We start from the raw sequence: 57,671 nt of genomic DNA on the forward strand, positions 1-57,671 counted from the left end.
TGTAGGCGCGCACCGCGTGCGCCCAGGCGGCGGAGTTCGCCCCGGCGACCGCGTGGACGGTGAGCTGGCGGGCGACGAGGTCGCCCGGCGCGAGCGGCGTGCCGGGGCCGGCGGGGTGGCCGGCGAGCACGAGGGTGCCGCCGCGGCGGGTGAGCAGCATGGCCTCGTGCGCGCCGGCCGAGCCGCCCGCGGCCTCGATCACGACGTCGAACTCCTCGCCCGCGGCGCCGGGCGCCACGAGCGCGGCCGCCCCGGCGGCCACGGCCGGCTCGGCGCGGGACTCGCGCGGGTCGACGGCGACCAGCCGGGCGGGGGAGCAGGCGGCGAGCAGCCGGATGGCGAGCACGCCGACCGTGCCCGCGCCGACCACGGCCACCCGGTCGCCGGGCCGTACCCCGGCGCGCAGCACGGCAGCGGCGGCGTGCGCCGCCGGGTGGAGCAGCGCGGCCGCGGCGAGGTCCGCCTCCGGGGCGATGCGGTGGAGCAGCCGCGCGGGGACGACCAGCCGGTCGGCGAACGCGCCGGGCTCGGTGAACCCGAACTCGCCGCCGGCGCCGGTGCACAGGTTGGTGTCGCCCTCCCGGCAGCGGTCGCACACCTGGCAGTTGCGCAGCACCTCCCCCGTCACGGCCACGCCGACGAGCCCGCGGTCGACCCCGGGGCCCGTGTGCAGCACGGTGCCGGACCACTCGTGGCCGGGCACAAGCGGGTAGGCGCGCGGATCCACCCCGGCGCCGCCCTCGAACAGGTCGCGGTCGGTGCGGCAGACGCCCGCCGCCTCGACCCGCACCAGGACCTCACCCGGCCCCGGATCCCGCAGATCCGTCGTGACGATCCGCCACGAACCCGGCTTCTCCAGCAACAGCGATCGGCTCACCGCGACGCACCTCTGCCCGTAGCCCTACCTGTGGCCCCGCCGGCCCGCCGCCGGCCTGGGCCGTCGCACCGGAGATTACCGAGGATCCCCGCCGGTCAGGGTGCACATATCCGGACGATCAGGATTTGTCGCCCAGAATTCGGTCGCGGTCAGGGTTCCTTGCGCTCGCCGGCGAAGACCCGCAGCTGGAGGGCGAGCGTGGCGTAGTAGCCGACGAGGGTGGTGAGCTCGAACAGGCCGCGTTCGCCGAGGGCCGCGACGGCCTCGCCGTACTCGGCGTCGGTGAGCGTGCCCGCGCCGGCGAGGGCGGCGGTGGTGCGGACCGCGGTGCGCTCGGCGGGGTCGGCGAGCTCGGGGACGCGGCCCTCGCGCAGGGCGGCGAGCTCGGCCTCGGTGAGGCCGCAGGCGCGGCCGACCGCCTCGTGCGCCTCCCGCTCGAACCGGCTGCCCCAGTGCGCGGCGACCACGAGGATCGCCATCTCGCGGATCCGGTCGGACAGCACCGAGCGGTACCGCACGGCCGCGCCCAGCTCCTGCAGCGCGCCGCCGAGCGGCGGGCTGAGCAGCATCGCGTTGAACGGCCCGCGCAGCCGCCCCTGCTCATCGGTGAGGGCGAACGCCTGCGGGCCGGTGCCGCGCGGCCCGCCGGTGATCGCCCGGTACAGCCTCGCCTGCTCCTCGTCGAGCTCCTCCGGCCTCAGGCCGGGCAGTCGCTGGGTCATGCGCCTCCTCCGGTGCTCGGGCATGGGGCGGCCGGTCCCGTGGCCTTGCGCGCGGGCGCCGCCTTCCGGGTACAGCGTGCCCGCCGTACGGCCGGGCGGCACCCGCCGGTCAGCCCGCGAACCGGGCGGTGGGCAGGCCCGCCCCGGCGCCGGGCACGACGAACAGCGCGCCCGCGAGCGGCTGGGTGGCGAGCACCTCCTCGCCGAGGCCCTCGGAGGCGGTGGTGACGTACAGGTCGGTCAGGTCCGGGCCGCCGAACGCGCACGCGGTGACGTGCGAGACGGGCAGCTCGACCACCCGGTCGAGCTCGCCCTCGGGGGTGTAGCGGTGCACCGCCCCGCCGTCCCACAGCGCCACCCAGACGCAGCCGTCCGCGTCCACGGTGAGCCCGTCCGGCTGGCCCCGGGTCACCGCGGTGAGGGTACGGCGGGCCGTGACCAGGCCGGTCTCGCCGTCCACGTCGAAGACGTCGACGCGGCGCAGCGGGGTGTCGATGTAGTACATGCGCGAGCCGTCCGGGCTCCACCCGATGCCGTTGCTGATCGTGACGCTGTCGAGCACGGTGACGAACGAGCCGTCCGGCTCGACCCGGTTGAGCCGTCCCCCGCCCGGGCGGATGTCGTAGGCCATGGTGCCCGCCCACAGCCGCCCGGCGGCGTCCACCGCGGCGTCGTTGCCCCGCACGCCCTCGACCGGCCACTCGACCAGCCAGCGGAAGCCGCCGTCCGGGTCGAGCAGGCCGACGCCGTCGCGCAGGTTGAGCACGAGGCCGCCGCCCTCGCGCGGCTTGGCCGCGCCCACGTGCTGCGGCGTCTCGACGACCGTGTCGGCCCCGGTGGCGGGGGAGTAGGTGTGCACGCGGCGGGCGAGGATGTCCACCCACAGCAACGTGCCGGTGCGGTCGTCCCAGGTCGGGCCCTCGCCCAGGATGGCGCGGGCGGGCAGTGCGACTTCGGCCGCCAGGGGCATGGTGGTGTCCTTCGGTCGTCCTGCGGTCGGGAAGGCCCCGGCGGGTCGTGCACGGCCGGTGCGGGCGTCCCCGTGCCGCACGCCACGGGCCGCAACGATGGTAGACGAGACGATCTCCGATTACCGGGCGAAGAGTAAAGAGGCGGAGTAGCGCGACCGATCGGTCGTTGTGGGTGAAGGGTGGATGAAACGCTCCCGCCTGCCCGGAGATGCCGGGTCTGCTCTAGGCTCCCCCGGATGGACCAGGTACGTGCGTACCGTGACGGGAGGTCGGATTGACGCACGCAACCCTCACCCTCGACCCCGCCTTCACGATCGGGACCGTCGATCCGCGGCTGTTCGGGTCCTTCGTGGAGCACCTCGGCCGGTGCGTGTACACCGGCGTGTACGAGCCGGGACACCCCACCGCCGACGAGCACGGACTCCGCCGTGACGTGCTGGAACTCGTGCGCGAGCTCGGCGTGACCGTGGTGCGCTACCCCGGCGGCAACTTCGTCTCCGGCTACCGCTGGGAGGACGGGGTCGGGCCCGAGCGCCCGGTCCGGCTCGACCCGGCGTGGAAGTCGATCGAGCCGAACGCGTTCGGCCTGGGGGAGTTCATGATCTGGACCCGGCGGGCCGGGGTGCAGCCCATGCTCGCCGTCAACCTCGGCACCCGCGGCGTGCAGGAGGCCTGCGACCTGCTCGAGTACGCCAACCACCCGGGCGGCACCGCGCTGTCCGAGCTGCGCGCGTCGCACGGCGCGCGCGAGCCGTACGGGATCCGGATCTGGTGCCTCGGCAACGAGATGGACGGGCCCTGGCAGACCGGGCACAAGACCGCGCACGAGTACGGCCGGCTCGCCGCGGAGACCGCCCGCGCCATGCGCATGATCGACCCCGACCTGGAGCTCGTGGCCTGCGGCAGCTCGGGCGCGGGCATGCCGACCTTCGGCGCGTGGGAGGCCACCGTGCTCGAGGAGGCGTACGACCAGGTCGACTACATCTCCCTGCACGCCTACTACGAGCCGCTCAACGGCGACCTTGAAACTTTCCTCGCCTCCGGGGCGATGATGGAGGCCTACATCGAGGACGCGATCGCCACCTGCGACCACGTGCGGGCCAAGCTCAAGCGGGACAAGCGCATCCACCTGTCGTTCGACGAGTGGAACGTCTGGTACATGTCCCGCCACCAGGCCGACCCGCCCACCGAGTGGCGGCACGCCCCGCGCCTGCTCGAGGACCACTACAACGTGCTCGACGCGGTCGTCGTGGGGAGCCTGCTCATCGCCCTGCTCCGGCACGCCGACCGGGTGAAGATGGCCTGCCTCGCCCAGCTCGTCAACGTCATCGCCCCGATCGTCACCGAGCCGGGCGGACGCGCCTGGCGGCAGACCATCTTCCACCCGTTCGCCCAGGCCAGCCGGTACGGCCGCGGCACCGTGCTGCGGGTCGAGCCGAACGCGCCGTACGCGGGGGACGTGCCCGCCCTGCACGCCACCGCGGTGCTCGCTGAGGACGGCACGCTCACCCTGTTCGCGGTCAACCGCTCGCTCACCGACGCGCTCGAGCTGCACGCCACGGTCCGGGCGTTCGGCGAGCCGCGCATCCTCGAGCACTCGGTGCTCTCCGACCCCGACCTCGAGGCGCGCAACACCGCCGACGACCCGGACCGGGTACGGCCGCGCCCCGTCGGCACGTCCGCGATCGGCGACGGCACGCTGCACGCGATGCTGCCGCCCGCGTCGTGGAACGTGATCCGGCTCGCCACCCGGTGAGCGGTCCGGTCAGGCCGCCGCGCGGCCTACCCGTGACCCCGGCGCGCGCACCGCGGCGAGCGCGAGCTCCGCGGCCCGCAGCGCGCTGTTCACCGACACCTCGCTGAGCAGGCCGGGTGCGGCCACCGCGTCGCCGGCGAGCCAGACCCCGTCGCCCCGCTCGATCGCCGGACGGTCCCGCCAGGTGAACCCCGGCAGGTCCAGGGCGCCGGTACGGCCCCGCGCCACCGCGTCCCGCCGCCGGCTCAGCCGCTCGCGCCAGCCCGGGACGGCCAGATCGGCCAGGCGCTCCACCCGGGCGAGCGCGTCCGCACGGGACTCGCCGTCCCGCATCGGCATCATCAGCTGGACCAACGTCTCCCCGTCCGGGGCGAGCGACCGGTCGAGCAGGCCGTACTGCTCGGCGAAGCCGCCCTCGTCCAGGTCGGACAGCAGGAACAGGTCGCCCGCGCCGCGCCGTACGCCGAGGTCGAGCAGCACGGCCCGGCCGCTCTCCCACTGCAGGCGCTCGTCGCCGAGCAGCGTGCGCGCCGCGTCGAGCGAGGTGGCCACGATCGCGGGCGTGCCCGGCAGCTCGTGCACCCGCGCCCCGGTCTCGATCCGCACGCCGAGCCGCCGCGCGCAGGCGGCCATCCGGCCGATCACCGCGCCCCAGCCGCCCCTGACGTACCGGACCGCCGGGTACTTGGGCGCGGTCACCCGCAGCAGCCGCTCCCACACGAACGCCGCCGACAACCGGCCCGGATCGGCCTCGTAGGTGATCACGCCGACCAGCCCGGCCGCCGCCTTCGCGGCCTGCTCGCCGAACCGCTCCGCCGCCCAGGAGCCGAAGTCGCGGTCGACCGGCGCCCGCAGCCGCCGGTGCGCGACCATGCGCAGCAGCGGGCCCGGCGGGAGCCCGCACCTGCCCTGCCAGCGGAACCGCGCCCGCCGCAGCGCCCGCCAGCCGGGCCGCGCGTACGGCCGGACCAGCCCGCGGGCCGCCAGCCAGCGCCACGGCGCGCCGTCCGAGTAGAAGGCGTGCGGGCCGTCGTTCGCCACGTACGGCCCCGCGGTCGACCGGGCCCGGCCGCCGAGCGCCTCGTGCGCCTCGTACAGGGTCACCTGCGCGCCTCCCTCGGCGCAGGCGATGGCGGCGGTCAGCCCGGCGAGCCCGCCGCCGATGACGGTGATGTGCGGTCTCATGTCCTTGCGGACGCATCCCGCCCGTCCCGGCGTGACATCGCCAGCGGGGCGAGCTTGTCCGGGTTGGCGATCAGGTAGACGGTGGTGACCAGGCCGTCCGCCACCACCGGCGAGATCAGCACGACGGGCACCCCGGCGGCCCGCCCGACGATCGCCGGGCCGCCGTTCACCTCGTCGATCTCCACCGCGATCGCGGCCGACTCGGGCAGGCCGAGCAGGGCGAGCTGCCGGCGCGCCCGCTCCGGCTTGGCGATCGCCAGCAGGAACCGGGCCACCTTCACCGCGCCGCGGATCACCCGCAGCGGCGCCGGGGCCTTGCCGCCGCCGTCGCCCACCAGCGCCGCGTCCGGGGCGAGCAGCGCGACCAGCCCGTCCAGGTCCCCGCCCGCCGCCGCCGCGAGGAACCGCTCGGTCACCCGCCGCCGCTCCGCCCGGTCCACCGCGAACCGCGGCCGGCGCGCCTGCACGTGCTCCCGCGCCCGGCGGGCGAGCTGCCGTACCGCGGGCTCACTCCGCCCGATCGCCGCCGCGATCTCCGCGTACGGCAGGCCGAACGCCTCCCGCAGCACGAAGGCCGCCCGCTCCAGCGGCGACAACGTCTCCAGCACCACCAGCAGCGCCAGCTCCACCGAATCGGCCAGCTCGGCCTGCGCGGCCCCGTCCGGCCCGGTCCGCAGCGGCTCGGGCAGCCACGGCCCCACGTACTCCTCCCGTCGCGCCCGCACCCGCCGCAGCCGGTCGATCGCGAGCCGGGACGTCACCCTGATCAGAAAGGCCCGGGCGTCCTCGACCTTCGCGGCGTCGACCCCCGGCCACCGCAGCCACGCCTCCTGCACCACGTCCTCGGCGTCGGCGACGCTCCCCAGGATCCGGTAGGCCACCCCCACCAGCACCGCCCGATGCTCCTGGAAGACCGCGTCCCTCTCCTCCTCGTTCGCCATACCGAGAACGACGCTCCCCACCCGCCCCGACGTGACATCCCGGCCCGCCCCGATTATCCGTTCCCGACCACCCCCGCAGATCCGATACACTGGCTCCGTCCAACGGGGCTATAGCGCAGTTGGTAGCGCGCCTCCATGGCATGGAGGAGGTCTGGGGTTCGAATCCCCATAGCTCCACTCTCTCGGCCCACCGGATCATCCGGTGGGCTTTCGCGTTTCCCGCCGCGGCCGTGCCGTCCGCCGACGGAAGGAGTTCCGCCGGGCGGTGGAAATGCGGGGAACATCCACCAACGATCCCTCAGGGCTCGTCTGGGAGGACCTCACAGCCGAAAAGATCGCGGCCATCCCCATGGTGGCCGCGCAGGCGGCTGCGCGGGCGACCCAAGCCGACGGAGGCTCCTGATCTGTCATCGATCCGTGGTGCGTGGGGTATCGGGTATCCGGGCATACCGTTGGCGGTCGCACATCGCTGGTCACGGCGCTGTCGGCGAGACGCTTCGATCGCTCGATCATCCTGCTCGTAAGGCCGCGGACCCATCCGGCCACGGGGAAACGGCCGCCGCTGTGTCAGGGGGCGAGTATCAGCGAGGGCCGCTCGCCGGTCACCGCCTCAGCCGCGTTGTCCGGACGCGAGGCGGTGGAAGGCCCAGGAAGGCCCGCATTCCGTGGCGGGGCGGTCGCGGGTGAGGAGGTGATCGTGGGTACGTACGCGGGTGGTCCGGGCGCGGAGGCGGACGACCGATACGGGAAGTACGGGGCCGTGTTTCTCGGGCGGCTCAGGGCGGCGGGTTTCCTCGTCGAGGAGTGCGCCGAGGCGGGGAGGTACGTCGTGACGGCGTCGCCGGGTGGGCCGTTGCCGCTGCGGCCCCGGCTGCACCTGCCCGCATCCCTGCTCGACGAGTACGTCGCGCGGCTGGCGGATGAGGAGGGGAGCCTCGAGGGGGCGCTGGGGCTCATGCTCGTCCACGTCGAGGAGGATCTCGAGAGCGTGAGCGTGGACGGGCGCAACCACACGGTCGCGCTGGGCGTGGAGCGCGCGGCGGACGGGCGGGCCGCGTGGTTCGTGCAGGCCGAGCCGGTCGACGTGCCGTCCTGGCTGGCAGAGGGAGAGTACGAGTGGCGGGCCTACCCGGAGGGGTGATCGGCACGGTCGGGCGCGGAGGCCGCCGTCACCGTGCTCGTGGGCTGCGGTGACCGGTGCGACGAGATACCGAAGCGTGGTGCCGGGCGAGTTCGGCGCGATCGGCATGATGAGGGTCGGCACCACGCCCCGGATGCGCGGCGGTTCTCGATGGGGAGCCTGCGCTCACGTGCGTGCGGAGACGAGAAGGTCCCGGAACTCCGTGACGGCGGGCTCGGCACGCCGCTGCGCCGGAACGGCCGCGAGGACCTGGTTCGCCAGGTGGTCGATCATCGTGGTCCGCTGCTCGGGCGGGTGGTTCTCGTAGCCCCTCCGAGCGTGCCGTACGCCCTCGGTGACGTCGCCCGCGCGGACGTGGCCGATGCCCTGGATGAGCGCCAGTTGGGTGGGCGACCGAAGGTCGTTCGCCGGAAGGGCGGCCGTCGCGCGCCGGGCGTTCTCGTCGGCCGCTTCGGCCCTGCCCGCGTAGGCATGGACCCAAGCCGTGGTGTAGAGCAGTCGGTCCTCACCCCAGCCGAAGAGGGACTCGCGATTCTTGATGACCGAGTCGGGCAGTTTATCGGCCACTGCGCGTAGGTCACGGATCGCGGCGATCGCCTCGTCTGTACGGCCTTCACGCACGAGGGCCTGTGCACGCGCGGAGTGGAGGCTCGTGAGGCCGGCGCAGGGGACGGCCGGGTACCGCTCACGAACCTCGTCGGCCTTGGCGAGCACCATCCGCGTCGGCCGCTCCGCGTAGAGCGCACGGATGAGCCCTTCCCCGGCGACGGTGAGGCTGAGCTTCGGGTCGCCCGACCGGTCGGCCGCCGACTGCGCGGTGGCCCACCAGCGGCGCGCCTCCGCCTGATGACCGAGGTTGGACAGCGTTTTCGCAGTGAGCAGGGACAGCATCGACATCACGCCGCACCATTCGGGGAACTTGCGGTCGCCGGTGCCGATGCGCGCCATGGTCTGCTGCACCGTGTACACGTCGGCCGAGAGTTCCGAGATCAGCCGTTCCGGAGGCAGCGTCAGATAGCGGGAGCCGTACTCGGCGATCGCCTCGTTCCACTCGTCGAGGTGGGTGCCCTCGTCCCTGCCGAGCGCGCGATCGACACCGTCCCTGATGCTCTGGATCGCATCGAGTGGCGGGGCGAGGGCGGGAACTCCGAGCGTGGCGAGCGCCTGCAGCAGTCTGCGTCGTTCCATGTCGTCGCCCTCCCCATGATTTCTCTCCGGGCTCTCTTGGGAGAATAGGCACTTTACGTCGATTTCAAACGCTGTCGAATAGGCGCGAGCCCAGTCACGCGGGAAATGTCTCCCTTTTTCCCAATCGCGAATCTGGCGGACGAGACTGTCCAGCGACCCGTGTGTGTAGCCCGCGGCCAGGAGTAGCCTCCGGGCCATCTCCTTCCTGCTCCACTCCCGGTTCTCCCGCTCGGCCTGAAGCCTCACCGCCCACGCCGGCCGCTGCTTTTCGATCATCCTTTGCCCCATTTCGTCCGAGCAGGCGGGAGCGGGAGATCGATTTTTCCCCCAGTTCTCCGCGCCTATCCACTGCCGCACGCAACCCCAGGGCTTTACGTTCCGTGACCGGATGTTACCGGCCGCTTTCCCTGTGGACATCCGGAATTCGAGAAATGGGGTCTCCCATGCCGCAAAGCAGGCGGACGAGTTCATACGTCGGCCCGAATGATCCGCGTACTTCCGCGTTCGGCGCCGACATTCCCGGCCGACGGCGGGATCCGGCCGGTCGGAACCGTACGGTCGGCCGTCGCGGTCCGGGCGTGGTCAGGCCAGGCCGGCGTCGCGGACCTTCATGGCGACCTGGACGCGGTTGTCGGTGCCGAGCTTGGCGAAGATGCGGGAGATGTTCGCCTTGACGGTCGCGACACTCATGTGGAGGCGTTCGGCGATCTCGGCGTTGGAGCTGCCGCGGGCCACCTCGATGGCGACCTCGAGCTCGCGTTCGGTGAGCCGGGACAGCTCCTCGCGGGCCTCGGGGCGGCGGGCGCCGGTGGCGGCGGCGATCACCTGGTAGGTGACGCTGGGGGAGAGCGCGGGCTCGCCGCGGGCCACGGCGCGGACCGCCTCGATCATCTTCGGTGGCGGGGTGTCCTTGAGCAGGAAGCCGGAGGCGCCGAGGCGCAGCGCCCGCAGCACGAGGTCGTCGGCGTCGAACGTGGTGAGCACGAGCACGCGAGGCGGGTTCGGCTCGGCGAGCAGCTGCTCGGTGGTGACCAGGCCGTCCTGGACCGGCATGCGGATGTCCATCAGCACCACGTCCGGCCGTACCGTGCGGACCACCTCCACGGCCTGGCGGCCGTCCCCCGCCTCGCCGGCCAGCTCCAGATCGGGCGCGCCGCCGAGGATGAGCCGCAGCCCGGTGCGCACCATCGGGTCGTCGTCCACGATCACAATGCGGGTCACACCGTCAAGCCTCCCACGGCAACCGGACATCAAGGACGAACCTGTCGTCTTCGATGGCATGTGACATCGTGCCTCCGGCCATCCGGACCCGCTCGGACAGGCCCACCAGCCCCAGGCGCGCGCCGGGACCGGCGGGCGTGCCGGGCAGCACCGGGTTGCTCACCCGGATGCGCAGGCCCTCGCCGGGCCGCCCGTCGAACTCGGCGGTCACCCGGCTGCCGGGGGCGTGCTTGCGCGCGTTCGTCAGCGCCTCCTGCACGATGCGGTACGCGTGCCGGCCGGTCTGCGTCGGCAGCGCCTCCCGGTCGCTCAGCCGGTCGTGCACCTCGAGCTTCTGCCCGGCGGCGCGGACCTCGTCGTACAGCTTCTCCAGGTCGGCGAGGGTGGGCTGCGGGGGCGTCACGGCGGCGTCGCCGTCCCGCTCGGGCGCCGCATCGGCCCGGAGCGTGCCGAGCACGGCGCGCAGCTCGGTGAGCGACTGGTGCGCGTTCTCCTGGATGAGCTGCGCGGTCGCGCGCATCTCCTCCGGGCTGAGGTCGGTGCGGTACGCCAGGCCGCCGGCGAGCATCGACAGCAGCGAGATCCGGTGGGCGAGCACGTCGTGCATCTCCTGCGCGATCTTGGCGCGTTCCGCGAGCCGGGCCTGTTCGATGCGCTGCCGCTGCTCCCGCTCGGCGGCGAGCGCGGCCGCACGCTGCGAGGCGGCGACCTCGTCGCGGCCCCGCAGGTACAGGGCGACGCCGGTGAGGCCCAGGTAGAAGGCGGTGCCGGCGAGCAGCGAGATGTAGGTCTGCTGGGTGATCCCGGTGGTGACCAGCTGTGACGCCATGCACACCCAGGTCAGCGCGGCGACCGCGAAGAACCGCCGGAGCGGGCGGCGCCTGGCGAGCGACACGTACGCCACGGCGGCCGGGCCGGTGGCGGTGGTGGAGACGAGCGTCATCAGCACGGTCACCACCGCGATGAGCACGGGCAGCCGCCGTCGCAGCGCGAGCAGGCCGAGCGCGACCAGGCCCAGCGCCACATCGGACAGCCCGTTCCACAGGAAAGCGGGATCCCGGAGGGCGACCCAGACCAGCACGCCGCCGAAGAACACCATCGGCGGCAGGGCGCACAGGTACGGCACTATGCGGCGGATCCACTCCGATCGCGCCAGGGTTTCCGCGCTCGGGGGCACGTCACCAGCCTAGGAACCGCCGTCGCGCCTCCGGTAGCGACCAGGGTCGATGCCGGGATGGCCGAAGGTCGATGTCGACCGGCCAAGGTCGAGACCGGAGGACGGCGGGAGTGGACCGCGGGCCGATGATGCGGAGGGGCGACCTCCGGTGCACTGGATCCCGTGATCGAGTTCACGTCTGTGGTCAAGGACTACAAGGGGGTCAGGGCACTCGACGAGGTGTCCTTCACCGTGGAGCCCGGCAGCGTCACCGGGTTCCTCGGGCCGAACGGCGCCGGGAAGACCACGGCGCTGCGCATCCTGCTCGGGCTCTCCCGGCCCACCTCGGGCACCGCCACGATCTTCGGCCGGCCGTACCGCGAGCTGGAGGCGCCCGGGTGGCAGGTGGGCGCGCTGCTGGATGCGAACGCCCAGCACCCGGGGCGCACCGGCCGGGAGATCCTCACGTTGGGCGCGATGACGCTCGGCCTGCCCCGGTCGCGGGTCGACGAGGTGCTCGAGCTGGTCGGCCTCACCGAGCGGGAGGCGCGGCGGACCTTCCGCGGCTACTCGCTCGGCATGCGGCAGCGGCTCGGCATCGCCCACGCGCTGCTCGCCCGGCCGCGGGTGCTCGTCTTCGACGAGCCCGCCAACGGGCTCGACCCGCAGGGCATCCACTGGCTGCGCGGGCTGCTGCGCGAGCTCGCCGACGCGGGCTGCGCGGTGCTGCTCAGCTCGCACCTGCTCGCCGAGGTGGAGCGCATCGCCGACCGGATCGTGGTGATCGGCCGGGGCCGCGTGCTCGCCCAGGGCACGCTCGACGAGCTCGGCCGGGGCCGCGACCTGGAACGGGTCTTCCTGGAGCTGACCGCGGAGGCCGATCGGAGGGCGGCATGAGCGACGTCACCGTGCAGGGCGCGGCGCGGACCGCGTGGGATCGGGGCACCCCGGCGCCGGTGCCGTTCGGCCGGCTGCTGCTCGTGGAGGCCCGCAAGATGGCCGACACCCGCAGCGCCATGATCATGTTCGGGCTGCTGGCCGCGATGACCGTGGTGTCGATCGCGGCGCGCGGCGTGGTCGCGGGCCCGGAGCTGGCCCGGCTGACCACCACCGCCGGGATCGGGTACGGCACGCTGCTGCCCGCGATCGCGATCCTCGCGGTGACCGGCGACTGGACCCACCGCAGCGCGCTCACCACGTTCACCCTGGAGCCCCGGCGCGGCCGGGTGCTCGCCGCGAGGTGCCTGCCGCCGCTGGCCGCGACCGTGGTCGCCTCGCTGTTCGCGCTGGTGGTCGCGGTTCCGGCGACCGCCGTCACCGCCGCGGTGCAGGGTGTCCCGGCCGAGTGGGACATCACGGTGCCCCGGATGCTCGGCTGGACCGCGACGAACGTGCTGCTGATCGCGATGGCGATCGCGTTGGCCATGCTGCTGCTCCACCCGGCCGCGGCGATCGCGACCTACTTCGTCCTCAGCACCCTGTGGAACCTGGTCCGCAACCTGAGCGAGACCGGGCGGGAGATCGCCCGCTGGGTGGACCTCGGCACCGCGGTCGGACCGCTCGCCACGGCCGAGCTGACCTGGATGGACGCGGCGCGCCTGGGCACCGCCCTGCTCTGCTCGGTCGCCCTGCCCCTGGCGATCGGCGTGGTGCGCGCGCTCCGGGCCGAGGTGCGCTGACGCCCGGCGGGCACGTCCGCGCGCCGCGTCGCCGCGCCGTACGGCTCGCCGCCGGGCCCGGCCGCCGTGCGCGGCCGGGCGCCCGCTCAGAACGGGATCCACTCGGTGGCGGTGGTCACCTCGTCGAGGATCTCCGGGATCGGGGCCACGCCCAGCCCCGGGCCGGTCGGGACCGCCAGGTGGCCGTCCTCGAGTTCGAACGGCTCGGTGATGTCGGCCTTGTAGTAGCGGCGCGAGGCCGAGGTGTCGCCGGGCAGGGTGCAGCCGGGCAGCGCGGCGAACGCCACGTTCGCGGCCCGGCCGAGCCCGGTCTCCAGCATGCCGCCGGTCCAGGCGGCCACCCCGTGCGCGCGGCACAGGTCGTGCACCCGCAACGCCTCCAGGTAGCCGCCGACCCGGCCGGGCTTGATGTTGATCACCGAGCAGGCTCCGAGCGAGATCGCGGCGGCGGCGTGCGCGGCCGACTCGATCGACTCGTCCAGGCAGATCGGGGTGCGCAGCCGCCGGGCGAGCCTGGCGTGCTGGACCATGTCGTCCTCGGCGAGCGGCTGCTCGATCAGCAGCAGGTCGAAGTCGTCGAGCTTGGCCAGATGGTTGGCGTCGGCGAGGGTGTAGGCGGCGTTGGCGTCCACCTGCAGCGCCAGGTCGTCGCCGAAGCGCTCGCGGACCGCGCGGACCGGCTCGACGTCCCAGCCCGGCTCGATCTTCAGCTTGATCCGCACGTAGCCGTCGTCGAGGTAGCCCGCCACGGCGTCGAGCAGCTCGGGGATGGAGTTCATGATGCCGACCGACACCCCGCACGGCACCCGGTCCCGGGTGGCGCCGAGGTAGGAGGCGAACGAGCGGCCCGAGGCGCGCAGCTCGGCGTCGAGCACGGCCATCTCGAGGGCGGCCTTGGCCATCCGGTGGCCGCGGATCGGGCCGAGCAGGTGGCCGACGAGGTTCGCGTCGAACCGGGCCGGGGTGTCGGCGAGCCGCGCCCGCAACGCCGGGATCATGAAGCGGCGCAGCACGTCGGCCGCGCCGTCGACGTACTCGGGCGAGTACCGCGGCTCGCTCATCGCCACGCACTCGCCCCAGCCCTCCGCCTGCGGGGTGACCACCCGCACCAGCAGCACGTCCCGCTCCGTCTCGGTGTGGAACGAGGTGCGGAACGGCGACACCAGCGGCATCGCGATCCGGCGCAGCTCGATTCCCTCGATCTTCACCTGTGACCCCTTAACGTTCGACCACGTAGTACGCCTTGTCGTGGAAGCCGGTGACCCTCGCACCCGCGCCGAGCAGCCCGCCGAGCGCCTCGCGCAGCGCGTGCCGCCACGCCCGCGCGGCGTCCGGGTCGGTGCGGCGCAGCGTCTCGATGTCCGGGGGCACGGCCACCAGCAGCGTGGCCGCGTCGGTCCGGCCCGCCACCGGCCGCCCGTCCACGCACTCCAGGGCCACCGCCGCCTCCTCGGGCACCGTGGCCGGGTACGGCTCGCCGCGTGCGGCCGCGGCCACGTGCGGGGCGTCGAGCCGCCACACCGCGAGCACCCGGTCGGACTCGTCCCCGGCGTTGATCACGTCCTCCATCGGCCCGTAGAACCGCGGCAGGTACTCCTCCGGCCGGGCGCCCAGCTTGACCAGGTTGAAGTGGGCGTTGCGCCGTACCAGGGGATCGAAGGTCCAGGTGACGCGGGTGATGCCGCGGGCCAGCGCCCATTCGCGCTGGTGCCGCTTGAGCGCGAGCCCGACGCCGTGGCCGGCCGCCTGGGCGCCGGTGATGTGCGAGTGCAGCACCCGGCCCGCGGGCATGCCGAGGAACGCCACCGACGCCCCGACGAGCCGGTCCCCCTCGTAGGCCCCGGCGACGTAGTTCCCCGAGTGCGCCAGGGCGCGCAGCAGCTCGATCGTGACCGGCGGCGGGTTCACGCCCCAGATGCCGCCGAACAGCCGCACGACCTGCCGGAGCTCCTCGATCTCGTGCAGCTCCAGCACCTTGATCGCGCTCATGGCCGGACTTCCGGCCCGGCGCCGCACACCACGGCGCGGTGATGCGCGCACGTCCTCATGGCCTCGCCTCGTCTCCGCGCTCGCCCGTGCGGCCCAAAATACCGCTCGCGCCGCCCTCCGGACCCGGCGGGGCGGGGCCGTACCCGGGCCGCCGGCTGCGGGGGTCGCGGGGCGCGGTGAGATCACGCCCGCGCTGCGCATGCCCCGGGTGCACGGGATAATGGAAGAACCGATTGGCGGAGCCGCGGTCCCCGGATGGGGACCGGTGCGGCGGACTACCCGCCCCGGCACGCGGCGAGAGGCGCTTGGCCGCGACCGGTGCCGCGCCCGGATCAGGGCGTGGCGGACGACCACGCCATGACGGTGGCGGGCACCCCCTCCGCGGTGACCTCGCCGGCGTGTCCACCACGTTTCGCCGTCCCGTCGGTACGGCACGGCGGACGGCGAGCGACCTGCGGGCCGCCGGCCGGTCCGGGACGGTCGACGGCCCGCAGGTCACCCTCCTTCGCGGGCTGCACGGTCACGGGTTCTCCGGCCACACGTACGGCAGGTCGTCGGGGACCTGCGGGAACAGCGGCCGGTAGTGCTCGGGGTCCTTGCGGACCAGCGCCGACCGGTGGGCGCGGTGGAAGTCCGGATCGCCGAGCCACGGCGGCAGCGCGCCCGCCGCGGCGAGCTCGTCCTGGTCCCGCGGGTCGTCGATGCCCTTCGCCGCGCGCAGCTCGGCCACGAGCAGGCCGGTGCAGGTGTCCCGGTGGCCCGCGGCGCGCCACACGCGGCAGATCTCCAGGCCGTAACGGGTGAGCGCCTCCTCGTACCCCCGCCACATGCGCACCGCCGGGTGGTGGCGCCAGCCGTACCCGGGGACGGTGAGGCCGCGCAGGATCTGCAGGGCCTCCACGCGCTGCTTGCCGAGCCGCCGCTGGTCGAGCACCTTGGCGGTCTCGGCGAAGTCGGGGTACGGCAGGAAGGTCTGCATGCGCGGCGGCTCTCTCCGGGTTGTCCCTCCTGCCAGGGTACGAGATGACTTCCGCCGCTACGGTGCCTTTGACCTGCGGAGATATGAGGATTGCCCTCCCCCGGGCGGTGGCGCGGACGATGCCGGCCAGGCCGGGTGACGATCGTCGGGCGCGGTCGATGTGACCGATGTCCCGCGTTACCGGGCCGGCCGGGAGCCGAATGCGGCGAGGAAGCGGTCACGGAACGCGTCCATCGGCCAGACCGGCGCCGTGGGGCCGGGCTTGAGACCTTCCTGCCAGCCCCAGCCGGAGATCCGGTCGAGTACCGCTGGGTCCTTGGCGAGGATCGTGATCGGCACGTCCCGGCTCGCCCCGAAGCCGGTGATGATCGGCGCGGGCTGGTGGTCGCCGAGGAACACGACCACGAGGTCGTCGTCGCCGTAGGTCTCCACGTAGGACAGCAGGCCGGCGAGCGAGTACTCCACCGACCGGCGGTACTCGCCGCGCACCCGGCCCACGTCGCTCCACACCTCGTCGAGCGAGCCCTGCCCGCCGGGGGCCGACCGCCGGACCGAGTGGTAGACGCTGCCGTCGCCGAGCTTGTCCCAGTCGAGCAGCCGCGGCACCGGGGTCCACGGCGCGTGGCTGGACACGAGCGGGATCTCCGCCATCACCGGGGTACGGCCGGCCCGGTCGCGCTCGAACCGCTGGAACGCGGCGAGCGTGTACTGGTCGGGGATGGTTCCCCAGGTGAACCCGGGGCCGCGGTAGCCGAGGTCGCGGGCGGCGTACACCCGGTCGTAGCCGTAGAACGCACCCTCCGGCCAGTCCCGGTGGATGCCGGGCATCACGCCCACGGTGCGCCAGCCCGCCTTGCGGAACGCGCGGTTGAGGGTGAGCCGGTCGCTCGCCACCAGGTCGGCGTACCGCTGCTGGTGGTCGACCCACACGCCGGACAGCAGCGTGGCGTGCGCGTACCAGCTCCCGCCGCCGGACGTCGGCGAGGTGAGGAACGCGCTGCGGGCGGAGAACCCGGCCGCGCGCAGCCGCCGCTCGGCGTCCGCGAGCACCGCGCCCACCCCCGGGGCGAAGTCCGGGTTCTCGATCGCGTCGCGGCCGTAGCTCTCCACGAAGGCGACGATCACGTCCTTGCCGCGCAGCGCGGTGAGCAGGTGCTCGCCCGGCACGTTCGCGTACGCGTCGTCGGCGAGCCGTGCGGCGAACGCCTCCCGGTCGGCGAGGCTCGTCGGCACCTGGAGCACCCGGTCGTAGGCGAGCGCGGCCACCGGCACCCCGGGCACGAGCTGCGCGCCGAGCAGCGCGCAGATAACCCACGCCACGCCGAGCGCCCCGGCCGCGCCCGCGGCCGCCCTGCGGTGCCGGGTCACGAGGCGGGTCAGCCGCAGCAGCGCCAGCGTCATGAGCGCGAGCACGCCGCAGGCGAGCAGCACGACGCCGGCGACCGTGGCGACCGCGCCGGCCCGGCCGATCGAGGTGTGCAGGAACTCCACGCCCGCGCTCAGCAGCGACCAGTCGTAGACGAGGTTGAACGGCCGGGCGAGGACGGCGTCGAACCCCAGGTCGACGAGCTTCACGATGGCCAGCAGGCCGAGCGGCACGCCGCCCGCCACGGCCACCACGCGGCGGGCACGGGACGGGAGCAGCAGGAGCAGCGCCACCCCGAGCACCCCCTCGGCCGGGATGCGGACGAGCCCCGCCGGGGTGAGGTGGGCCACCTTGGCCGGGGCGACCAGGGCGAACAGCACGAGACCGAAGGCGAGCACGCTGAGCAGCGGCGATCCGGCCCGCCGCAGGCCCCGCCGGATGTGCCCGCCGCCGGGCCGATCGGTGCGCCCGCCGCCGTGTTCCCGGCCGCCGGTGGACGCCGCCCGCCGCTCCTCGCCGGTCGGCGCGCTCTCGGGCGAGCCGTCGAGGCCGGTGCTGATCGACCCGCTGCTGATCGTCAAGGTGGCACCTTTCCTGAGGATCCGCCGGAGACCACTGGTTCGCGCGGGGGCGTCCCGCGCCACGGCGCTGACAGGTCGTACGGTCCACCGCCCCGGCGGGTTCACCGCCGCGAGCCGTGCCGTACCGGTTCACATCCCACCAGATCGCCGCCTCCGGTGAGCGTCACCGGACCGAATCGGTTATGTGCGGAACGCGACAGCGGGGAGTGTCGGCCCAGGTGAGACCGCCGCGGCAGGACCGCCGCCCCGGGAGACGAGGATCCGCGGCGCTATATAGGTTGTATTCCTAGCTATGTCGCGCTAACTTATAAGTGGCTCCAGGACATAGATAGGAGGTCAGAGGTGCTGGGTATCGCGTTCGCCGCAGGGCTTGTCGGTTACGTGGCCGTGGTACGGCCGTGGCTGGGCCGGCTCACCTACGACCGCCTGGTGACCGGCGACGGGGCCAAGGGTCGCCTGTCCTGGTCGGCGAGCCTGTGGCTGCTCGTCGGACCGTGCGCGATCGCCGTCAACGCCACCGACCTCGGGCCGGGGCAGGCCGGCTTCTCGCTCGGCGCCGACCCCGCCTTCACCGTCGCCGTCGCCGGCGCGATGGTCCTCGTCACGGCGGCGATCGCCGTGGCCGAGCGGCTGGGCGTGCGGATTCCCGCCTGGGCTCCCGAGGCGGCGGCGCCGCCGCGCACGGCGCGGGAGCGGCGCGGCGCCCTGGCCACGGCCGTGGTCGCGGGCCTCCTCGAGGAGGTCATCTTCCGCGGTGTGTTCGTCGGGCTCTTCGCGTACGGGCTGGGGCTGCCGCTGCCCGTCGCCGCCGGGCTGTCCCTCGCCGTCTACGTGCTCTGCCAGTTCCTTCGCGGCGGGAAGGCCATGCTCATGCTGACCCTGGGCGGGGCCGTGCTCACCGCCGCGTACCTGCTCACCGGGAGCCTGCTGCTGCCGGTGGTGATGCACCTCCTGCTCGACGCCCGCGCCCTGCTGGCGCCGCAGGCCCGCGGCGGGCAGGAGGCGCCGGCGCCTGTGCGAGGATGAGGCTCATGACGGCCGACCGACGCGCGAGCTGGCTCAAAGGGGTGCTCGATCTGCTGGTGCTGGCGAGCCTGAGCGAGGGGGAGAGCTACGGCTACGAGATCGCCAAGACCCTCGCCGACGCCGGCCTCGGGCAGATCAAGGGCGGCACCCTCTACCCCGTGCTGAACCGGCTCGAGGAGGCCGGACTGCTGGCGACCGAGTTCCGCGCCGCCGAGCGCGGGCCCGGTCGCCGCTACTACCGCCTCACCGACGAGGGCCGTCGCACGCTCGAGGAAGAGGGGGCCCGGTGGCTCGCCTTCGACGAGTCGGTGCGGGCCGTACTGACCAAGGGACGATCCCGATGAGCGGCTACTTCGACGAGCTGACCGCGCGGCTGCGCGAGGCGGGGGTGCCCGCCTCGCGCATCGCCGTGACCGTGGACGACCTGCGCGCCTACCTCGCCGACAGCGGCGGTGACCCCGAGGAGGAGTTCGGCCCGGCCGCCGCCTTCGCCGAACAACTCGCCGCGACGGCCGGCCAGGCGGCCGGCGAGGCCGCGTCGGGCGAGCGGTGGACGTGGACCGCCGACATCTTCACCGACCAGCAGCGGCTCAACGAGTTCGGCGAGCAGGGGTGGGAGGTGCAGGGCATCGACCGGCTCGGCCGGTTCGTCTGCACCCGCAGCGAGGAGCATCCGCAGTGCTGGGAGTACCGCCGCGAGGTCGTCCCGCCGGCCGACCGGGACGCGCTCACCGAACGGCTCGCCCCCGATGGCTGGGAGCCCTGCGGCACCTGGTTCTTCTACGCCTACTACAAGCGGCCCAAGGCCGCGCTCGTCGGCCCGGAGGCGGAGATCGCCAGCCCGCCGCCACAGCCCGGCCGCCGGATCTTCTTCAGCCCGGCGCTGTACGGCTTCGTCGTCGTCGCCTTCGCCGCCGCGGTGGCGCTCGGGCTGTTGAGCCTCGGCATGCTGGACCGGGTGGACGACGACGATCCCATCGCCTCCACGCTGTTCGGCATGCTCGTCGGCGCGATCAGCGCGATTCTGGTCATGGGCGCGATCGGCGGGGCCGCCGTCCTCGTCGGGCGGCGGCGCCGGCGGCGCTGAGCCGTACCGGGGCTCACGGCGGGGTGGTGAGCAGCGGGGTGGCGTCGTGCTCGGCCACCGGCGGCGGCTCGGCCACCCCGTGGATCGCGAGCACGGCCGCGTGGCCGGGGCGCGGGGCCAGGGCGCACAGCGCCATGACCAGGCCCGGGCGGCCCGCGAAGGCGAGCAGCGCGGGCGGCTCGTGCGGGGCGGAGACCGTCACCCCGCGCAGCGGGGCGCGCAGCCCGTCCCCGGTCGCCTTGAGCACCGCCTCCTTGCGGGTCCAGTACGCGATCAGCGCGGCCGCGCGCTCCGCCTCCGGCAGCCGCGCGTAGGCCTCGGCCTCGGCCGGGGCGAGCACGGCCTCGGCGAGCTCGGCGGCCCGGGCCGCGTGCCGTTCCACGTCGATCCCGACCGGGCCGAGGTCGGTGACCGCGACCGCCACCCAGTCCCCCGAGTGGGACACCGACAGGTGGTACTCCCCGCCGGGCAGGTACGGCCTGCCGTGCGGGCGCCCGCAGCCGGCGCAGTCCCGGCGCAGCGGGACCTTCTCCGGCGGCAGGCCGAGCAGGCGGCCGAGCACGATCCGGCTCGTCGCGCAGCCGACCGTGAACCGGTCGCGGTCCTCGGGGCGCCGGTAGGCGTCCGCCCGGGCGCGCTCCTCGGCGGTGAACAGCTCCCGGTGCCACGGGCGGGCGGCCTCCGGCCGCGCCCACCAGACCTCGCAGACCATGCTCGTTTCGTACCACAGGCCCTCCGCCTGCCCCGCGCACCCTGCCCGCCCGGTCGCGCGTCCGGTGACCTGGTCATACGCCGATAGGGTGACTAAGGTCAGAACTTCGGTCACGCCGCTTTAGGAGCCGAAGGTGGACGCGCAAGCCCTGGAGCAGATCACCGCCATCGCCGATCCCATCGAGCGCGCCCGCGCCATCAGCCGGGCGATCGCCGCCGAGCAACGCATGGTCACCGAGCTCGCCCGGCTGCGCCGCGAGGCGATCGCCGAGGCCCAGTCCGCGGGCATGCGCCAGGACGAGATCGCCCGTCTGCTCGGGGTGTCGCCCGGCCGGGTGTCGCAGATGCGGCCCGCCACGGCGCGGGGCGCGAACGGGCAGCCGCCGCCGGTGGTCGTGCAGCGGGCGCTGCCGACCGACCCGGCGGTGCGCGGCTCGGCCTCCCTCTTCGTCACCGAGGCCGAACGCCAGGGCATCCGCGCCGACCGGCGCATGCTCTACGTCGGCCCCGAGCCCGCCACCGCCCCCGTCGCCGAGGCGCTCGGTGTGGCGGCCGGCGCCGACGTGCTCGCCCGCCGCAAGCTGCTGCTCGCCAACGGCGTCCCGGTGCGCGTCGCCACCAGCTTCTTCCGCCTCGACCTGTTCGGCGGCACGCCGATCGCCGAGGCCGGCGACTTCGTACGGCCCAGCCTCCAGTCCGCCATCGAGGCCCTCGGCTACCGGTTCGGCCACGCCGAGGAGTACCTGGTCGCCCGGCCGCCGGGCGAGACCGAGGCGGAGACGCTGCGCCTCGACCCCGGCGAGTGGGTGGTCGAGGTGCTGCGCACCTCCTTCGCCACCGACGGCACGCCGGTGCACACCCTGCAGACCGTCTGCGCCGCCTCGCGGCACGTCTTCCCGATCGGCCAGGTGGCCGGGGCCGACGAGTTCTGAGCGGGCCGTCCCCGGGCGCGCGGCGCCGCGTCCCCGCCGCTCCGGCCGGGCCGGACCCTCCGGTTCGGTTTTTTCGCGGATCTCCTATACACTGGCGTGGCGCCGCGCGGGCGAGGAACCCGCAGGCACGGGGCTATAGCGCAGTTGGTAGCGCGCCTCCATGGCATGGAGGAGGTCTGGGGTTCGAATCCCCATAGCTCCACGGTCCGGCCTGGTCCGCCCACCATCCGGTGGGTACGCCAGGCCGTTTCGTTTTCCGGGCGTCCGGGGCGGCCGGGGCCGTGCCCGCCTCGCCGTACCGGGCGGAGCGGAGCGGGGGAGCGGGCCGCGGGGTGGGCGCCCCGGGGCGAAGAGGGTTATTCCTGCGGCGGGGATTGGCGAGATCAGACAAAGGAAGCGCGCTTTCGCGGGCATTCTTTCCACGTTCAACTGTCAAATTTTTTCGCATTCACCTGCCAAGGTGTCGGCAGGGTCCGCCGGATCCGATCGGCGGGTATTGCCGGCCGCTTCCGGCCTCGCGCCGGCCGGGCCGCGGGGCGGGCGAGGAGGCCGGTGACGGCGGGTTTCGCGGTTGCGGGCGATCGGCGGGCGCCGGTGACGCGGTGCCGCGCGAATCCTCTGGGGGCATTAGCGCGCGCAGGTGTGCGTGTTACCGGAAAGCGATTTCGTGATGCAGGTCAACTCTTGAAGTGGCCGTGACGCGTGGGCATAGTGGAGCAACCTAGTTGTAACACCCCGTCGTCACCATTTGGGGCCGAACCCGCCCCTACGGCTGTCAGTGCCCACAGTCGCACGAATGGACTTGGACCGATGCACTCCCCCCCGCCGATCCGTACCAAGCTACTCCGGATCCTGCTGGTACCGCTGATCTCGATGGTCGTCCTGTGGGGGTTTATCGCCTTCTCGAACGCTGACGAACTCGTCGGTGCCAACGATTTCGACGACCGCTGGATGTCCACCGGCGCCCCCGCCCTGCGGCTCGTCGAGGAGCTGCAGAAGGAGCGCCGGCTCACCGCCGAGAGCCTGGGGAGCCCCTCGCCGGAGCTGGCCGGCCAGCGGAAGGCTACCGACGAGGCGGTGGAGCGGCTGCGGCAGGCGGTCACCTCGGACAGCGCCCTGACCGAGTCCGCCAAGACGACCGCGGCGCGCATGCGCGAACTGCTGCGCCCGCTGGAGCTGCTGCGGCAGGTGCGGTCGCAGATCGACGAGGGGCGGCTCACCTCGCCCCACCGGATCGTCGAGGTCTACAGCAACCTGATCGACGAGGCGTACCGGCGCCTCGCCAACCGCGACCCCGGCAGCGCGGTGGCGAACGTCCCCGACATCCGCGGCGCCACCGCGTACGGCGACAGCGCCGAGTACCTGGCGCGGGAGTACGCGCTGGTCGCCGCCGGGCTCCGGGTCGGCGCGATGACCACCACCGACCGGGCCGCGTTCGTGTCCGCGTTCACCGCCCGCCGCGACGCGCTCTCCGCCGCGCTGCGGGACGCCGGGCCGCGGCTGCGCCCGACCGTGGAGGAGCTGACCGCCAGCGTGGCGTACAAGCGGATCACCCAGGTGGAGGACCGCATCTTCAGCTGGAACTCCACCGGCCGGCCTCCGGTCAACGGCTCGCAGCTGCGGGACGACGTCGACGCCGTGGTCACGGCGATCCAGCAGGACAGCACGCGGGAGCTGGCGCGCGCCACGGACGAGCAGGAGGTGCTGCGCACCCGCGCCGCGGTGGTCGCGAGCCTGATCCTGCTGCTCGGCGCGGGGGCCGTCGCCCTGTCGGTCTTCCTCTCCTACCGCTTCGGTAACTCGATGATCGCCGAGTTCCGGCGGCTCCAGGAGGCCGCCGCGCACATGGCGCGGGAACGGCTGCCGCGGGTCGTCGAGCGGCTGCGCAAGGGAGAGGACGTCGACGTCGAGGAGGAGGCGCCCGCGCTGCCCCCGGCGGACACCGCCGAGTTCAACGAGGTCGTCAAGTCCTTCTCCGCGGTGCAGCGCACCGCGGTCGAGGCCGCGGTCGGCCAGGCCACGCTGCGCAAGGGCATCGCCCAGGTCTTCCTCAACCTCGCCTGGCGCAACCAGGTGCTGCTGCAGCGGCAGCTCTCCCTGCTCGACACGATGGAGCGCCGGGTCGAGGAGCCGGAGATCCTCGAGGACCTGTTCAAGCTCGACCACCTCACCACCCGTATGCGCCGCCACGCGGAGAACCTGATCATCCTCTCCGACGCGGCGCCCGCCCGCCGCTGGCGCGACCCGGTGCCGATCTACGACCTGGTCCGCAGCGCGGTGCTCGAGGTCGAGGACTACACCCGGGTCACGGTGTCCCCCATGCCCGACGCGCCCATGCTCGTCGGCTCGGCGGTCACCGACGTCATCCACCTCATCTCCGAGCTCGTGGAGAACGCCACCGTGTTCTCCCCGCCCGACACCACGGTGATGGTGCGGAGCACGAAGGCGGCGAACGGGTTCGCGCTGGAGATCGAGGACCGTGGCCTCGGCCTCAACCCGACCATGCTGGAGGAGCTGAACCAGCGGCTCGCCGACCCGCCCGAGTTCAACCTCGCCGACAGCGACCGGCTGGGCCTGTTCGTGGTGGCCCGGCTCGCCAACCGGCACAACATCAAGGTGCAGCTGCGGCCGTCGCCGTACGACGGCACCACCGCGATCGTGATGCTGCCCACCACGCTGCTGGTCACGCCGGAGACGCCCGGCTTCAACGCCCCGGCGCAGACCGCCGAGCCGGGCCGGGACCTGCGGGTGAACCGGCCGCTGCGGGCGCTGAGCACGGTGCCGGAGACGCGGGCCGCCACGGTCACCGCCGCCCCGCCCGCGCCCGCCGAGGCCGCGCCGATCGGCCTGTCCACCGACACCGCCATCCCCAAGGTGAGCCCGGTGACCGGGTCGCCGATCGGCTCGGCGGCCGGGCCGTTCGGCGGGTCCTCCGGGCCGCTGCGGCAGCCGTACGCGGCGCCGGTCGGGCCGTCCCCCTCGCCGGTCGCCGCCCCCGGCACCGGCGGGGCCACGGGGCCGTCCGGCGGTGAGCCGCCGCGGATCGCCGGCGCCGCCGCGCCGCCCGCGTCGGGCAGCGGGTCCGGACCGGCGTCCGCGTTCGCCCCGCCGTACGGCTCGGGCGCGCCCACGGCCGCCTTCCCGGCGCCGCCCGCCCCGGCGCAGAGCGGCGGCCCCGCCGCGGAGCCGGCGGACTCCGGCTACCGCTCGCCGTGGTTCGACCGGGAGCGGCCGGAGCCGAAGACCCCCTCCAGCGTGTTCACACCCCCGCCACCGGCTCCCGCGATGCCGCCGCCCGCGTCGCGACCGGCCGCCACCCGGCCGCCGGCGCCGGAGCCGGTGGACGACGATGACGACGACCTCGACGGGCTGCCGCGGCGGATCCCGCAGGCAAGCCTCGCGCCGCAGCTGCGCAAGCGGCTCGGCCAGGAGGAGGTCTCGACGCGATCGCCGGAAGAGCTGAAGAACCTGATGTCGTCCATGCAGCGCGGCTGGCAGCAGGGCCGCAGGCTGGTCGAGCAGGCGACCGGCCAGGCGCCCGGCCCGGAGACCGGCCGGGGGATCGGCCACCCCGTGTCCCGGCCGGGGGCCTCCGGCGAGGGATACGGCCAGCCCGAGCGGCGACGCGGTCAGACCGAGCAGGGACACGACATGTGGATTCGAAAGGACGGCAACCCCGATGTCCGACCCCAGAACTGAGCTGAGCTGGCTGCTCGACGACCTGACCAGGCGAGTTCCGGGCATCCGGCACGCGATCGTGCTCTCCGCCGACGGGCTCGCCATGGGCGGGTCCCGCAACCTCACCCTGGAGGACGCCGAGCACCTGTCCGCGATCGCCGCGGGCAGCCACAGCCTGGCGCTCGGCGCGGGGCGTCACTTCGGCATGGGCGGTGTGCGGCAGACCATCATCGAGCTCGAGGGTGGTTTCCTGTTCATCACCGCGGCCGGGCAGGGCGCCCGTCTCGCCGTGATCGCGGAGGCCGACGCCGAGCTCGGCATGATCACCTATGAGATGGCGTTGTTGGTGAAGCGTGTCGGCGAGCACCTGTCGACCCAGCCGCGGGTCGCTGCGCCGGCCCCGGCCTGGAACGGCGCACAGCAGTGACCATCGAGGGTCCCGGGCCGCTCATCAGGCTCTTCGGCCTCACCAAGGGCCGGGCGCGCCCGGTCGGTGAACCGATCGACCTGGTGGCCATCGTCACCACGCTCCGCATGCCGGTGGAACCCACCGACCTGATACCGGAGCAGATGGAGGTGCTGAGGATGTGCCGCAGGCCCACGCCGGTGGCGGACGTGGCGGCACAGCTCAAGCTGCCGCTCAACGTGACCCGGGTGATCCTCGGCGACCTGCGGCGTGAGGGACTGGTGGCCATCGATCGTCCGCGACCGGTGGCTCAGTCGATCGACGAACGTATCTACAGGGAAGTGCTGCATGGACTTCGCAGCCTCTGAAGCGAGTGCGACCACGGCCCCGCCGGCCCTGGCGATCAAGATTCTCATCGCCGGGGGCTTCGGCGTGGGGAAGACCACCCTGGTCGGGACGATCAGCGAGATCCGGCCGCTGCACACCGAGGAGTTCCTCAGCGATCGCAGCATCGGCATCGACGACACCTCGGGTGTGGAGGGCAAGGTCACCACGACGGTGGCGCTCGACTTCGGCCGTATCACCATCCGGGAAGGGTTGTGGCTCTACCTGTTCGGCACCCCCGGACAGGACCGGTTCTGGTTCATGTGGGACGAGCTGGCGGTGGGGGCGCTCGGCGCCGTCGTGCTCGCCGACACCCGCCGCCTGCAGGACTGCTTCCCGGCGGTCGACTACTTCGAGCAGCGCGGCATCCCCTTCGTGGTGGGGGTGAACTGCTTCGACGGAGCCCGCCGTTACGAGGTGAGCAAGATCCGCAAGGCGCTGGGCATCGCCCCGCAGATCCCGATCATCCTGTGCGACGTGCGCGAGCGCGAGTCGGTCAAGGAGGTGCTCACCACACTCGTCACCTACGCGGTGAAGGGTGTGCCCGTCGACCCCCATCCCGTGGGCTGACCAGGGCACCCGCGGACCCCGGCGACGTCCCAGGGCGCCCGGATGCCGGGACGGCCCGGCACCGGTCCCGGCGAGCCGGACGCGTGCCGTACCCGAGCCGGCGCGTCCGGCCCTGCGGCCCGGGGTACGGCACGGCCGCCTGCGCGCCGCCGGACGCCCGCGGGCGAAGCGGGCCGACCGGATGAACCGAGCCCGTGGCGTCGATCCTCACCCGGCGCCAGGGGCTCGGTCGTCGCGCCTTAGAGCGCTTTATGCGCATTTCTGGTGATACGTACTGCTATTGACCGATCACGCATTGTCAGTGGCCGGTAATACTCTGAAAGGGCCCTGCACGGCGGGCCGCCCCGGGCGGTCCCTCATCGGTGAGGAGCGTGGTCGAGTCGAGTTCGCTATGGCGTCTTAAGTCGTACCTGCGCCCGCATCTGTGGGCGCTCGTGCTGATCTGGGTCGCGGCGACCGCTGGCATCGCGGTCGGCATCGTGATCCCGCTGGTGAGCAAGGAGATCATCGACGGGCCGGTGCGCCACGGCGACGCGGGCGCGCTGCTCCCGCTCGGCCTGCTCGCCCTCGGCCTCGGCGTGGCCGAGGCGTTCCTCATCTTCCTGCGCAGGTGGACCCAGGTGCGGCCGGTGCTCGGCATGGAGACCGCGCTGCGCGACGACCTCTACCGCCACCTGCAGCGGCTGCCGATGAGCTTCCACGACGAATGGCAGTCGGGCCAGCTGCTCTCCCGCGCCACCACGGACCTGTCCACGATCCGGCGCTTCTTCGGGTTCGGGCTGCTGTTCCTCGTGATGAACGTGGTCCAGCTCGGCACCGTGACCGCGCTGCTGCTGCACATGCACTGGCCGCTCGGCCTGCTCGTGCTCGCCACCGCGGTGCCGATCATCGTGCTGTCGGTGCGGTTCGAGCGGCGCTACCGCAAGGTCTCCCGGCAGGTCCAGGACGAGCAGGGCGACCTCGCCACCCTGGTCGAGGAGTCCGCGCTCGGCATCCGCACGATCAAGGCGTTCGGCCGGCGGCACCACGTCTACGAGGGCTACGACGAGGCCGCCCGCCGGGTGCGCGGCACGATCATGCACAAGGTGCGGCTCTCCTCCCGGTTCTTCACCCTCGTGGAGGTGATCCCGAACGTCACGCTCGCCCTCGTGCTGCTGCTCGGCGCGCTCGCCGTGGGCGCGGGCGGGCTCACCGTCGGCACCCTGGTCGCGTTCACCACGCTCGTGCTGCAGCTCGGCTGGCCGATCTCCTCGCTCGGCTACATCCTCGCCCTCGGCCAGGAGGCGATGACCGCCGCCGACCGGGTGCTGGAGGTGCTCGACACCCGCCCGGCGATCGTCGGCGGCCCGATCGTGCTCGAGCGGCCGCGCGGCCACGTGCGGTTCGAGGGCGCCGGGTTCCGCTTCCCCGGCGCCGACCGGCCGGTGCTGCACGACGTGTGGCTCGAGGTACGGCCCGGCGAGACGCTCGCCGTGGTGGGCGCGACCGGATCCGGCAAGACCACGCTCACCGCGCTCGTGCCCCGGCTGCGCGACGTCACCGAGGGCCGGGTCACCATCGACGGCCACGACGTGCGCGACCTGACGCTGCCCACGCTGCGCTCGGTGGTCGCCACCGCCTTCGAGGAGCCCACGCTGTTCTCGATGAGCGTGCGGGAGAACCTCATGCTCGGCAACCCGCACGCCACCGAACGGGAGCTGCGCGAGGCGCTGGAGATCGCCCAGGCGACCTTCGCCTACGACCTGCCGTGGGGGCTCGACACCCGGATCGGCGAGCAGGGCATGTCGCTGTCCGGCGGGCAGCGGCAGCGGCTCGCGCTCGCCCGGGCCGTGCTCGCCCGGCCGCGGGTGCTCGTGCTCGACGACACGCTGTCCGCGCTCGACGTGGAGACCGAGGCGCTGGTGGAGGCGGCGCTGCGGGAGGTGCTCAGCGACGTGACCGGCATCGTGGTCGCGCACCGGGCCTCCACCGTGCTGCTCGCCGACAAGGTCGCGCTGCTCAGCGGCGGCACGGTGACCCACGTCGGCCGCCACCAGGAGCTGCTCGCCCGGGTGCCCGAGTACCGCGCGCTGCTCGCCCAGGACGCCGACCTCGACCCCGAGGGGGTGCTGCGATGAGCGCGTCCCGCGGGCCGGCCCCGGCCTCCCCGCCCGGCCCGGGCGCCACCGGCACGCGGGGGCCGTCCGCGGCGGCGGACGGCTGGCGGGGCGTGGCCGCGGAGCAGGAACCGGACGAGCCGGGCGGCCGGGCCGCGCTCCTGCTGGACCGTGCCGGCCGCTCCCGGCGGCTGCTCGGCTCGCTGCTGCGGCCGCACCCCGCCCCGATCGCGCTGCTCGTCGTGCTCATCGTGGTGTCGGGCGCGGCCGGGCTCGCCATCCCGTACCTGGTGAAGGTCGGCATCGACACCGGCATCCCGCCGCTGGTGGCGGGCCGCGGCCCGGGCACCCTGCTGCTCGTGGTCGGCGGCGTGCTCGGGGCCGCGCTGCTGCAGGGGATCACCCGGCAGGCGTTCCTGCGGCTGTCCGGCCGGGTCGGCCAGGACATCCTGCTCGAGCTGCGCCGCCGGGTGTTCACCCACTTCCAGCGGCTGTCGCTGTCGTTCCACGAGCGGTACACCTCGGGGCGGGTGATCGCCCGGCTCACCTCCGACGTCGAGGCGATCTCGGAGATGCTCGGCTCCGGGTTCGACCGGGTGGTCACCGCCGTGCTCACCCTCGCCGGCACCGCGGCGATGCTGCTCGTGCTCGACGCCCGGCTCGCCCTCGTCGCGCTGCTGCCGCTCCCGGTGCTGGTGCTGCTCACGCTGTGGTTCCGGCGCGAGTCCACCATCGCCTACCGCCGCACCCGGGAGGCCGTCGCGCTGGTGATCGTGCACTTCGTCGAGTCGATGACCGGCATCCGCGCGGTGCAGGCGTTCCGCCGCGAGGACCGCAACCAGGAGATCTTCGCGCGGCTCAACGCCGACTACCGCGACGCGAACCGGCGCAGCATGCACCTGAACGCGCTGTACATGCCGGGCACCAAGCTGATCGGCAACGTCACGGTCGCCCTCGTGCTGCTGTACGGCGGGTGGCTCGCGCTGCGCGGCACGGTCACCGTCGGCGTGCTCGCCGCGTTCCTGCTCTACCTGCGGCAGTTCTACGAGCCGATGCAGGACCTGTCCCAGTTCTACACGTCGGTGCAGTCGGCCGGCGCCGCGCTGGAGAAGCTCGCCGGGGTGCTGGAGGAGCGGCCCGCGGTGGCCGAGCCGGCCCGCCCGGTGCCGCTCCCCGCCGGGCCGGGGCCGCGGGGCGCGGTGCGGTTCGAGGGCGTGGAGTTCCGGTACGGCGACGGCCCGCCGGTGCTGCACCGGCTCGACCTGGCCATCCCCGCCGGGCAGACCGTGGCCGTGGTCGGCCCGACCGGGGCGGGCAAGACCACGATCGCCAAGCTCATCGCCCGGTTCTACGACCCGGTGGCCGGGCGGGTGCTGCTCGACGGGGTGGACCTGCGCGACCTCGACGAGGCCACGCTGCGCCGGAACGTGGTGATGGTGACCCAGGAGAACTTCCTGTTCTCCGGCACGGTGGCGGACAACATCCGGTTCGGGCGGCCGGACGCCACCATGGCCGAGGTGGTCGCGGCGGCGAAGGCGATCGGCGCGCACGAGTTCATCGCCGCCCTGCCCGACGGCTACCACACCCGGGTGGGCAAGCGCGGCGGGCGCATGTCGGCCGGGCAACGCCAGCTCGTGGCGTTCGCCCGGGTGTTCCTCGCCGACCCGGCGGTGCTCATCCTCGACGAGGCCACCTCCAGCCTCGACGTGCCGAGCGAGCGGCTGGTGCAGCGGGCGATGGCCACCGTGCTCGCCGGCCGTACCGCGCTGATCATCGCGCACCGGCTGTCCACGGTGGAGATCGCGCAGCGGGTGCTCGTCGTGGAGGACGGCCGCATCGTCGAGGACGGGCCACCGGACCGGCTCATCGCCGCGGCGGGGCGGTTCGCCGCGCTGCGGCGGGCCTGGCTCGACAGCATCGCCTGACGGGCTTCACCCGGCTTGTCCCGTGTCGAACGAATATGCGGAAAGAGTCTCGTTCCCGAAGTGTGATGGGTAATTAGCACCTGGCTCGGGTGAAGTGTCGTACGCTCCGGATCGTGTCGTATGGGGAGGATGGGAGCGATGGGACTCGTGCGGTCCCGTCCTACATAGCGGCCGAGGCGGAGACCGTACCGATCCCGAAGATCGTGGTGCCGCGGCCGCCCGCTCCGCCGCCGAAGCAGTCGCTGTGGCAGCGGCTGGGCGACCTGCCGATGCGGGTGATCTACCGATTCGCGGCCGGCGCCGCGGCCGTGATCGTCCTGGCCGCCGGCGGCGTGACCTACTGGGTGACCCGGGACGACGAGAGTCCCACCTCGGCGGTCGCCGCCCCGGGGAGCACGCCCACCGCCACCACGGCGCCCGCCTCGCCGTCGCCGAGCTCCGTCTCCGCCCTCGCGCCGGGGGACGCGACCCCGGCGCCCTCGGCGTCCCCGGACGGGGCGACGGCCACCGCGCCCGCGACCGTGGAGCCCGCGTCCGCGGGTACCGGCTCGCCCGCCGCCACGGCGGAGCCGACCGCGACGCCGACGGATCCGGCCACGCCGGACAAGCGGCTCAAGCCGATCGAGGCCGCGCTCGCCGACCCCCGGATCCCGGGCCGGCCGAAGACGAAGAGGCTCGGCAAGCTGCCGGGGCGTCCGGTCAAGGTCACCCGGTGGATCACGGACCGCCGGTCCCGCATCGCCGTACCGCGGCTGCCGGGGAAGTGGCGTACGGCGCAGCCCAAGCCGTTCGCGACCCGCCAGGTGCTGCCCCGCGCCAAGGGTGCGGGCCACCGCGCGCTGCTGGTCTCGTGCCCGGTGCCGATCCTGGTCCAGGAGCGGCTCAAGGACACCGCGCTGCTCGCCGCCCGCTGGTCGCTCAACCACCAGCCCAAGGGCGCGACGATCAAGTGGGTCGCCTCCCAGCCGCGCAAGGTGGGCAAGCGGGACGCCTGGCTCATCGCCTACCAGGTGAAGTACAAGGTCAAGGGCAAGAAGCGCAGCTCCATGGCCGCCGTGCTGCTGACCGAGGTGCCCAGGAGCAAGCCTGCGCTGGTGTTCGTCTCCATCCCGGACGGCCAGAAGCGGTACTGGCGGCACATCAACACGATCGTGTCCAAGGTACGGACCGTGAGGTGAAACGTTCCGGGCGGCGCCGCCGGGCATCCGGCGGGCGGCGCCGCCCGTCTCCGCCCCGCCAGTAGGCTGGGGCGACATGAGTGAGATCGTGCTGGCTTCCGCGTCCCCGGCCCGGCTCGCGGTACTGCGGGGCGCCGGGCTCGACCCCAAGGTCGTGGTGAGCGGGGTCGACGAGGAGGCGATCAGCGCCGACACCCCGGCCGAGCTGTGCCTGGCGCTGGCCCGGGCGAAGGCGGCCGCCGTGGCCGGTGGGCTGACCGGCGGGCTCGTCATCGGCTGCGACTCGGTGCTGGAGCTCGGCGGTCGCGCGTACGGCAAGCCCGCCTCGGCGGACGACGCGATCGCCCGGTGGCGGATGATGCGGGGCCGTACCGGTCGGCTGCTCACCGGGCACTGCGTGATCGATGCGGCCACCGGGCGGGAGGCGGCGCGGGTGGCGTCCACCGTGGTGCGGTTCGGGCGGCCGTCGGACGAGGAGATCGCGGCGTACGTGGCGACGGGGGAGCCGCTGCGGGTGGCCGGTGCGTTCACCCTCGACGGGTTCGGCGGCTGGTTCGTCGAGGGCATCGACGGCGACCACGGCAACGTGCTCGGCATCTCGCTCCCGCTGCTGCGCGAGCTGTTCGCGGAGCTCGGCGTCCCGGTCACCGCGCTGTGGCGACCGCCCTCCTGAACGCCCGCCCCGGCCGGGCTCCGGCGGTGCCGGTGTGTCCGGATGCCAGCGACTTATGATCACTGCGCGGTTGGCGGCGAATCGGTAGGGTTCCCGGCATGAGCCGCGAGATCACGCAGGGAGTCGGCAAGGGGATGGGCGGGGTCGTCGCCGGGGCTCGGAGCTTCCTCGCCGGGCTGGGGTGGGTCGTCCGCAACCCCCGATGGTGGTTCCTCGGGCTCGTCCCGGCCCTTCTGGCGCTCGTGCTGTACGTCCTCGCGTTCGTGCTGCTCGCACTGTACGTCGGGGACCTGACCAGGTTCTTCACCCCGTTCGCCGAGGGGTGGCCCGAGGGGCTGCGGGGCGTGTTCCGGTTCCTCGTGGGCGTCGTGATCTTCGGGTTCGGCCTGCTCGTCGCGATCAAGACGTACGTCTCGGTCACGCTCGTGATCGGCGACCCGTTCTACGAGAAGCTGTCCGAACGGGTGGAGCTGGACATGGGCGGCCTGCCCAAGGCGCCCGACGTGTCGCTGTGGCGGTCGATCCTCCGCTCGCTGCGGGACAGCGTGGTGATCGGGCTGCAGGTCGCCGCGCTGACGATCCCGCTGTTCGTGCTCGGCTTCGTGCCGGTGATCGGGCAGACCGTGGTGCCGGTGCTCGGCGCGCTGGTGTCGGGGTTCTTCCTCGCCGTCGAGCTCACCGGCCTGCCGATGGAGCGGCGCGGGCTGCTGCGCGCCGACCGGTTCCGGATCCTGCGGCGGAACATGGGGGCGGCGCTCGGCTTCGGCGTGCTCGCCTTCCTCATCTTCCTGATCCCGCTCGCCGTCGTGGTCACGATGCCCGCCGCGGTGGCCGGATCCGTGGTGCTGGTGCGCACGCTGGTGCCCGCGCCCGACCCCGCCGCGTCCGCGGACGACGAGCCCGCCCTCCCGCCGGAGCCGCGCTAGCGGGTCCCGGTCGCCCGCAGCGTCGGGGAGCGAACGGCGGTTGGTCGTCCCTCGGTTGTCCACAGGTCGTGGTTGTCCACAGATCGCGGTTAGGTGGACATGCGGCCGCCCGTCGAAGGGCACGCTCATGGGCCATGAGCATCGACGAGAAGCCCCGGATGGTGCTGGCCTCGCCCACCGACCTGCTCTGCGCCCTGCCCTACCTGCTGGGGTTCCATCCCACCGACAGCCTCGTGGTCGCCGGGTTCGCCGGGCGCCCACCGGACGGGCGGCTGCGGCTCACGGCGCGGTGGGACCTGCCCCTCGCGGCCGGTGCGACGGCCCGGCTGGTGCCGCTGCTCACCCGGGAGGAGGTCACGCGGGTGGCCCTGGTCGGCTACGGCCCGGGCCCGCGCGTCACCCCCGCGGTCGACGAGGTGATCGCCGCGCTGCGGGACGCGGGCGTGGCGGTCCTCGAGGCGCTCCGCACCGACGGTGCCCGCTACTGGTCGTACCTGTGCCGGAACGTCCGCTGCTGCCCGCCCGAGGGCGTGCCGTACGACGTGGGAGCGAGTCCGGTCGCGGCCCAGGCCACCCTCCACGGCATGGTCGCCCTCCCCGACCGGGAGGCGTTGGAGCGAACGCTCACCCCCGTCGACGGCCCGGTACGGCAGGCCATGCGCCGGGCGACCGCGCGGGCCGCGGCCGAGTTCCGCCGCCGCCTGCTCGCGGCCGAGCGCCCCGACGACTTCGCGGTGGACTTCGTGACCGCCGGCCTGGAGCGGGTGCGGAACGCGGTGCGCCTCTATCAACGCGGCGACCGGCTCTCCGACGACGAGGCCGCGCGCCTCGGCCTCGACCTCGCCGTCATCCGCGTCCGGGACGAGGCGTGGACGCTCATCGACGACGACACCATCGCCGCCCATCTGGCGCTCTGGCGGGACCTCACCACCAGACTCGAGCCACCCTTCACCCCGCCCGCCGCGTCCCTCCTCGGCGTCACCGCCTGGCGCAACGGCGACTGCACCCTCGCGAACATCGCGATCGACCGCGCCCTCGCCGTCGACCCCGGCTACACGATGGCCCGCCTCCTGTCGGAGGGCCTCTGCCGCCTCATCCCACCCGACGTCCTCCGCTCCGGCCCGACCTCGAAAGAAATCGATGAACAGATGGGCCGCCCGACCGTGGCGTGGCTGCTCCCCCTCTGCGGCCTACTCGACACCGTCGGCCTCGCCCATTCCGCCCCGAGGTGCCTGGAGCCGCCGTGACCGCACGAGGAACACCGACACCTGTCCAATGTCCGCGGCGGGGTAGGGCTGCCGCCGGTCATGCGGTGCGCGGATCCGGGCCCGGCTCGGGGTGCGCCCGCAGCTCGACACCCTCGGCGAGGATCTGACGGTACGCGAGAACCTGATCACCGACGCCCGCTACTGCGGGATCCCCGGCGGGAGGCACGGCGGCGGGCGGACGCGCTGCTGGAGGCGGACGCGCTGCTGGAGTTCGTGCAGCTCGCCGACCGTGCGGGTGGCAAAGTCGCACGTCTGGGCCGGCGGGATGAACGGCACATTGCAGCAACCCTTTGGGGTTCTGCGCCACCGAGGTTCGCGCGAAATCCGCGTTTCGTCGCGGCGATAGATCGACGTTCGCCTGGGACTTGCACCGCGTTAGATCCGCATCGCACTGCGAGGGCCGCAACGACGAGCCGGCGAACCGCCACGGTATTCAAGGGGCCGGGGCCCATCGCTCTTGGGAGAGGTCGCAATGCAACACGTGGCGCCGTATCACGCCGCGGGCGTACCGCATCGGCGGGGCGGTGGAAGGTGAGACAGAGCCGCAGCGGTGTGTGTCGTGGCCGGGGTGTGCGCGTTCCGGTCTGATCAGGCGTGTGTGTCCGGCCCGGGCGGGTTCGCGCAGTGCGCCAGGCAGGGGTGATGCCCGCGTCCGGCGCAGGCCGACCGTGGACGGGGTTTCCGTCCTCCTCCGGGCTGAGGAGTGGTGTTCGTGCGGGACGAGGGTGGGTCAGAGGCTGTTGCCCTCGGCCTTGCGGCGTTCGTTGTAGGCGCGCATCCGGGCGGGGTAGCCGGTGAGCTGGACGTCGTAGACCGGGAGGGCGAGGTCTCGGGCGACCTTGTGGATGACCTGCGGGGAGCCGACCCGTCTGCGGGTCCACTCGCCGTCGTGGGCCACCGCGACCGCGGTGGTGTCGGTGGCGAACGTCTCGGGCTCGACGTAGAACTCCACGCCGCGGCGTGACTTGGCGAAGGCGATGAGGGCCTCGATGTCGGCGTCGGTGGCCTCACGATCGAATTTGGCGACCTTGCGCCCGCGCCATCGCCTGATTCCGTAGCGATCCCGCCATCTCATAACCCTTGTATACCTTTCTTGACCCTGACTTGGGCAGCGCCATCGGGGTCGGGTCGGGGAAGGCTCGGGGTTTTTCCCGATGGACGGCGTCCGCGGCCGGGCGCACGATGGAACGGCACCCACGAAAAGGCTGATTTCACGCGCCAAACGGGCGGCCGGAGAGGATGAGGCATATGCAGGCTGCGGTACCTCGGGGGCCCGGCGGCCGGGTCGTCCCGCACCCTCAGCTCCGCGTCACCGACCAGGACCGGGAGCAGGTGGTCGAGCGCATCAAGACGGCGTTCGCCGAGGGGCGGATCGACAAGGACGAGATGGACCTGCGGCTCGACCGCGCGATGACCGCCCGCACGCACGGCGAGCTGGCACCGGTGGTGCAGGACCTCTATCCCCAGGAATACGTCCCGCGGCCCGCGCCGGCCCACGCGTACCCGCCGCCGTACCCGGGCGCGCCCGACGCGGCCGAGCGGATCGGCGCCTCGGCGGCGCACCTGCTGGCGCTCACCGGGCTGATCGTGATCGGCCCTCTGATCATGATGCTCGTCATGGGGAGGAGATCCCCGTACGTGCGGCGGCACGCGGTGGAGGCGCTCAACTGCCACCTCACCATGCTCGGGGCGACGATCCTGCTGCCGTTCACGGTGATCGGCGTCGCCCTCATCCCGGTCATCTGGGTCGTCGGGCTGATCCTGTGGATCCTCGGCGGGATCGTCGCGCTCGGCGACAGCGACTTCCGCTATCCGATGACCGTGCGGCTGGTCAAGTAGCCGGGGAGACCGCGCGAGGCCGGGCCATGCCACGCCGCCCGTCGGATCGAGGCGCCGAACGGCGGGCGCTCGGCGCATGCGGCCGCTCAGATCATGAGGGAGCGTACGGTCGCCACGGTGTCGGCGTCCTCGGGCCGCTTGTCGGGGCGGTAGCGGAGGACGCGGGCGAAGCGCAGCGCCATGCCGCCGGGGTAGCGCGGGGAGCGCTGCACCCCGTCGAAGGCGATCTCGACGACGAGCTCGGGGCGGAGCGTGACCACCCAGTTGTCGGTCGGGCCCTCGGCGATCTCGAGGAAGCGCCGGGTCTGCCACTCGAGCAGCTCGTCGGTGAGGCCCTTGAAGGTCTTGCCCAGCATGACGAAGCCGCCGGTCTCGGGGTCGCGGGCCCCAAGGTGCAGGTTGGACAGCTTGCCCTCGCGCCGGCCGTGCCCCCACTCGGCGGCGAGCACGACGAGGTCGAGGGTGTGCCGGGGCTTCACCTTGATCCACCCGGCGCCGCGCCGCCCCGCCGCGTACGGCGAGCCCAGCGACTTGACCACCAGGCCCTCGTGGCCCTGCCGTACCGCCTCGGTGAAGAACCGGGTGCCCTCCTCCGGGTCGGCGGTGACCAGCCGGGGGATCAGCAGCCTGCCGGGGACCACCCGGGACAGCTCGGCGTACCGGTCGGCGGCGGGCAGGTCGAGCAGGTCCCGGCCGTCGACGCGGAGCGCGTCGAAGAAGAAGACGCTGAGCGGGGTCGACTCGCGCAGCCGCGCCACGTCGGTCTTGTTCGCCACCCGGCCGGAGGTGACCTGGAACGGCTCCGGCCGCCCGTCGGGGCGCAGCGCGATCACCTCGCCGTCGAGCACGAGGTCGGTGGCGGGCAGCGCGCGCACCGCCTCGACCAGCTCGGGCACCTGGGCGGTGATCTCCTCGAGGGTCCGGGTGAAGACGGACACCCGGTCCTCGGACCGGTGCGCCTGGACGCGTACGCCGTCGAGCTTCCACTCGAGCACCGCGGGCCCGCCGATCCTGGCCAGCGCGGCGGCCACGTCCGGTGCGCTCTGCGCCAGCATCGGCGCGACCGGGCGGCCCACCTCGAGGCGGAACGCGCGCAGCGCGTCCACCCCGCCGCGGAGCGCGGCCGCGCCCACCGCGGGCAGGGAGCCGCGCAGCGTGAGCGCCCGCCGGATCTCGGGCGCGGGAACGTCGGCGGCCTTGGCGAGCGCCTCGATCATCACCCCGTCGAGCGCGCCCTGCCGCAGCTCACCCCGGAGCAGGCGGGAGAGGAACGACTGCTCCTGCGCGGTGAGCGCCCCGAACAGCTCGGCGACGAGGGCCTTGCGCGCCGCCTGGGATCCGGGGCCGGTGCACGCCTTGATCCGATCGAGCCGCTCGTTGACCCAGCCGAGCGTCACGGTGGCCACCTGGCGGGGCGGCGGCAGGTCGCGCAGGGTCTGCCAGCCGATCCCCACCTGCCGCTGCGGCAGCACGCCCGACAGATAGGCGATGGCGATCTCCGCCTCGCCCGGCTCCACCCGGCCGAGCAGCTCCGCCAGGTGCCGGATCTTGGCCGACCTGGCCGAGTCGGCGGCCACGGCCGTGGACGTCCGAGCCAGCTCGATCAGCAGCACACGGCCATCCTGCATCACGCGGCCGACGTTTCCCAAGACCCGCCCCGGCGGCCGCCGTACCGGTGGGCCTGCGGCCCCTGCGCCACGGCGGGCGGCGCGGGGCCGCGGCGGGCGCCGGAAAGGCCACGGGCGGCGGGGCCGCCCGCCGCCCGACGGCCCGGTCCGGCTCAGCGCACCCCGAGCAGGTCCACCACGAAGATGAGCGTCTCGCCGGGCTTGATGATGTTGCCCGCGCCACGGTCGCCGTAGCCGAGGTGCGGCGGGATGACGAGCTTGCGGCGGCCGCCGACGCGCATGCCGGCCACGCCCTGGTCCCACCCGGCGATGACCTGGCCCGCGCCGAGCGAGAACCGCAACGGCTGCCCGCGGTTCCACGACGCGTCGAACTCCTCGCCGGTGGAGTACGCCACGCCCACGTAGTGGACGTCCACCGTGTGCCCGGGCTTCGCCTCCGGGCCGTTCCCCTCGACGATGTCGACGATCTGCAGGTCCGCGGGCGGACGCCCCTCCGGAAAATCGACTTCCGGCTTCTGTAGTGCCATTGGCTACTCCTGTCCGGCTTGCGTGTGGGCCGGCCGTACCCCGGCCGACCGCACGACTCTACGGCCTCGCGGCCGCCTCCGCGCACCGGCCGCGCGGCGCCCGCCGGGTTCCGCGGGACGGACGTCGTCGCAACGGCCGCCACAAGGACACGCAACGACCGGACCGCCTACCCGGGCCACGCACCGGTATGCCGGAATCCCTCAGGGCCACCCTCGCCGTCAACGATCCCGGCGGCGGCCCGGACCGTCCGAGCCGCCGCCGGTCGCCTTCGTCACGCCATCGCCGGACGCGACGGCCCGCGCCGGCCTAGCGCCAGCTCTGGTGCAGCGGCATGCCCTCGCTGTAGCCGTTGATGCTCTGTATCCCCACCACGGCCCGCTCGTGGAACTCCTCCAGGTTCGACGCCCCCGCGTAGGTGAGCGACGAGCGCAGGCCCGCCACGATCGCGTCGAGCTGGTCCTCCACCGACGGGCGCTGCGGGTCGAGGTACATGCGCGAGGTGGACACGCCCTCCTCGAACAGCGACTTGCGCGCCCGGTCGTACGGGTCGTCGTCGGCGGTGCGCAGCCGTACGGCACGGGCCGAGGCCATACCGAAGCTCTCCTTGTAGCGCCGCCCGTCCGAGTCGACCTGAACGTCGCCGGGCGACTCCAGCGTGCCCGCGAACCAGGAGCCGATCATCACGTTAGACGCCCCGGCGGCGAGCGCCAGCGCCACGTCCCGCGGGTGCCGTACCCCGCCGTCGGCCCACACGTGGCGGCCGAGCCGCCGCGCCTCGGCCGCGCACTCCAGCACCGCGGAGAACTGCGGCCGCCCGACCCCGGTCATCATCCGCGTGGTGCACATCGCGCCGGGCCCGACGCCCACCTTCACGATGTCGGCCCCGGCCTCGACCAGGTCCCGTACCCCCTCGGCGGTGACCACGTTCCCGGCGACGATCGGCACGCCCGGGGCGAGGCTGCGCACCGCCCGCAGCGCGTCGATCATCTTCTGCTGGTGGCCGTGGGCGGTGTCGACCACGAGCACGTCGGCCCCGGCGTCGAGGATCTCCTTCGCCTTCGCCGCGACGTTGCCGTTCACGCCCACCGCCGCGCCGATGCGCAGGCGGCCCTGCGCGTCGACCGCCGGCTGGTACAGGGTGGCCCGCAGCGCCTGGGTCCGGGTGAGGATGCCGACGAGCCGCCCGTCGGCGTCCACCACCGGGGCGAGCCGGTGCCGCCCCTCGGTCAGGATGTCGAAGGCCTGGCGGCCGTCCACGCCCGCGGGCAGGGTGAGCAGCGACGCCGACATCACCTCCGACAGCCGGGTGAACATGTCGACGCCCTGGCAGTCGGCCTCGGTCACCACCCCGACCGGCTTGTTGTCCCAGTCGACCACGATCACCGCGCCGTGGGCTCGCTTCGGCAACAGATGCAACGCCTCGCCGACGGTGTCGTGCGGGGTGAGGGTGATCGGGGTGTCGTACACCAGGTGGCGCCGCTTCACCCAGTCGATCACGTCGGCGACGACGTCGAGCGGGATGTCCTGCGGCAGGATCGCGAGGCCCCCGCGGCGGGCCACGGTCTCGGCCATGCGGCGCCCGGCCACCGCGGTCATGTTGGCGACGATAACGGGGATCGTGGTCCCGGTTCCGTCCGACGTGGACAGGTCCACCGACAGCCGGGAGTCGATCGAGGAGCGCGACGGAACCATGAACACGTCGCTGTAGGTCAGGTCGAAGGAGGGTGCCTGGTCGTTGAGGAAACGCACGGTGAACCAGCCTATGTGGTACTTCTTCTGTCGGAGTCTTCCCCGATCCGAGGCCGCGCAGTGCGCTACCGGCCTGCGTGACCGTCACAATTGTCCGTACGATCCGTACCGGTCGGTGCCGGGAGGGATGCGGCGGTACGGCTGTCGGCCTGGACGGCTACAGTGTCGGCGCTGGTCAGGCACGGGACCGCGGTGATCGCGGGCGATGGGGAGGGCCTGTGGTATGCGGGCGAGGGCGTTATCGGCGAGGCGGCGCGGATGGGCGGGCCGCGCGGCGAACCGGATCGACCTGGGATGCGGGCACCGGCGCCGATAATGCGCGAAGGAGGTGCTGTGCACGTATGCAGCAGGGGAAGCGTCGGCCGCGGCGGCCTGCCCGCTCGGTCCCTGAGGGGGCGCCGCTCGCCGGGTACGGCTCGCGCGTGAGCAGGAACGGGTGCGCGGGGAGGAGCCTCGGCGCGGGCGCGGAGGAGACGCTGTGAACGAGGTCCACCCGGGGAATCCCGCCGACTCCGCGCGACCGGGGGACGCGCCGCGGCAGGCGGACACGCAACCGGGGGAGACGCTGTACCTCAGGGACGCGGTGGAGCACCTGGAGCCGGGGCGCGCGGGTGGCACGCCGCCGGCGGCGGAGCCGGGGTATCCGGACCAGGGCCCGGCGTTCCCCGGTGGTCCCCGGGGCGGTGGAGCGGAGTACTCCGGTGAGGGGGCGGGGTATTCCGGGGAGACGTTGTATCTGCGGGACACGGTCGGTCAGGGTGATCCGGGGCGTGCGGGGGGCGTGTCGGGTCCGGCGACGGACCCGGGCTATCCGGCCGTGGGCTCGGGCTACGCGGACGATCCGCGGTATTCGGGGGGTGCGCCGCGTCCGGGGGCGGAACCGGGGTACGGGGACGCGCCGCGCGGCAGTGGGGCGGAGTACTCCGGTGAGGGGGCGGGGTATTCCGGGGAGACGTTGTATCTGCGGGACACGGTCGGTCAGGGTGATCCGGGGCGTGCGGGGGGCGTGTCGGGTCCGGCGACGGACCCGGGCTATCCGGCCGTGAGCCCGGGCTACGGCGACGATTCGCCGTATCCGGGAGGTGCGCCGCGTCCCGGACCTGATCCGGGGTACGGGGACGGGCCCCGAGGCGGCGGCCCGGGCGGCCCGGGATACTCCTCCGGGGAGACGCTCTACCTCGGCGACACGGCCGGCCAGGGCGACCCGGGGCGTGCGGGAGGCGTGCCGGGGCCCGCGACCGATCCCGGCTATCCCGCCGTGGGCCCGGGGTACGCCGATGGCTCGCCGTACCCGGTGACCATGCCGCCGGCCGCGGGCGATCCCGGGCGGCCCGACGACGGGCGGTACACCGGGGACCCGTACTCGGGGGGCACCTACGTCGGCGGCGGATACGGGGGAGAGACGTACTCCGGCGACACGTATCCCGGTGGCTCCTATTCCGGAGAGCCCTACTCCGGCTCCGGCGACACGTACCCGGGCTCCGGGGACGCGTACCAGGGCGACCCGTACTCCGGCGGAGAGTACATCGGCCAACCGGTGTACACCGGACCCGAGCCGCGCGCCGAGGAGCCGGGCCCGTCCGCCGAGACCGGGCAGAACACGGCGCCGGTCACCCCGTTCACCATCGTCGAGCGGCCCGAGATGCTCGTGGTGGGGTACGCGGTCCGCACCTCGCCGGCGATCGAGGCGGACCCGTCCCGCGCCCAGCTCCCGGCCCTGTGGCGGCGGGCCGGCGCGCCCGGCGCGTTCGCCCACGTGCCCGCCCGCGTCGACGAGAACCTGTACGCGGTGCTGACCGACTACGAGAGCGACCACCGCGGCGCCTACACGCAGGTCGTCGGCATCGCCGTGCACACCGCCGCGCGCCTGCCCGAGGGCATGGTCGCGGTCCGGGTGCCGGGCGTGCCGGTGATGAAGCTGGAGGCGCGCGGGCCCATGCCGCAGGCGCTCATCGAGGCCTGGCAGCAGGTGTGGAAGCACACCGAGTCCGGGGCGAGCCCGGCCCGTGCCTTCACCACCGACGTCGAGGTGCACCATCCGGACGGCGCCGACCTCTACATCGCCGTCCTGATGCCGCCCTCCTGACCGTGACGCCGCGGCGACGGGCACCGAGGGTACGGCCCGGCCCGAAACGCCGCGGCGGCCCCGGCCCGTCACCCGGGGAAGGCGCGGCGGGCCGGGGTCACTTCCTCGCCTCGCTGCCCAGCCGGGGGAACGGGCGCAGGGAGAACACCGCCTCGATCGGCACCTCGAAGTACTCGGCGATGCGCAGCGCCAGGTGGAGGCTGGGGCTGTACTCGCCGCGCTCCAGGTAGCCGATCGTCTGGTAGTGCACGCCGAGCGCCTCGGCGAGCTCCCGGCGCGAGATGCCGCGATCGGCCCGCAGCACGGCGATCCGGTTGTAGACGACGCCGTCGGCCATCGTTCACCCTGCCCGTCGCGTGTGTACGGCCTGCCGCGTGTGTCCGCGTGCGGCGCGGGTACGGCGCGCGCCGCGCCCGGCTGCCCGTGCTCCCGGGGACGTCGCCCCGCGGGTTCCGCAGATCTCCGTCATGCCGGTGATGCCTGCCACTGCTCCCGAGGTTCCGCCGTCGGCCGCGGCGCCGGTCGCGCCGTGTCGGCCCGCGCCCGCCGATGCCGGTGCGGCCGGGGCCGCCCCGCCGTACCGGTGCCGCAGGCCGGGCCGGGACCGCGCCGGGCGTCGTGGCGCGGCGACGGCGAGAGAACACTATCGGTGATCGCGCGCCGTGGCGGAACGGCACCGCCGTGGCGGCGGGTGTGTTCCGTCATCGGTCACTCGTCCGGGGACGGTGGGTCGGGCATGCGCCAGGCGGCCACGAAGAGCGGCAGGATGAGGTGGGTCATGCCGAGGGCGTAGAGGATGAGGATGACCGCGAAGGCGGGCACCTCGCCCTCGGGGCCCTGCCGGAACGTGGCGAGGAAGACCCCGGTGGTGGCGAGCGCGATCAGCACGAGGGTGATCCGGTTGGCCACCGAGTGCGCCCGCAGCCGCTCGCCGACCTGCCGCTCGTCGAGATACCGTTCGGCGAGGCTGGTGATGCCCCGGGTCGCCGCCTTGAGCAGGACGATCACCGGAGCGGCCACGACCGACGCGGCGACGAGCAGCGCGTAGTGCACGGTGAACATCCTGGTGTCGGGGGCGAGCACCCACGCCGCGACCGCGTCGGCCCAGAACACGGACATGGCGGCGAGGCCGACCGTGGCGAGCGCGCGCCGCCGTCCCCGGGTGGCGTACCAGGACGGCAGCACGTCGATCTCCATCCGTCGCCGCGCCCGTTCCCGGGCCCGCTCGACGTGATCCTGCATCGCTCACCTGCCGACTGCGTGGGGACGGCCTTCAGGTAGATAGCAGACATACTACATAAGCAAGAAGGAATGCTGTCTTCCTGGAAGATGACAGGGCACGGCGAACCGGAGGCGAAGCGAACGGCCCGGCAGGACGGCCACCGGGCGGTGCCGCCGTGACCGCGGTCGCCGGGCGCCGGGGCGTGTCAGGCGAGCACGCCCTCGTCGCGCAGCGCCCGTGCCGTCTCCGCGTCGATGCCCCAGGACGACAGGTCGTGCAGGCGGGTCGCCGGGGCGAGGTCGCCGTGCCCGCCGCCGAGCAGCCGCGGGGCCGGGGCCGGCTGGAGCCCGCCGCCGACCTCGACGAAGGTGCCGCGGGCGCGGTTGTGCGGGTGCCGCGGGGCCTCGCTCATCGTCAGCACGGGAAAGACGCAGGCGTCCGAGCCCTCGAAGATCTTCTCCCACTCGGCCCGGGTCCGCGACCGGAACGCCTCCGCCAGCCGGGCGCGGATGGCCGGCCAGTTCGCCCGGTCGTTGCGGTCCGGCAGGTCCTCCAGCCCCAGCCGCGCCACGAGCTCGTCCCAGAACCTCGGCTCCAGCGCGCCCACGGCGACGTAGCCGCCGTCCGCGGTCTCGTAGGTGTCGTACTGCGGCGCTCCCGTGTCGAGCAGGTTCGTGCCCCGCTCGCCCCAGCCGGCGAGCGGCCCGCCGTCCGGCCCCGGCCGGAGCAGCGGGGAGAACAACGCGAACAGCAGCGCCGCGCCGTCCACCATCGCCGCGTCGATCACCCGCCCGCGGCCGGTGCGCTCCCGCTCGAACAGCGCGAGCACGATGCCGTACGCGAGCATCAGGCCGCCGCCCGCGAAGTCACCGAGGATGTTGATCGGCGGGGTGGGCTTCTCCCCGGCCCGGCCGAGCATCGACAGCACCCCGGAGATCGCGATGTAGTCGATGTCGTGCCCGGCCCGCCCGGCGAGCGGCCCGTCCTGGCCCCACCCGGTCAGCCGCCCGTAGACGAGCCGCGGGTTGACCGCGTGCAGGTCGTCGGGCCCGATGCCGAGCCGCTCGGCGACCCCGGGCCGGAACACCTCGATCACCACGTCGGCCTGCGCGGCGAGCCGCTTGAACGCCTCGACCCCGCGCGGCGACTTCAGGTCGAGCCCGATGGTGCGCTTGCCCCGGTCGAGGGCGGTGCCGTGCGGCCGGTCGCCGAGCGCCCGCACCGTCTCCACCCGGTCGACGCGCAGCACCTGCGCACCGTGGTCGGCGAGCATCATCCCGGCGAACGGCCCCGGCGCGAGCCCGGCCAGCTCCAGCACGCGCACCCCGGCCAGCGGCCCATTCCCCATCGTCCGGCACCTCCCGGTACGGCGGCGGCAAAGCGGTCAATATGGTCCCGATCCGCCTAGTAGAACAAGATTCGGCCGGCGTTCGCAACCGCCGTGTCCAGGCGCGACGGGAGCCCGTGCGGCCGTGCCGTACCTCCGGCCGCCAATGGCCTAGACCGGTTGTTGACCTGGGCTTCGGTGTGTCGTCACGGAGTTTTCCGGCCGCGCCGCTTAGAATTTCTTGTCGGCCTCTACCGGTTTCGGGGACCCGCTGAGTTTTCGCACGTTTAACGTGTCTAGTCTGGTCCGGGGTTATTGAAGGAGATACCGTCACGTAGAGGCGAACTCCGCTAACAAATCGTGGGGGTGATGGCATGCCCGGACGCGGGACCGGTTCCTCAGTGGTGAGGACCCGCCCCTCCGAGCCCCGCATGGCGGCGCACCAGAGGGCCGTCGAGCAGATCAAGGCGTCGTACGCCGAGCTGCCCGAGGGCGCGCCGCCGCGGCTCGCCAAGGGCACGACCAACCTGTTCCGGTTCCGCCCCCCGGCCCGTCAGGCGAAGCTCTCCGCCAAGGACCTGGACCAGGTGATCTCGGTCGATCCGGAGACCCGGACCGCCGAGGTCCAGGGCATGACCACCTACGAGACCCTGGTGGACGCCACGCTGCCGTACGGGCTCATGCCGTACGTGGTGCCGCAGCTCAAGACGATCACCCTCGGCGGCGCCGTCACCGGCCTCGGCATCGAGTCCACCAGCTTCCGCAACGGCCTGCCGCACGAGTCGGTCGAGGAGATGGAGATCCTCACCGGGGACGGCCGCGTGGTCGTCGCCCGGCCCGACGGCGAGCACGCGGACCTGTTCCGCGCGTTCCCCAACTCCTACGGCACGCTCGGCTACGCGCTGCGGCTGCGGATCAAGCTCGCCCCGGTGAAGCCCTACGTACGGCTGACGCACCTCCGCTTCACCGACGCGCACAAGTGCATGCTGGCGATGCAGGAGATCTGCGAGGCCGGCGACCTCGACGGCGAGACCGTGGACTTCGTCGACGGCGTCTTCTTCGCCCCGGACGAGCTGTACATCACCGTGGGCCGGTTCGCCGACCGGGCGCCGTACACCTCGGACTACACCGGCATGCGCATCTACTACCAGTCGATCCGCCGGCGCGGCCGGGACTGGCTCACGGTGCGCGACTACCTGTGGCGGTGGGACACCGACTGGTTCTGGTGCTCGCGCGCGTTCGGCGTGCAGCAGCCGCTGGTGCGCTCGCTCGTGCCGCGCCGCTGGCTGCGCTCGGACGTCTACCGGAAGCTGGTCGGCCTCGACAAGCGCTTCCAGATCACCGCGCGGGTGGACCGCTGGCTCGACCGCCCGGTGCAGGAGTCGGTGATCCAGGACGTGGAGATCCCGGTCGAGCGCGGCGCCGACTTCCTCGCCTTCTTCCACGAGAAGGTCGGCATGACGCCGGTGTGGATGTGCCCGCTCAAGGCACAGGAGCACTGGCCGCTCTACCCGATGGAGCCGAACCGGCTGTACGTCAACTTCGGCTTCTGGGGCATGGTCCCGCTGCCCCGCGGGCAATACGACGGGTACTACAACCGCCTGATCGAGAAGGCCGTGCACGATCTCGAGGGCCACAAGTCGCTGTACTCCACGTCGTTCTACCCCCGCGAGGAGTTCTGGCGCCTCTACAACGGGGACGCCTACTGGCCGGTCAAGCGGGCCTACGACCCCGACGGCAGGCTTCTCGACCTCTACGACAAGTGCGTCCGGGGGCGTTAGGAGGTTTCACCGGATGACCACACTCGCGCGGATCTTCGAGAGGATCGTGGGCGACGACGTCGGGGTCGCGTTCTCGGCCTACGACGGCAGCAAGGCGGGTCCGGACGACGCCGACATCAGGATCGAGGTGAAGTCCCCCATCGCGGTGGCCTACCTCGCCCAGGCGCCGGGCGAGCTGGGCCTCGCCCGGGCGTACGTGTCCGGCCACATCGACGTGCACGGCGACCTGTACACGCTGCTGTCGCGCATGTGGTCGCTCACCCTCAACGACCTGCCGCTGCGCGAGAAGCTCGACGCCATCCGGTCGCTCGGGGTCAAGCCGCTGCTCATGCGGGTGCCCCCGCCGCCGCAGGAGGTACGGCGCAGCGCCCTGGCCCGCCTCGGCAGCCGGCACGCCAAGCAGCGGGACGCCAAGGCGATCAGCCACCACTACGACGTCTCCAACCGGTTCTACGAGTGGGTGCTCGGCCCCTCCATGACCTACACCTGCGCGGTGTTCCCCAAGGAGGACTCCACCCTGGAGGAGGCCCAGTACACCAAGCACGACCTGGTGGCCAGGAAGCTCGGCCTCCGGCCCGGGATGCGGCTGCTCGACGTCGGCTGCGGCTGGGGCGGCATGGTGATGCACGCGGCCGAGAAGTACGGCGTCAAGGCGCTCGGCGTGACGCTGTCCCGGCAGCAGGCCGAGTGGGCGCAGAAGGCGATCGCCGAGCGCGGGCTCGGTGACCTCGCCGAGGTCCGGCACATGGACTACCGCGACGTGACCGAGACCGGCTTCGACGCGATCAGCTCCATCGGCCTCACCGAGCACATCGGCAAGGACAACCTGCCGTTCTACTTCCGCTTCCTCAACTCCAAGCTCAAGCCGGGCGGGCGGCTGCTCAACCACTGCATCACCCGGCCCACCGGCAAGGAGAAGACGATCAACACCGGCGGGTTCATCAACCGCTACATCTTCCCGGACGGGGAGCTGGAGTCGGTCGGCTACCTGATCCGGCAGATGGAGGACAACGGCTTCGAGATCCGGCACGAGGAGAACCTGCGCGAGCACTACGCCAAGACGCTGCGGTTCTGGTGCGCCAACCTCGAGGAGCACTGGGACGAGGCGGTGCAGGAGGTCGGCCGGGCGATCGCCCGGATCTGGCGCCTCTACATGGCCGGGTGCATCGTCGGCTTCGAGCGCAACAAGGTCCAGCTCCACCAGGTGCTCGCGGTGAAGCTGGAGTCCGACGGCACCTCGCACGTGCCGCTGCGGCCCGCCGTCGACTGGCCCTGACCGAGCCTCGGACACGGGTACGGCCCGCCTCGGCGACGCGGAAGGCGGGCCGTACCGGGACGGACGCGGATCCGGCCGCGGGCCGGTCCCAGCTCGGGGTCGGGACCGGGCCGTCGGCCGTCAGCCGCGCAGCTCGCGCTTGAGGATCTTGCCGGTGGCGGTCATCGGCAGCGAGTCACGGAACTCGACGATGCGCGGGTACTTGTAAGCGGCCATGTGCTCCTTGGCCCAGGCGATCAGCTCCTCCTCGGTGATCTTCGCGCCCGGGTTGAGGATCACGTACGCCTTGATCTCCTCGCCGTGCTCCTCGTGGGGCACGCCGACGACGGCCGCGAGCGAGACCGCCTCGTGGCCCATGAGGACCTCCTCGACCTCCCGCGGGTAGACGTTGAACCCGCCGCGGATGATCATGTCCTTCGCCCGGTCCACGATCGCGTAGTAGCCGTCGGCGTCCCGGGTGGCGATGTCCCCGGTGCGGAACCAGCCGTCCCGCATCACCTCGGCGGTCGCCTCGGGCCGCTTGTAGTAGCCCTTCATCACGTTGTGCCCGCGGATCGCGATCTCGCCCGGGCCCTCGCCCTCGACCGTGTTCCAGTCGGGGTCGACGAGCTTCATCTCCACGCCCCAGATCGGGGTGCCGATCGTGCCGGGCTTCGCCGGGCGGCCCGGCTGGTTGAAGCTCGCCACCGGCGAGGTCTCCGACAGGCCGTACCCCTCGAGGATCTGCACGCCGAAGTGCTGCTCGAAGTCCTTGAGCAGCTCCACCGGGAGCGACGCGCCGCCGGAGACGCAGGTCTGCAGCGAGTCCGGGACCTCGGCGCCCTCGTTCTTCGCCGCCGACACCAGGCCCCAGTACATCGTGGGCACGCCGGCGAAGAACGTCACCTTCTCCTTGCGCATGAGCTCGAGCGCGGGCTTCGCCTCGAAGCGCGGCATGAGCACGATCGTGCCGCGGCGCAGGAAGCCGGTGTTCATCACCACGGACTGGCCGAACGAGTGGAACAGCGGCAGCACGCCGAGGTAGACGTCCACCTCGGCCGCCTTCTCGAACATCGTGTTCGAGACCATGGCGTTCATGAGCATGTTCATGTGGGTGAGCTCGGCGCCCTTGGGGCGGCCGGTGGTGCCGCTGGTGTAGAGGATCACCGCGGTGTCGTCCGGCTCGGTCTGAACCGTTTCGAACTCCCCGGACACGCCGTCGAGCGCGCCCCAGATCGTGTCGGCGCCCTCGATCGACGAGGTGGTGGCGAGCGCGGTCGCGGGCAGCACGATGAAGTTCTTCGGGTCCACGTCGGAGCGGGACCGGGCGTGCTCGTCCCACGCCTCCTTGCCGCGCTGCCCGAGCGGGAGCTCCGGGGTGCCCTCGAAGCAGAAGAACACCTTGGAGTCGGAGTCGTCGAGGTGGTACGCGATCTCACGCGTCTGCAGCAGCACGTTGAGCGGCACCACCGTGGCGCCGGCCTTGAGGATGCCGTAGTAGACGAACGGGAAGTAGGGCAGGTTCGGGCAGGCGATCGCGACCTTGTCCCCTCTGCCGATGCCGCGGGAGGCGAGCAGGTTCGCCACCTGGTTCGCCACCGTATTGATCATCGAGTAGGGGAGCCGCATGTCGCCGAAGACGATCGCGGTCCTGTCGGGGGTGACCCGGGCGCTGTCCTCCAGGACGATCGAAAGGTTCAGCATCGAACTCTCCTTGGTTCGCCACGTACGGCTGGCGCCATATTCGCATTCCGACATACCTACCGGTACGTAGCGGTTGATTACAGATTGGTACAGGAGCGATATAGAACCGCGGACCTGCGCCGGGCTGCTCCCTACCCGGGCGCTGATCAGCGCAATCTCCGGTGGCCGGATCGCGCCGTGGCGGACGGGCGCGCGAGGGCTCGCGGCGCGGCTGCGCACGCCGGTTCGGGATCGGGACGAGACGTTGACGCTCCGCCGCGCGTTCGTGATCGTGCGTGACGCGCCCGGTCGGCGCGCGTCCGAGCGTGGCGGGGCGCGATGTGGCGAACCAGGGGAGAGGGCCGCCCGGTACGGCGGGCGGCGGGCGTGGCGGACGGCCGGGATCGTCGGGTACGGCGAAACGGCGGGCCGTGCCGTACCCGGTCGCGTCGTGGCCCGCCGCGGCGGCGGGCGGGCCGCGGCGGGCCGGAGGTCAGGAGCCGGTGATGCGCACCGAGCTGAACACCGTGTTGATGTCGGGGCGCAGCTCGCGCCGGGTGTCCGGCACGGACATGTAGACGATCGACGGCAGCTTCCGGCCGGTGTCGATCGCCGCCACCACCATCGTGGTCTTACTCTCGCCGGCGGTGACCTGGTACGCCATGAGCTGGCCGTTCCGGCCGCCGATCGTCAGCTTCTGCTGGACGGTCTTCACGACCGTGTTGCCCTTGGGGAAGAACTTCAGCCGGGCGTGGTAGGCGACCGCGCTCACCACCGGGGTGAGCTTGTCCGGCGAGGTGTACCTCGAGGCGAGCTGCTCCGGCAGCGGGCCGGTCATCAGCTGGGCGTACTGCGGCTTGCCGGTCGGGTCCTTGCCCGCCGCGACGTACTGGCGCGTGGTGTAGCCGTAGGCGGTGCGGATCCTCTCGCCGCGCGGGTCCTCCCGCCACAGGCCGCCGAGCCGCGGCACGCTGATCCCCGCCGTCGGGTCGGTGATCGTGCCGTTCACCGGGGAGGCCTGCCCGGTGTACCTGGGCAGCCGGGTACGGGTCGGGGCCGGCTTGGTGGACGCCGTGGCGTTCGCCGACGGCGTGCTCTGGGCGGCCGCCGCCTCCTCGTCGCCGCCGGACAGCGGACCGCCGACGAACGCCCAGACGATCACGCCGACGAGCGCGACGGCCACCGTGCCCGCGAACGCGTACAGCCAGAAGGGACGGCCCTCCTTGGCGAGCTCCTCCTCGTCGCCGATCGCCTGGTAGTTCTCGCCGAAGACGGTGTTCCACAGCTCCTGCTGGCGCTCCGGCGGCGGCGTCTTCGGGCCGCTGATCTGACCGGCGGTGACGAACGGCCGGTAGGGGTCGTCGTCCGGCGCGTTGCCCTGCGGACCACCCTGCGGTCCGCCGGGACCCTGCTGGGGACGGCCCTGCGCGGGCCCCTGGGGGTGGCCCTGCGGCTGGGGACCCTGGGGTCCGCCCTGCGGCCCGCCCGGTGCCTGGCCCTGCGGACCACCCTGCGGCCGGCCCTGGGGTCCGCCGTGGCCCTGCTGCTCCGGCGGGCGGCCGTGCGGCTGTCCATGCGGGCCACCGGGGCCTTGCCCCTGGGGCGGACGGCCCTGCGGCGGCGGTCCCTGGTGGGGCTGCGGCCCGCCCTGCGGCCGCGGGCCGGGCGGCTGCGGGCCGTGCTGCTGATGCGGACCGGGCTGCGGCCGACCCTGCTGGTGCGGGCCACCGTGCTGCTGCGGGGGACCCTGCGGCGGGCGGCCGGGCGGCGGCTGCTGCGGCCGGGGTCCGGGACGGCCTTCGGGATGCGGCCCACGGCCGCGCTCGGCCTCGCCCTGCCGCGTCCCGGCGTCACCGGCCACCGGGGCGGAGAACGGCTGCGGCGCGGGGCCGGAGGAGTGCGGCGCCGAGGGGTGGCCGCCGCCGTACGGGCCCTGAGGCTGCGGGCCGGGACGCGGGCCGCCCGGCGCGCCGGGGGCACGGTGCCCGGACTCCTGCCCCGAAGGCGTCTGCGGCCAGGACGGCGTCGGAGGCCGGTCGCTGTGCTCCGTAGCCATGGCTGGCGTTCCTCCCGCGGTCATGCCCGGTCTTGAAGGCGTCGGCATGATCTCATGCGCGCCCGGGTGTTCCGCAGGCGAACCGAAGAACGCGTCCCTGAACCGCTGTCCAGAGGGTTCCGTCGGAGGGTCCTGCATCGGCAGGTCCCATTCCGCTGAATTGTGCTCCGGTCCCGGCTGGACTGAGTTGGCCACGCGACGAGGGTAGTCTAATGGGACATAGGAGGTCACAACGGATCTATCACCATCGGGTATCGCCTTCCCGGCCGTTTCATTGCGTGATCTCCGGCGGCGACGGCGGGCGAAGGCGATGAATGCCCCTTGCAACCTGCGCTAGTCTTGCAGTATGCGTTCCGCGACCCTTAGCAGGCCGCATCGACCAAGGTGATGGAGTGACCGGTCGATGCGGCTGCCCCTCGTGTGATCCGGGGGGTTTCTTTGTGGGCTGGATCGGTCGGTCGCCGGCACGGACGTGAAAAAAGGGAACGACCTCATGAGCGAGCAGTACGACCCGAAGGCGCTGCAGGAGAAGTGGCAGCCACGCTGGGAGGAGCTGGACCCATTCCGCGCCGAGGAGAGCGCGGACGACCCGCGCCCCCGCAAGTACCTGCTCGACATGTTCCCCTACCCATCGGGTGACCTTCACATGGGTCACGGCGAGGCGTTCGCCATCGCCGACGTGCTGGCCCGGTACTGGTTCCACAAGGGCTACAACGTGCTGCACCCGATCGGGTGGGACTCCTTCGGGCTGCCGGCCGAGAACGCCGCGATCAAACGGAACGCGCACCCGGCCGAGTGGACGTACTCGAACATCGACACGCAGGCCGCCTCGTTCCGCCGCTACGGCATCTCCTTCGACTGGTCCCGGCGCCTGCACACCAGCGACCCCGAGTACTACCGCTGGAACCAGTGGCTGTTCCTGCGCTTCTACGAGCGCGGCCTCGCCTACCGCAAGGACGGCCTGGTCAACTGGTGCCCGCAGGACCAGACCGTGCTCGCCAACGAGCAGGTGGTGAACGGCCGCTGCGAGCGCTGCGGCACCGAGGTGGTCCGCCGCAAGCTCACCCAGTGGTACTTCAAGATCACTGAGTACGCGCAGCGGCTGCTCGACGACATGGCCCAGCTCGAGGGCGGCTGGCCGGAGCGCGTGCTCACCATGCAGCGCAACTGGATCGGCCGGTCCACCGGCGCGGACGTGCAGTTCCGCATCGAGGGCCGGGAGGAGCCGGTCACCGTCTTCACCACGCGCCCGGACACCCTGTACGGCGCGACGTTCTTCGTGATCGCCGCGGACTCGCCGCTCGCCGAGGAGGTGTGCGCCCCGGACCGGCGGGCCGACCTGGAGGCGTACCGGGCCGAGGTGGCGAAGCTCTCCGACATCGAGCGGCTGTCCACCGAGAAGGAGAAGACCGGCGTCTTCCTCGGCACGTACGCGATCAACCCGGTGAACGGCGAGCGCCTCCCGGTGTGGGCGGCCGACTACGTGCTCGCCGACTACGGCCACGGCGCGATCATGGCGGTGCCCGCGCACGACCAGCGCGACCTCGACTTCGCCCGCAAGTTCGGGCTGCCGGTGCGGGTCGTGGTCGACACCGGCGAGCCCGACCCGGCCGAGACCGGCGTCGCCACCCCGGGCGAGGGCACGCTGGTCAACTCCGGCCCGCTCAACGGCCTGAGCAAGAGCGAGGCGATCGCCAAGATCATCGAGATCCTCGAGGAGCAGGGCACCGGCAAGGCCGCGGTCAACTTCCGGCTGCGCGACTGGCTCGTCTCCCGCCAGCGGTTCTGGGGCACGCCGATCCCGATCATCCACTGCCCGGACTGCGGCGAGGTCCCGGTGCCGGACGACCAGCTCCCGGTCACCCTGCCCGACCTGCGCGGCGAGGCGCTCGCGCCGAAGGGCATCTCCCCGCTCGCCGGCGCCACCGACTGGGTGAACGTCGACTGTCCCAAGTGCGGCAACCCCGCCAAGCGGGACACCGACACGATGGACACCTTCGTCGACTCCTCCTGGTACTTCCTGCGGTACATCTCGCCGCACCACGAGGAGGGACCGTTCGACGTCGAGCGGGTGCGCAAGTGGCTGCCGGTCGACCAGTACGTCGGCGGCGTCGAGCACGCCGTGCTGCACCTGCTGTACTCCCGGTTCTTCACCAAGGTCCTGTACGACATGGGCCTGGTCGACTTCACCGAGCCGTTCACCCGGCTGCTCAACCAGGGCCAGGTGATCAACCAGGGCAAGGCGATGTCGAAGTCGCTCGGCAACGGCGTCGACCTCGGTGAGCAGATCGACAAGTACGGCGTCGACGCGGTGCGGCTCACCATGGTCTTCGCCGGCCCGCCGGAGGACGACATCGACTGGGCCGACGTCTCGCCGGGCGCGTCGCAGAAGTACCTCGCCCGCGCGCTGCGGGTGATGACCGAGGCCGGTGCCGCGAGCGAGCCCGGCATCTCGTTCGAGAACGGCGACCTGGAGCTGCGCCGGATCACCCACCGGACGATCGACGAGGTCACCCGGCTCGTCGAGTCCTACCGGTTCAACGTCGCCGTGGCGCGGATGATGGAGCTCACCTCCGCGATCCGCAAGGCGATCGACAGCGGGCCGGGCGCGGCCGACCCGGCGGTGCGCGAGGCCGCCGAGGCGCTGGCGATCATGCTCTCCCTGGTCGCGCCGTACGTCGCCGAGGAGGGCTGGGAGCGGCTGGGCCACGGGCCGACGATCACCCGCGTGCCCTGGCCGGAGGCCGACCCGGCGCTGCTCGTGGTCGAGTCGGTCACCTGCGTCGTGCAGGTCGCGGGCAAGGTGCGCGACCGCCTGGAGGTCTCCCCGGACATCTCCGAGTCCGAGCTGCAGGCCCTGGCGCTCGCCTCCCAGAAGGTGCAGGCCTACCTGTCCGGTGAGCCGCGCAAGGTGATCGTCCGCGCGCCCAAGCTGGTGAACATCGTTCCCTGACGGACCTGACGAACGTACGGCCCGCGAGCGCGTCCGTCGCGGGCCGTACGGCGTTTTTCACGGGGGCGGCGGGGGACCCGCCGCCCGCACGCGTGTGGCCCGGCACGGTCACCTGGCCGTCCGGGCGGCGATGATCCGGCCGGGGCCTGGCCGGCCGGTCGTCGGGCTCAGAGCTTGCGCAGCACGGCCACCACGCGGCCGAGCAGGGTCGCCTCGTCGCCGGGGATCGGGTCGTAGGCGGGGTTCTGCGGCACGAGCCAGACGTGGCCGTCCTTGCGCTTGAACGTCTTGACCGTCGCCTCGCCGTCGATCATGGCCGCGACGATGTCGCCGTTCTCCGCGACGGGCTGCTGGCGCACCACCACCCAGTCGCCGTCCATGATCGCCGCGTCGATCATGGAGTCACCGGTGACCTGGAGCAGGAAGAGCGTGCCCTCGCCGACGAGCTGCTTGGGCAGCGCGAAGACGTCCTCGACCCGCTCCTCGGCGAGGATCGGGCCACCGGCGGCGATGCGGCCGACGAGCGGCACGTAGGCGGCGGCCGGGCGGTTCACGCCCTGCTGCTCCTCGGAACCCGCGTCCGGATCGACCCACAGCGCCGGCTCACCCGGCAGGCGGACCTCCAGCGCCCGCGGGCGGTGCGGGTCCCGGCGCAGGTACCCCTTGCGCTGCAGCGCGGTGAGCTGGTGCGACACGCTGGAGGTGCTGGTGAGCTGGACCGCCTCGCCGATCTCCCGCATCGACGGCGGGTAACCGCGCCGCTGCACCGACTCCCGGATCACCTCGAGAATTCTGCGCTGCCGGGGCGTGAGCCCGAGGGCGTCGCGCCGGCGTACCGCCAAATCGACGGGGGTGCCCGCCTCTTCCTTTTCGCTCATGAATCCTCCTCGCGGCGCGGCCCGTCGAACCCGGTCACGAGCCGGTCTTCCGATCCGTGTTCTTCCTGTCGCACATCGCGACCGTACCTCTATTCAAGATCATCATCAAACAATTGTTCGATAGTGTCTCGAAATCGACGGTCGCGTGGTGTACAACATCGTACGGGAGTTCGATCGATATGGTGTTCGATTCGCGATCTTACTGATCCGTTTTTTCGCGATTCTCGAGGGAGGCGGCGATGCGGATCGACGTGCCGACGTCCGCGGACGGGTCCTCCGGCGGAGCCTCGGGCGGGGGCTCCGAGCCGCCCGGCGATCCGGCCGCTCGCGGCGGCCTCCCGCGCGGCGAGCACCTCGCCCCGGTCATCCCGATCTCCGCCGCCAGGCGACGCAGAGCCGCCCGCGGGGCCTCGCCGACCGGCGGAGCCCGGACCCTCGGCCCGCGCGCCTCCTGGGCCGCGGGCGTGCCCGTCACGGCGGCACGTGAGCACGGGCCGGCCCCGGCCCGTGGCGCGGCACCCCGTGCGGCACGGACCGTCGCGGCGTCGCCCGCGCGGCGCCCCGATCCGCGCGCCCGGGTACGGCGCGGCGTGCGCCCCGAGGCCGCCGGTGAGGCGGCGGCCGTGGGCGCGACGCCCGGAAGGCGTCACCGGGCCACGGGCGGGCGGATGCCCGGCGGGCCGGTGCGGAGGACCGCGCCGCGCCGTCCGGTACGGCTCGCGGCGGGCGGCCGGGCGATGCGGCCGCGAGGGCGCGGCCCGCGGCGCGGCGAGCGGCCGCGTACGCCTCCGATGCGGCTCACCCGGCGAGGCAGGGTCGTGCTGGTCACCACGGTGCTGGCGCTGCTCCTCGGCGCATTGTGGCTGGGTACCCGGGTCGCGGCGATCGCCGTCCCGGCCTGTGGCGGGGTCGCCGCCGTGGCGGACCCGCACGCGCCACGGCTCGCCGTACCGGGCCGGTGAACCGCGCGGCGGGCCGGCAACGGCGACACGGCTCCGGCGCGGCGGCGACACCGGAAGCGGACGTGCGCCCGACGCCCGCGCCCGTGAGCGTCCGACACTCTACACCGGTTCTCCTCGCCGTCCGGTGATCGGCCGCCGGGACCCGTGCCGACCGGCGGGTACGGGCCGTTCCGGCCGCGCCTCCGAAGGGCGGTGCGGCATGCCCCGGTCCGTCCCGTAAGGTGCCCGAGGCATCGCGGGCACGTCTTCTCACCGCCATCCCTGCGGCATCGTGCGACACGCCGGGAACCCCTGCCACACCGGCCGTTGAGCAGTCTCTTCGCGGTCGGACGCTCTCGCCGACTTGCGCTAGCGGTTGGGCACTCCTAGGGTTGAGCCACAAGATGTAGTAGTTACACCGCTGTACTTCACAACAACTTGTGGTTTCTTTGGTGCTCTGTGGTATTTCCGCAGGGCGTGCGTGAGCCTACCCGTGGAGTCGGGCGGTCCTTGGAGTAAGGGGGAACGGCGCGATGCACTGCCCATTCTGCCGTCACCCGGACACCAGGGTCATCGACAGCCGTTCCACCGAGGACGGCGCGGCGATCCGCCGGCGGCGGAGCTGCCCCTCCTGCGGGCGCAGGTTCACCACCCAGGAGACCGTGCTGCTCATGGTGAGCAAGCGCAGCGGGGTGACCGAGCCGTTCTCCCGGGACAAGGTGATCGCCGGCGTACGGCGGGCCTGCCAGGGGCGGCCGGTGAGCGAGGACTCGCTCGCCCGGCTCGGTCAACAGGTGGAGGAGGCGATCCGCGCGACCGGCGTCGCCGAGATCCCTTCGCACGAGGTGGGGCTCGCGATCCTGGGCCCGCTGCGCGAGCTGGACGAGGTGGCGTACCTCAGATTCGCGTCGGTCTACCGCGGCTTCGAGACGCTCGAGGACTTCGAGGCCGAGATCAAGCAACTGCGTGCGGCTCGCGACGGCCAGCAGGCGTGAGCTCGCGCGAACCGGCAAGGCGAGGGAAGTGAACGCGCCGGGGCCCGCCCCGTCGCGCGCACGACGATGTCAGGTGGTTCGGTGCCGGGGCGCACCCGGACCGGCAAGTCCGATATCGGGCTCCGGATGAGCCCGGAA

48 protein-coding genes and 2 tRNA genes (1 of these 50 cut by a window edge) are annotated in these 57,671 nt (G+C 73.1%); 27 read left to right on the forward strand and 23 right to left on the reverse strand.

Annotated features, from left to right (window positions below; genetic code table 11):
* From FHX40_RS05810 to FHX40_RS05820, 3 genes are all read right to left on the reverse strand, one after another.
* Positions 1–877 carry the 5' portion of a zinc-dependent alcohol dehydrogenase gene (locus FHX40_RS05810; RefSeq protein WP_142258655.1) on the reverse strand. It extends 119 nt beyond the left edge of the window, so 877 of the gene's 996 nt are visible here — the first part of the coding sequence; it begins with the start codon at positions 875–877; its stop codon lies beyond the left edge, outside the window.
* Between the two features lie 149 nt (positions 878–1,026).
* Complete coding sequence (locus FHX40_RS05815; RefSeq protein ID WP_142258656.1) at positions 1,027–1,599, reverse strand: carboxymuconolactone decarboxylase family protein; 573 nt, start codon at positions 1,597–1,599, stop codon at positions 1,027–1,029.
* 109 nt (positions 1,600–1,708) lie between these two features.
* Positions 1,709–2,569, reverse strand: coding sequence for an SMP-30/gluconolactonase/LRE family protein (locus FHX40_RS05820; RefSeq protein WP_142258657.1), 861 nt, complete (start codon positions 2,567–2,569; stop codon positions 1,709–1,711).
* Positions 2,570–2,844: 275 nt separating this feature from the next.
* Here FHX40_RS05820 and arfA point away from each other — a divergent pair, with 275 nt between their 5' ends.
* Entirely contained in the window at positions 2,845–4,326 is a 1,482-nt protein-coding gene (gene arfA, locus FHX40_RS05825; RefSeq protein ID WP_142258658.1) for an arabinosylfuranosidase ArfA, read from the forward strand.
* Positions 4,327–4,335: 9 nt separating this feature from the next.
* Here the strand turns inward: arfA and FHX40_RS05830 are convergent, their stop codons facing one another.
* Positions 4,336–5,511, reverse strand: a complete 1,176-nt coding sequence (locus FHX40_RS05830) for a phytoene desaturase family protein (protein ID WP_142258659.1) — start codon at positions 5,509–5,511, stop codon at positions 4,336–4,338.
* A complete protein-coding gene (sigJ, locus tag FHX40_RS05835; protein ID WP_142258660.1) occupies positions 5,508–6,452 on the reverse strand; it encodes an RNA polymerase sigma factor SigJ in 945 nt (314 codons plus the stop codon). Before sigJ ends, FHX40_RS05830 begins: the two co-directional genes overlap by 4 nt.
* Positions 6,453–6,556: 104 nt before the next feature.
* Here sigJ and FHX40_RS05840 point away from each other — a divergent pair.
* Positions 6,557–6,629: transfer RNA gene (locus FHX40_RS05840), tRNA-Ala, on the forward strand.
* 520 nt (positions 6,630–7,149) lie between these two features.
* Positions 7,150–7,593: a hypothetical protein gene (locus tag FHX40_RS05845; protein ID WP_142258661.1), complete on the forward strand. Its 444-nt coding sequence runs from the start codon at positions 7,150–7,152 to the stop codon at positions 7,591–7,593.
* Between the two features lie 165 nt (positions 7,594–7,758).
* Here the strand turns inward: FHX40_RS05845 and FHX40_RS05850 are convergent, their stop codons facing one another.
* The 3 genes from FHX40_RS05850 to FHX40_RS05860 form a co-directional block, all read right to left on the reverse strand.
* Positions 7,759–9,057, reverse strand: a complete 1,299-nt coding sequence (locus FHX40_RS05850) for a helix-turn-helix domain-containing protein (RefSeq protein WP_142258662.1) — start codon at positions 9,055–9,057, stop codon at positions 7,759–7,761.
* Between the two features lie 306 nt (positions 9,058–9,363).
* Positions 9,364–10,002 (reverse strand): response regulator, encoded by a 639-nt coding sequence (locus tag FHX40_RS05855; RefSeq protein ID WP_142258663.1) that lies wholly within the window; start codon positions 10,000–10,002, stop codon positions 9,364–9,366.
* 4 nt (positions 10,003–10,006) lie between these two features.
* The gene (locus tag FHX40_RS05860; protein ID WP_142258664.1) at positions 10,007–11,179 is read right to left on the reverse strand and encodes a sensor histidine kinase; all 1,173 of its coding nucleotides are present in this window, start codon (positions 11,177–11,179) and stop codon (positions 10,007–10,009) included.
* A 162-nt stretch (positions 11,180–11,341) separates the two neighbouring features.
* Here FHX40_RS05860 and FHX40_RS05865 point away from each other — a divergent pair, with 162 nt between their 5' ends.
* Together FHX40_RS05865 and FHX40_RS05870 are read left to right on the forward strand one after the other, a co-directional pair.
* Complete coding sequence (locus FHX40_RS05865) at positions 11,342–12,055, forward strand: ABC transporter ATP-binding protein (RefSeq protein WP_142258665.1); 714 nt, start codon at positions 11,342–11,344, stop codon at positions 12,053–12,055.
* The gene (locus FHX40_RS05870; protein ID WP_142258666.1) at positions 12,052–12,837 is read left to right on the forward strand and encodes a hypothetical protein; all 786 of its coding nucleotides are present in this window, start codon (positions 12,052–12,054) and stop codon (positions 12,835–12,837) included. The genes FHX40_RS05865 and FHX40_RS05870 overlap by 4 nt, the downstream gene beginning before the upstream one ends.
* A gap of 86 nt (positions 12,838–12,923) precedes the next feature.
* Here the strand turns inward: FHX40_RS05870 and menC are convergent, their stop codons facing one another.
* From menC to FHX40_RS05895, 4 genes are all read right to left on the reverse strand, one after another.
* Entirely contained in the window at positions 12,924–14,045 is a 1,122-nt protein-coding gene (gene menC / locus FHX40_RS05875) for an o-succinylbenzoate synthase (protein ID WP_189136195.1), read from the reverse strand.
* A 10-nt stretch (positions 14,046–14,055) separates the two neighbouring features.
* Entirely contained in the window at positions 14,056–14,826 is a 771-nt protein-coding gene (locus FHX40_RS05880) for a GNAT family N-acetyltransferase (RefSeq protein WP_142258667.1), read from the reverse strand.
* Positions 14,827–15,346: 520 nt separating this feature from the next.
* Entirely contained in the window at positions 15,347–15,805 is a 459-nt protein-coding gene (locus FHX40_RS05890) for an MSMEG_6728 family protein (RefSeq protein ID WP_142258669.1), read from the reverse strand.
* A gap of 177 nt (positions 15,806–15,982) precedes the next feature.
* Complete coding sequence (locus FHX40_RS05895) at positions 15,983–17,752, reverse strand: alkaline phosphatase family protein (protein WP_211350180.1); 1,770 nt, start codon at positions 17,750–17,752, stop codon at positions 15,983–15,985.
* 342 nt (positions 17,753–18,094) lie between these two features.
* Here FHX40_RS05895 and FHX40_RS05900 point away from each other — a divergent pair, with 342 nt between their 5' ends.
* Genes FHX40_RS05900 through FHX40_RS05910 form a run of 3 tightly spaced genes read left to right on the forward strand, consistent with a single transcriptional unit; the run spans position 18,095 to position 19,865 of the window.
* Complete coding sequence (locus tag FHX40_RS05900; protein WP_142258670.1) at positions 18,095–18,778, forward strand: CPBP family intramembrane glutamic endopeptidase; 684 nt, start codon at positions 18,095–18,097, stop codon at positions 18,776–18,778.
* A gap of 5 nt (positions 18,779–18,783) precedes the next feature.
* Positions 18,784–19,122 carry a PadR family transcriptional regulator gene (locus tag FHX40_RS05905; protein ID WP_142258671.1) on the forward strand — a complete coding sequence of 113 codons (339 nt, stop codon included), beginning with the start codon at positions 18,784–18,786 and terminating at the stop codon, positions 19,120–19,122.
* Positions 19,119–19,865 (forward strand): hypothetical protein, encoded by a 747-nt coding sequence (locus FHX40_RS05910; protein WP_142258672.1) that lies wholly within the window; start codon positions 19,119–19,121, stop codon positions 19,863–19,865. The genes FHX40_RS05905 and FHX40_RS05910 overlap by 4 nt, the downstream gene beginning before the upstream one ends.
* Positions 19,866–19,878: 13 nt before the next feature.
* Here the strand turns inward: FHX40_RS05910 and FHX40_RS05915 are convergent, their stop codons facing one another.
* The gene (locus FHX40_RS05915) at positions 19,879–20,577 is read right to left on the reverse strand and encodes a 4'-phosphopantetheinyl transferase family protein (protein ID WP_142258673.1); all 699 of its coding nucleotides are present in this window, start codon (positions 20,575–20,577) and stop codon (positions 19,879–19,881) included.
* Between the two features lie 133 nt (positions 20,578–20,710).
* On the opposite strand from FHX40_RS05915, the gene FHX40_RS05920 reads away from it, so the two are divergent.
* The 12 genes from FHX40_RS05920 (at position 20,711) to FHX40_RS05975 (ending at position 34,591) form a co-directional block, all read left to right on the forward strand.
* A complete protein-coding gene (locus FHX40_RS05920; protein WP_142258674.1) occupies positions 20,711–21,508 on the forward strand; it encodes a GntR family transcriptional regulator in 798 nt (265 codons plus the stop codon).
* A 129-nt stretch (positions 21,509–21,637) separates the two neighbouring features.
* A tRNA-Ala gene (locus FHX40_RS05925) sits at positions 21,638–21,710 on the forward strand.
* 608 nt (positions 21,711–22,318) lie between these two features.
* Complete coding sequence (locus tag FHX40_RS05930; protein WP_142258675.1) at positions 22,319–25,207, forward strand: sensor histidine kinase; 2,889 nt, start codon at positions 22,319–22,321, stop codon at positions 25,205–25,207.
* Positions 25,188–25,613 carry a roadblock/LC7 domain-containing protein gene (locus tag FHX40_RS05935; protein WP_142258676.1) on the forward strand — a complete coding sequence of 142 codons (426 nt, stop codon included), beginning with the start codon at positions 25,188–25,190 and terminating at the stop codon, positions 25,611–25,613. The genes FHX40_RS05930 and FHX40_RS05935 overlap by 20 nt, the downstream gene beginning before the upstream one ends.
* Positions 25,610–25,960: a DUF742 domain-containing protein gene (locus FHX40_RS05940; protein ID WP_170198728.1), complete on the forward strand. Its 351-nt coding sequence runs from the start codon at positions 25,610–25,612 to the stop codon at positions 25,958–25,960. The genes FHX40_RS05935 and FHX40_RS05940 overlap by 4 nt, the downstream gene beginning before the upstream one ends.
* Positions 25,941–26,546 carry a GTP-binding protein gene (locus FHX40_RS05945; RefSeq protein ID WP_142258678.1) on the forward strand — a complete coding sequence of 202 codons (606 nt, stop codon included), beginning with the start codon at positions 25,941–25,943 and terminating at the stop codon, positions 26,544–26,546. Before FHX40_RS05940 ends, FHX40_RS05945 begins: the two co-directional genes overlap by 20 nt.
* A gap of 371 nt (positions 26,547–26,917) precedes the next feature.
* Complete coding sequence (locus FHX40_RS05950; RefSeq protein WP_211350182.1) at positions 26,918–28,663, forward strand: ABC transporter ATP-binding protein; 1,746 nt, start codon at positions 26,918–26,920, stop codon at positions 28,661–28,663.
* The gene (locus FHX40_RS05955) at positions 28,660–30,567 is read left to right on the forward strand and encodes an ABC transporter ATP-binding protein (protein ID WP_142258680.1); all 1,908 of its coding nucleotides are present in this window, start codon (positions 28,660–28,662) and stop codon (positions 30,565–30,567) included. The genes FHX40_RS05950 and FHX40_RS05955 overlap by 4 nt, the downstream gene beginning before the upstream one ends.
* 113 nt (positions 30,568–30,680) lie before the next feature.
* Positions 30,681–31,745, forward strand: coding sequence for a hypothetical protein (locus FHX40_RS05960; protein WP_142258681.1), 1,065 nt, complete (start codon positions 30,681–30,683; stop codon positions 31,743–31,745).
* A 76-nt stretch (positions 31,746–31,821) separates the two neighbouring features.
* Positions 31,822–32,418, forward strand: coding sequence for a Maf family protein (locus tag FHX40_RS05965; protein ID WP_142258682.1), 597 nt, complete (start codon positions 31,822–31,824; stop codon positions 32,416–32,418).
* 98 nt (positions 32,419–32,516) lie between these two features.
* Positions 32,517–33,344, forward strand: coding sequence for an EI24 domain-containing protein (locus tag FHX40_RS05970; RefSeq protein ID WP_229788607.1), 828 nt, complete (start codon positions 32,517–32,519; stop codon positions 33,342–33,344).
* A gap of 134 nt (positions 33,345–33,478) precedes the next feature.
* A complete protein-coding gene (locus FHX40_RS05975) occupies positions 33,479–34,591 on the forward strand; it encodes a DUF4192 domain-containing protein (RefSeq protein WP_142258683.1) in 1,113 nt (370 codons plus the stop codon).
* A 751-nt stretch (positions 34,592–35,342) separates the two neighbouring features.
* Here FHX40_RS05975 and FHX40_RS05985 read toward each other — a convergent pair.
* Positions 35,343–35,687, reverse strand: coding sequence for a hypothetical protein (locus FHX40_RS05985; RefSeq protein ID WP_142258684.1), 345 nt, complete (start codon positions 35,685–35,687; stop codon positions 35,343–35,345).
* 173 nt (positions 35,688–35,860) lie between these two features.
* Between FHX40_RS05985 and FHX40_RS05990 the strand changes: the two genes are divergently transcribed.
* Entirely contained in the window at positions 35,861–36,451 is a 591-nt protein-coding gene (locus FHX40_RS05990) for a DUF1707 and DUF4870 domain-containing protein (protein ID WP_142258685.1), read from the forward strand.
* Positions 36,452–36,537: 86 nt separating this feature from the next.
* Here the strand turns inward: FHX40_RS05990 and FHX40_RS05995 are convergent, their stop codons facing one another.
* From FHX40_RS05995 to FHX40_RS06005, 3 genes are all read right to left on the reverse strand, one after another.
* Entirely contained in the window at positions 36,538–38,079 is a 1,542-nt protein-coding gene (locus FHX40_RS05995; RefSeq protein WP_244941584.1) for an ATP-dependent DNA ligase, read from the reverse strand.
* 152 nt (positions 38,080–38,231) lie between these two features.
* Positions 38,232–38,606: an FKBP-type peptidyl-prolyl cis-trans isomerase gene (locus tag FHX40_RS06000; RefSeq protein WP_142258687.1), complete on the reverse strand. Its 375-nt coding sequence runs from the start codon at positions 38,604–38,606 to the stop codon at positions 38,232–38,234.
* Positions 38,607–38,913: 307 nt separating this feature from the next.
* Positions 38,914–40,356 (reverse strand): GuaB1 family IMP dehydrogenase-related protein, encoded by a 1,443-nt coding sequence (locus FHX40_RS06005; protein ID WP_142258688.1) that lies wholly within the window; start codon positions 40,354–40,356, stop codon positions 38,914–38,916.
* Positions 40,357–41,578: 1,222 nt separating this feature from the next.
* Here FHX40_RS06005 and FHX40_RS06010 point away from each other — a divergent pair.
* Positions 41,579–42,442: a GyrI-like domain-containing protein gene (locus FHX40_RS06010; protein WP_229788609.1), complete on the forward strand. Its 864-nt coding sequence runs from the start codon at positions 41,579–41,581 to the stop codon at positions 42,440–42,442.
* 97 nt (positions 42,443–42,539) lie between these two features.
* Here FHX40_RS06010 and FHX40_RS06015 read toward each other — a convergent pair whose 3' ends face one another.
* From FHX40_RS06015 to FHX40_RS06025, 3 genes are all read right to left on the reverse strand, one after another.
* Positions 42,540–42,779, reverse strand: coding sequence for a helix-turn-helix transcriptional regulator (locus tag FHX40_RS06015; protein WP_142258689.1), 240 nt, complete (start codon positions 42,777–42,779; stop codon positions 42,540–42,542).
* Positions 42,780–43,150: 371 nt separating this feature from the next.
* A complete protein-coding gene (locus FHX40_RS06020; protein WP_142258690.1) occupies positions 43,151–43,684 on the reverse strand; it encodes a hypothetical protein in 534 nt (177 codons plus the stop codon).
* A gap of 185 nt (positions 43,685–43,869) precedes the next feature.
* Positions 43,870–45,012: a CaiB/BaiF CoA transferase family protein gene (locus tag FHX40_RS06025; protein ID WP_142258691.1), complete on the reverse strand. Its 1,143-nt coding sequence runs from the start codon at positions 45,010–45,012 to the stop codon at positions 43,870–43,872.
* 410 nt (positions 45,013–45,422) lie between these two features.
* Between FHX40_RS06025 and FHX40_RS06030 the strand changes: the two genes are divergently transcribed.
* Both FHX40_RS06030 and FHX40_RS06035 read left to right on the forward strand, forming a co-directional pair.
* Positions 45,423–46,772, forward strand: coding sequence for an FAD-binding oxidoreductase (locus tag FHX40_RS06030; protein WP_142258692.1), 1,350 nt, complete (start codon positions 45,423–45,425; stop codon positions 46,770–46,772).
* Between the two features lie 13 nt (positions 46,773–46,785).
* Positions 46,786–48,048: an SAM-dependent methyltransferase gene (locus FHX40_RS06035; protein WP_142258693.1), complete on the forward strand. Its 1,263-nt coding sequence runs from the start codon at positions 46,786–46,788 to the stop codon at positions 48,046–48,048.
* Between the two features lie 120 nt (positions 48,049–48,168).
* On the opposite strand, the gene FHX40_RS06040 is transcribed toward FHX40_RS06035, so the two are convergent.
* On the reverse strand, positions 48,169–49,731 hold the full coding sequence (locus tag FHX40_RS06040) for a long-chain-fatty-acid--CoA ligase (protein WP_142258694.1): 1,563 nt from the start codon (positions 49,729–49,731) through the stop codon (positions 48,169–48,171).
* A gap of 472 nt (positions 49,732–50,203) precedes the next feature.
* Positions 50,204–51,766, reverse strand: a complete 1,563-nt coding sequence (locus FHX40_RS24980; protein WP_170198653.1) for a hypothetical protein — start codon at positions 51,764–51,766, stop codon at positions 50,204–50,206.
* 493 nt (positions 51,767–52,259) lie between these two features.
* On the opposite strand from FHX40_RS24980, the gene leuS reads away from it, so the two are divergent.
* Positions 52,260–54,719, forward strand: a complete 2,460-nt coding sequence (gene leuS, locus FHX40_RS06055; protein WP_142258697.1) for a leucine--tRNA ligase — start codon at positions 52,260–52,262, stop codon at positions 54,717–54,719.
* A 167-nt stretch (positions 54,720–54,886) separates the two neighbouring features.
* Here leuS and lexA read toward each other — a convergent pair whose 3' ends face one another.
* Complete coding sequence (gene lexA / locus FHX40_RS06060) at positions 54,887–55,597, reverse strand: transcriptional repressor LexA (protein WP_142258698.1); 711 nt, start codon at positions 55,595–55,597, stop codon at positions 54,887–54,889.
* An 818-nt stretch (positions 55,598–56,415) separates the two neighbouring features.
* Here lexA and FHX40_RS24985 point away from each other — a divergent pair.
* The gene (locus tag FHX40_RS24985; RefSeq protein WP_170198729.1) at positions 56,416–56,559 is read left to right on the forward strand and encodes a hypothetical protein; all 144 of its coding nucleotides are present in this window, start codon (positions 56,416–56,418) and stop codon (positions 56,557–56,559) included.
* Positions 56,560–57,071: 512 nt separating this feature from the next.
* Positions 57,072–57,533, forward strand: coding sequence for a transcriptional regulator NrdR (gene nrdR, locus FHX40_RS06065; protein WP_142258699.1), 462 nt, complete (start codon positions 57,072–57,074; stop codon positions 57,531–57,533).
* The last annotated feature ends 138 nt before the right edge of the window (positions 57,534–57,671 follow it).

This window comes from Thermopolyspora flexuosa (genome assembly GCF_006716785.1).
GTDB classification, from domain to species: domain Bacteria; phylum Actinomycetota; class Actinomycetes; order Streptosporangiales; family Streptosporangiaceae; genus Thermopolyspora; species Thermopolyspora flexuosa.

Excerpts from the sequence above, each read along its gene's own strand:
- sigJ (WP_142258660.1), bottom strand. The coding sequence starts at position 6,452 with ATGGCGAACGAGGAGGAGAGGGACGCGGTCTTCCAGGAGCATCGGGCG.
- FHX40_RS06000 (WP_142258687.1), bottom strand. The coding sequence starts at position 38,606 with ATGGCACTACAGAAGCCGGAAGTCGATTTTCCGGAGGGGCGTCCGCCC.
- FHX40_RS06030 (WP_142258692.1), top strand. The coding sequence starts at position 45,423 with ATGGCGGCGCACCAGAGGGCCGTCGAGCAGATCAAGGCGTCGTACGCC.
- FHX40_RS05870 (WP_142258666.1), top strand. The coding sequence starts at position 12,052 with ATGAGCGACGTCACCGTGCAGGGCGCGGCGCGGACCGCGTGGGATCGG.
- FHX40_RS05930 (WP_142258675.1), top strand. The coding sequence starts at position 22,319 with ATGCACTCCCCCCCGCCGATCCGTACCAAGCTACTCCGGATCCTGCTG.
- FHX40_RS06040 (WP_142258694.1), bottom strand. The coding sequence starts at position 49,731 with ATGCTGAACCTTTCGATCGTCCTGGAGGACAGCGCCCGGGTCACCCCC.
- lexA (WP_142258698.1), bottom strand. The coding sequence starts at position 55,597 with ATGAGCGAAAAGGAAGAGGCGGGCACCCCCGTCGATTTGGCGGTACGC.
- FHX40_RS05880 (WP_142258667.1), bottom strand. The coding sequence starts at position 14,826 with ATGAGCGCGATCAAGGTGCTGGAGCTGCACGAGATCGAGGAGCTCCGG.
- FHX40_RS06025 (WP_142258691.1), bottom strand. The coding sequence starts at position 45,012 with ATGGGGAATGGGCCGCTGGCCGGGGTGCGCGTGCTGGAGCTGGCCGGG.
- FHX40_RS05970 (WP_229788607.1), top strand. The coding sequence starts at position 32,517 with ATGAGCCGCGAGATCACGCAGGGAGTCGGCAAGGGGATGGGCGGGGTC.
- FHX40_RS05945 (WP_142258678.1), top strand. The coding sequence starts at position 25,941 with ATGGACTTCGCAGCCTCTGAAGCGAGTGCGACCACGGCCCCGCCGGCC.
- FHX40_RS24980 (WP_170198653.1), bottom strand. The coding sequence starts at position 51,766 with ATGGCTACGGAGCACAGCGACCGGCCTCCGACGCCGTCCTGGCCGCAG.
- FHX40_RS05830 (WP_142258659.1), bottom strand. The coding sequence starts at position 5,511 with ATGAGACCGCACATCACCGTCATCGGCGGCGGGCTCGCCGGGCTGACC.
- FHX40_RS05995 (WP_244941584.1), bottom strand. The coding sequence starts at position 38,079 with ATGCAGGATGGCCGTGTGCTGCTGATCGAGCTGGCTCGGACGTCCACG.
- nrdR (WP_142258699.1), top strand. The coding sequence starts at position 57,072 with ATGCACTGCCCATTCTGCCGTCACCCGGACACCAGGGTCATCGACAGC.
- FHX40_RS05890 (WP_142258669.1), bottom strand. The coding sequence starts at position 15,805 with ATGCAGACCTTCCTGCCGTACCCCGACTTCGCCGAGACCGCCAAGGTG.
- FHX40_RS05815 (WP_142258656.1), bottom strand. The coding sequence starts at position 1,599 with ATGACCCAGCGACTGCCCGGCCTGAGGCCGGAGGAGCTCGACGAGGAG.
- FHX40_RS05820 (WP_142258657.1), bottom strand. The coding sequence starts at position 2,569 with ATGCCCCTGGCGGCCGAAGTCGCACTGCCCGCCCGCGCCATCCTGGGC.
- FHX40_RS05955 (WP_142258680.1), top strand. The coding sequence starts at position 28,660 with ATGAGCGCGTCCCGCGGGCCGGCCCCGGCCTCCCCGCCCGGCCCGGGC.
- FHX40_RS05985 (WP_142258684.1), bottom strand. The coding sequence starts at position 35,687 with ATGAGATGGCGGGATCGCTACGGAATCAGGCGATGGCGCGGGCGCAAG.
- FHX40_RS06015 (WP_142258689.1), bottom strand. The coding sequence starts at position 42,779 with ATGGCCGACGGCGTCGTCTACAACCGGATCGCCGTGCTGCGGGCCGAT.
- FHX40_RS05965 (WP_142258682.1), top strand. The coding sequence starts at position 31,822 with ATGAGTGAGATCGTGCTGGCTTCCGCGTCCCCGGCCCGGCTCGCGGTA.
- FHX40_RS06035 (WP_142258693.1), top strand. The coding sequence starts at position 46,786 with ATGACCACACTCGCGCGGATCTTCGAGAGGATCGTGGGCGACGACGTC.
- leuS (WP_142258697.1), top strand. The coding sequence starts at position 52,260 with ATGAGCGAGCAGTACGACCCGAAGGCGCTGCAGGAGAAGTGGCAGCCA.
- FHX40_RS05990 (WP_142258685.1), top strand. The coding sequence starts at position 35,861 with ATGCAGGCTGCGGTACCTCGGGGGCCCGGCGGCCGGGTCGTCCCGCAC.
- FHX40_RS05975 (WP_142258683.1), top strand. The coding sequence starts at position 33,479 with ATGAGCATCGACGAGAAGCCCCGGATGGTGCTGGCCTCGCCCACCGAC.
- FHX40_RS05905 (WP_142258671.1), top strand. The coding sequence starts at position 18,784 with ATGACGGCCGACCGACGCGCGAGCTGGCTCAAAGGGGTGCTCGATCTG.
- FHX40_RS05850 (WP_142258662.1), bottom strand. The coding sequence starts at position 9,057 with ATGATCGAAAAGCAGCGGCCGGCGTGGGCGGTGAGGCTTCAGGCCGAG.
- FHX40_RS05915 (WP_142258673.1), bottom strand. The coding sequence starts at position 20,577 with ATGGTCTGCGAGGTCTGGTGGGCGCGGCCGGAGGCCGCCCGCCCGTGG.
- FHX40_RS05935 (WP_142258676.1), top strand. The coding sequence starts at position 25,188 with ATGTCCGACCCCAGAACTGAGCTGAGCTGGCTGCTCGACGACCTGACC.
- FHX40_RS05910 (WP_142258672.1), top strand. The coding sequence starts at position 19,119 with ATGAGCGGCTACTTCGACGAGCTGACCGCGCGGCTGCGCGAGGCGGGG.
- FHX40_RS06020 (WP_142258690.1), bottom strand. The coding sequence starts at position 43,684 with ATGCAGGATCACGTCGAGCGGGCCCGGGAACGGGCGCGGCGACGGATG.